The organism is Hymenobacter sp. FMD4, assembly GCF_058932745.1.
In genome coordinates this window covers 1-55,254 of the sequence record NZ_JBZYWH010000014.1, presented here as the reverse complement: position 1 = coordinate 55,254, position 55,254 = coordinate 1, and the positions used below count along the sequence as shown (strand labels likewise).

At 58.0% G+C, this 55,254-nt stretch carries 56 protein-coding genes (1 of these 56 only partly in view); 25 read left to right on the top strand and 31 right to left on the bottom strand.

From position 1 onward, the window contains the following. A protein-coding gene (locus AC5FXY_RS13765) for a DoxX family protein (protein WP_493557266.1) crosses the window boundary here: on the bottom strand, positions 1-303 show its 5' portion. It extends 63 nt beyond the left edge of the window; the window shows 303 of its 366 coding nt (coding positions 1-303); the start codon lies at positions 301-303; its stop codon lies beyond the left edge, outside the window. A gap of 221 nt (positions 304-524) precedes the next feature. Here AC5FXY_RS13765 and AC5FXY_RS13760 point away from each other — a divergent pair, with 221 nt between their 5' ends. Next, the gene (locus tag AC5FXY_RS13760) at positions 525-1,220 is read left to right on the top strand and encodes a DUF4386 domain-containing protein (protein WP_493557265.1); all 696 of its coding nucleotides are present in this window, start codon (positions 525-527) and stop codon (positions 1,218-1,220) included. 61 nt (positions 1,221-1,281) lie between these two features. Here the strand turns inward: AC5FXY_RS13760 and AC5FXY_RS13755 are convergent, their stop codons facing one another. Both AC5FXY_RS13755 and AC5FXY_RS13750 read right to left on the bottom strand, forming a co-directional pair. After that, a complete protein-coding gene (locus AC5FXY_RS13755) occupies positions 1,282-1,866 on the bottom strand; it encodes a Crp/Fnr family transcriptional regulator (RefSeq protein WP_493557264.1) in 585 nt (194 codons plus the stop codon). 211 nt (positions 1,867-2,077) lie between these two features. Then, a complete protein-coding gene (locus AC5FXY_RS13750; RefSeq protein WP_493557263.1) occupies positions 2,078-2,413 on the bottom strand; it encodes a potassium transporter KefB in 336 nt (111 codons plus the stop codon). Positions 2,414-3,337: 924 nt separating this feature from the next. Here AC5FXY_RS13750 and recQ point away from each other — a divergent pair. The 8 genes from recQ to AC5FXY_RS13710 all read left to right on the top strand — a co-directional run bounded on the left by recQ (position 3,338) and on the right by AC5FXY_RS13710 (position 13,172). Next, complete coding sequence (recQ, locus tag AC5FXY_RS13745) at positions 3,338-5,590, top strand: DNA helicase RecQ (protein ID WP_493557262.1); 2,253 nt, start codon at positions 3,338-3,340, stop codon at positions 5,588-5,590. Positions 5,591-6,001: 411 nt separating this feature from the next. Beyond that, positions 6,002-6,652, top strand: coding sequence for a hypothetical protein (locus tag AC5FXY_RS13740; protein ID WP_493557261.1), 651 nt, complete (start codon positions 6,002-6,004; stop codon positions 6,650-6,652). A gap of 103 nt (positions 6,653-6,755) precedes the next feature. Beyond that, positions 6,756-7,454, top strand: a complete 699-nt coding sequence (locus AC5FXY_RS13735; RefSeq protein ID WP_493557260.1) for a DUF2306 domain-containing protein — start codon at positions 6,756-6,758, stop codon at positions 7,452-7,454. A gap of 143 nt (positions 7,455-7,597) precedes the next feature. Continuing rightward, positions 7,598-8,467, top strand: a complete 870-nt coding sequence (locus AC5FXY_RS13730; protein WP_493557259.1) for a hypothetical protein — start codon at positions 7,598-7,600, stop codon at positions 8,465-8,467. 36 nt (positions 8,468-8,503) lie between these two features. After that, on the top strand, positions 8,504-9,370 hold the full coding sequence (locus AC5FXY_RS13725; RefSeq protein WP_493557258.1) for a hypothetical protein: 867 nt from the start codon (positions 8,504-8,506) through the stop codon (positions 9,368-9,370). 227 nt (positions 9,371-9,597) lie between these two features. Then, positions 9,598-10,434 carry a helix-turn-helix domain-containing protein gene (locus AC5FXY_RS13720; RefSeq protein WP_493557257.1) on the top strand — a complete coding sequence of 279 codons (837 nt, stop codon included), beginning with the start codon at positions 9,598-9,600 and terminating at the stop codon, positions 10,432-10,434. Between the two features lie 260 nt (positions 10,435-10,694). Continuing rightward, positions 10,695-11,414 (top strand): pirin family protein, encoded by a 720-nt coding sequence (locus AC5FXY_RS13715; RefSeq protein ID WP_493557256.1) that lies wholly within the window; start codon positions 10,695-10,697, stop codon positions 11,412-11,414. A gap of 438 nt (positions 11,415-11,852) precedes the next feature. Next, positions 11,853-13,172 (top strand): erythromycin esterase family protein, encoded by a 1,320-nt coding sequence (locus tag AC5FXY_RS13710; RefSeq protein WP_493557255.1) that lies wholly within the window; start codon positions 11,853-11,855, stop codon positions 13,170-13,172. A gap of 23 nt (positions 13,173-13,195) precedes the next feature. Here AC5FXY_RS13710 and AC5FXY_RS13705 read toward each other — a convergent pair whose 3' ends face one another. Continuing rightward, positions 13,196-13,591: a hypothetical protein gene (locus AC5FXY_RS13705; RefSeq protein WP_493557254.1), complete on the bottom strand. Its 396-nt coding sequence runs from the start codon at positions 13,589-13,591 to the stop codon at positions 13,196-13,198. Positions 13,592-13,727: 136 nt separating this feature from the next. On the opposite strand from AC5FXY_RS13705, the gene AC5FXY_RS13700 reads away from it, so the two are divergent. The 4 genes from AC5FXY_RS13700 (at position 13,728) to AC5FXY_RS13685 (ending at position 18,947) form a co-directional block, all read left to right on the top strand. Next, positions 13,728-14,165, top strand: coding sequence for a DoxX family protein (locus AC5FXY_RS13700; protein ID WP_493557253.1), 438 nt, complete (start codon positions 13,728-13,730; stop codon positions 14,163-14,165). A 545-nt stretch (positions 14,166-14,710) separates the two neighbouring features. After that, positions 14,711-15,643, top strand: coding sequence for a zinc-dependent peptidase (locus AC5FXY_RS13695; RefSeq protein ID WP_493557252.1), 933 nt, complete (start codon positions 14,711-14,713; stop codon positions 15,641-15,643). Positions 15,644-15,765: 122 nt separating this feature from the next. Beyond that, the gene (locus tag AC5FXY_RS13690) at positions 15,766-17,613 is read left to right on the top strand and encodes a M2 family metallopeptidase (RefSeq protein WP_493557251.1); all 1,848 of its coding nucleotides are present in this window, start codon (positions 15,766-15,768) and stop codon (positions 17,611-17,613) included. A 329-nt stretch (positions 17,614-17,942) separates the two neighbouring features. Continuing rightward, positions 17,943-18,947, top strand: coding sequence for a class 1 fructose-bisphosphatase (locus tag AC5FXY_RS13685; protein ID WP_493557250.1), 1,005 nt, complete (start codon positions 17,943-17,945; stop codon positions 18,945-18,947). Between the two features lie 89 nt (positions 18,948-19,036). Here AC5FXY_RS13685 and AC5FXY_RS13680 read toward each other — a convergent pair whose 3' ends face one another. The 3 genes from AC5FXY_RS13680 to AC5FXY_RS13670 all read right to left on the bottom strand — a co-directional run bounded on the left by AC5FXY_RS13680 (position 19,037) and on the right by AC5FXY_RS13670 (position 21,984). After that, positions 19,037-19,390: a low molecular weight protein tyrosine phosphatase family protein gene (locus AC5FXY_RS13680; RefSeq protein ID WP_493557249.1), complete on the bottom strand. Its 354-nt coding sequence runs from the start codon at positions 19,388-19,390 to the stop codon at positions 19,037-19,039. 5 nt (positions 19,391-19,395) lie between these two features. Beyond that, a complete protein-coding gene (locus AC5FXY_RS13675; RefSeq protein WP_493557248.1) occupies positions 19,396-20,808 on the bottom strand; it encodes a DEAD/DEAH box helicase in 1,413 nt (470 codons plus the stop codon). Positions 20,809-21,030: 222 nt separating this feature from the next. Continuing rightward, positions 21,031-21,984 (bottom strand): YihY/virulence factor BrkB family protein, encoded by a 954-nt coding sequence (locus AC5FXY_RS13670; protein WP_493557247.1) that lies wholly within the window; start codon positions 21,982-21,984, stop codon positions 21,031-21,033. 119 nt (positions 21,985-22,103) lie between these two features. On the opposite strand from AC5FXY_RS13670, the gene AC5FXY_RS13665 reads away from it, so the two are divergent. Beyond that, the gene (locus AC5FXY_RS13665; RefSeq protein WP_493557246.1) at positions 22,104-22,622 is read left to right on the top strand and encodes a DUF2062 domain-containing protein; all 519 of its coding nucleotides are present in this window, start codon (positions 22,104-22,106) and stop codon (positions 22,620-22,622) included. 112 nt (positions 22,623-22,734) lie between these two features. On the opposite strand, the gene AC5FXY_RS13660 is transcribed toward AC5FXY_RS13665, so the two are convergent. The 7 genes from AC5FXY_RS13660 to AC5FXY_RS13630 form a co-directional block, all read right to left on the bottom strand. Next, positions 22,735-23,733, bottom strand: coding sequence for an enhanced serine sensitivity protein SseB C-terminal domain-containing protein (locus tag AC5FXY_RS13660; protein WP_493557245.1), 999 nt, complete (start codon positions 23,731-23,733; stop codon positions 22,735-22,737). A gap of 69 nt (positions 23,734-23,802) precedes the next feature. Further along, positions 23,803-24,237, bottom strand: a complete 435-nt coding sequence (locus AC5FXY_RS13655) for a c-type cytochrome (RefSeq protein ID WP_493557244.1) — start codon at positions 24,235-24,237, stop codon at positions 23,803-23,805. Positions 24,238-24,340: 103 nt separating this feature from the next. Beyond that, the gene (locus tag AC5FXY_RS13650) at positions 24,341-25,012 is read right to left on the bottom strand and encodes an SCO family protein (RefSeq protein ID WP_493557243.1); all 672 of its coding nucleotides are present in this window, start codon (positions 25,010-25,012) and stop codon (positions 24,341-24,343) included. After that, the gene (locus AC5FXY_RS13645) at positions 25,012-25,449 is read right to left on the bottom strand and encodes a hypothetical protein (RefSeq protein WP_493557242.1); all 438 of its coding nucleotides are present in this window, start codon (positions 25,447-25,449) and stop codon (positions 25,012-25,014) included. Before AC5FXY_RS13645 ends, AC5FXY_RS13650 begins: the two co-directional genes overlap by 1 nt. Positions 25,450-25,515: 66 nt before the next feature. Further along, positions 25,516-26,052: a DUF4112 domain-containing protein gene (locus AC5FXY_RS13640; protein WP_493557241.1), complete on the bottom strand. Its 537-nt coding sequence runs from the start codon at positions 26,050-26,052 to the stop codon at positions 25,516-25,518. A gap of 87 nt (positions 26,053-26,139) precedes the next feature. Next, entirely contained in the window at positions 26,140-26,343 is a 204-nt protein-coding gene (locus tag AC5FXY_RS13635) for a hypothetical protein (RefSeq protein WP_493557240.1), read from the bottom strand. 13 nt (positions 26,344-26,356) lie between these two features. Continuing rightward, positions 26,357-26,503: a hypothetical protein gene (locus tag AC5FXY_RS13630; protein ID WP_493557239.1), complete on the bottom strand. Its 147-nt coding sequence runs from the start codon at positions 26,501-26,503 to the stop codon at positions 26,357-26,359. A 139-nt stretch (positions 26,504-26,642) separates the two neighbouring features. Here AC5FXY_RS13630 and AC5FXY_RS13625 point away from each other — a divergent pair, with 139 nt between their 5' ends. Next, complete coding sequence (locus AC5FXY_RS13625; RefSeq protein WP_493557238.1) at positions 26,643-27,641, top strand: aldo/keto reductase; 999 nt, start codon at positions 26,643-26,645, stop codon at positions 27,639-27,641. A 57-nt stretch (positions 27,642-27,698) separates the two neighbouring features. Here the strand turns inward: AC5FXY_RS13625 and AC5FXY_RS13620 are convergent, their stop codons facing one another. Continuing rightward, positions 27,699-29,180 (bottom strand): diadenylate cyclase, encoded by a 1,482-nt coding sequence (locus tag AC5FXY_RS13620; RefSeq protein ID WP_493557237.1) that lies wholly within the window; start codon positions 29,178-29,180, stop codon positions 27,699-27,701. A gap of 217 nt (positions 29,181-29,397) precedes the next feature. Between AC5FXY_RS13620 and AC5FXY_RS13615 the strand changes: the two genes are divergently transcribed. Beyond that, positions 29,398-29,658, top strand: a complete 261-nt coding sequence (locus AC5FXY_RS13615; protein ID WP_493557236.1) for a hypothetical protein — start codon at positions 29,398-29,400, stop codon at positions 29,656-29,658. A gap of 103 nt (positions 29,659-29,761) precedes the next feature. Here the strand turns inward: AC5FXY_RS13615 and AC5FXY_RS13610 are convergent, their stop codons facing one another. After that, on the bottom strand, positions 29,762-30,988 hold the full coding sequence (locus AC5FXY_RS13610) for a TIGR03862 family flavoprotein (RefSeq protein WP_493557235.1): 1,227 nt from the start codon (positions 30,986-30,988) through the stop codon (positions 29,762-29,764). Between the two features lie 108 nt (positions 30,989-31,096). Here AC5FXY_RS13610 and AC5FXY_RS13605 point away from each other — a divergent pair, with 108 nt between their 5' ends. Continuing rightward, positions 31,097-32,287 carry a cation:proton antiporter domain-containing protein gene (locus AC5FXY_RS13605; protein WP_493557234.1) on the top strand — a complete coding sequence of 397 codons (1,191 nt, stop codon included), beginning with the start codon at positions 31,097-31,099 and terminating at the stop codon, positions 32,285-32,287. Between the two features lie 79 nt (positions 32,288-32,366). On the opposite strand, the gene AC5FXY_RS13600 is transcribed toward AC5FXY_RS13605, so the two are convergent. The 7 genes from AC5FXY_RS13600 to AC5FXY_RS13570 form a co-directional block, all read right to left on the bottom strand. Beyond that, positions 32,367-34,145 carry a chloride channel protein gene (locus tag AC5FXY_RS13600; RefSeq protein WP_493557233.1) on the bottom strand — a complete coding sequence of 593 codons (1,779 nt, stop codon included), beginning with the start codon at positions 34,143-34,145 and terminating at the stop codon, positions 32,367-32,369. A 175-nt stretch (positions 34,146-34,320) separates the two neighbouring features. Next, complete coding sequence (locus AC5FXY_RS13595; protein WP_493557232.1) at positions 34,321-35,160, bottom strand: mechanosensitive ion channel family protein; 840 nt, start codon at positions 35,158-35,160, stop codon at positions 34,321-34,323. 102 nt (positions 35,161-35,262) lie between these two features. Then, on the bottom strand, positions 35,263-35,661 hold the full coding sequence (locus tag AC5FXY_RS13590; RefSeq protein ID WP_493557231.1) for a hypothetical protein: 399 nt from the start codon (positions 35,659-35,661) through the stop codon (positions 35,263-35,265). Then, on the bottom strand, positions 35,634-35,951 hold the full coding sequence (locus AC5FXY_RS13585) for a hypothetical protein (RefSeq protein WP_493557230.1): 318 nt from the start codon (positions 35,949-35,951) through the stop codon (positions 35,634-35,636). The genes AC5FXY_RS13590 and AC5FXY_RS13585 overlap by 28 nt, the downstream gene beginning before the upstream one ends. A 30-nt stretch (positions 35,952-35,981) precedes the next feature. Then, on the bottom strand, positions 35,982-36,413 hold the full coding sequence (locus AC5FXY_RS13580) for a nucleoside deaminase (RefSeq protein ID WP_493557229.1): 432 nt from the start codon (positions 36,411-36,413) through the stop codon (positions 35,982-35,984). 39 nt (positions 36,414-36,452) lie between these two features. Next, positions 36,453-36,818: a SpoIIAA family protein gene (locus tag AC5FXY_RS13575; RefSeq protein WP_493557228.1), complete on the bottom strand. Its 366-nt coding sequence runs from the start codon at positions 36,816-36,818 to the stop codon at positions 36,453-36,455. 455 nt (positions 36,819-37,273) lie between these two features. Continuing rightward, the gene (locus AC5FXY_RS13570) at positions 37,274-40,390 is read right to left on the bottom strand and encodes a PD-(D/E)XK nuclease family protein (RefSeq protein WP_493557327.1); all 3,117 of its coding nucleotides are present in this window, start codon (positions 40,388-40,390) and stop codon (positions 37,274-37,276) included. A gap of 49 nt (positions 40,391-40,439) precedes the next feature. On the opposite strand from AC5FXY_RS13570, the gene AC5FXY_RS13565 reads away from it, so the two are divergent. Beyond that, complete coding sequence (locus AC5FXY_RS13565) at positions 40,440-41,195, top strand: hypothetical protein (protein WP_493557227.1); 756 nt, start codon at positions 40,440-40,442, stop codon at positions 41,193-41,195. Between the two features lie 35 nt (positions 41,196-41,230). After that, the gene (locus AC5FXY_RS13560; RefSeq protein WP_493557226.1) at positions 41,231-41,602 is read left to right on the top strand and encodes a hypothetical protein; all 372 of its coding nucleotides are present in this window, start codon (positions 41,231-41,233) and stop codon (positions 41,600-41,602) included. Here the strand turns inward: AC5FXY_RS13560 and AC5FXY_RS13555 are convergent. Genes AC5FXY_RS13555 through AC5FXY_RS13545 form a run of 3 tightly spaced genes read right to left on the bottom strand, consistent with a single transcriptional unit; the run spans position 41,599 to position 42,965 of the window. Next, the gene (locus AC5FXY_RS13555; protein WP_493557225.1) at positions 41,599-42,108 is read right to left on the bottom strand and encodes a GNAT family N-acetyltransferase; all 510 of its coding nucleotides are present in this window, start codon (positions 42,106-42,108) and stop codon (positions 41,599-41,601) included. The genes AC5FXY_RS13560 and AC5FXY_RS13555 overlap by 4 nt on opposite strands. 5 nt (positions 42,109-42,113) lie before the next feature. Next, a complete protein-coding gene (locus AC5FXY_RS13550; protein ID WP_493557224.1) occupies positions 42,114-42,434 on the bottom strand; it encodes a hypothetical protein in 321 nt (106 codons plus the stop codon). Between the two features lie 6 nt (positions 42,435-42,440). Then, on the bottom strand, positions 42,441-42,965 hold the full coding sequence (locus AC5FXY_RS13545; RefSeq protein WP_493557223.1) for a GNAT family N-acetyltransferase: 525 nt from the start codon (positions 42,963-42,965) through the stop codon (positions 42,441-42,443). Between the two features lie 107 nt (positions 42,966-43,072). On the opposite strand from AC5FXY_RS13545, the gene AC5FXY_RS13540 reads away from it, so the two are divergent. From AC5FXY_RS13540 to AC5FXY_RS13530, 3 genes are all read left to right on the top strand, one after another. Beyond that, positions 43,073-43,600, top strand: a complete 528-nt coding sequence (locus tag AC5FXY_RS13540) for a vitamin K epoxide reductase family protein (RefSeq protein ID WP_493557222.1) — start codon at positions 43,073-43,075, stop codon at positions 43,598-43,600. A gap of 279 nt (positions 43,601-43,879) precedes the next feature. Beyond that, entirely contained in the window at positions 43,880-44,146 is a 267-nt protein-coding gene (locus AC5FXY_RS13535) for a hypothetical protein (RefSeq protein ID WP_493557221.1), read from the top strand. 273 nt (positions 44,147-44,419) lie between these two features. Then, positions 44,420-45,628, top strand: coding sequence for a hypothetical protein (locus tag AC5FXY_RS13530; protein WP_493557220.1), 1,209 nt, complete (start codon positions 44,420-44,422; stop codon positions 45,626-45,628). On the opposite strand, the gene AC5FXY_RS13525 is transcribed toward AC5FXY_RS13530, so the two are convergent. The 3 genes from AC5FXY_RS13525 to AC5FXY_RS13515 are packed head-to-tail and all read right to left on the bottom strand — an operon-like array spanning position 45,618 to position 50,290. Then, the gene (locus AC5FXY_RS13525; protein WP_493557219.1) at positions 45,618-49,037 is read right to left on the bottom strand and encodes a UvrD-helicase domain-containing protein; all 3,420 of its coding nucleotides are present in this window, start codon (positions 49,035-49,037) and stop codon (positions 45,618-45,620) included. The genes AC5FXY_RS13530 and AC5FXY_RS13525 overlap by 11 nt on opposite strands. Positions 49,038-49,086: 49 nt before the next feature. Next, positions 49,087-49,821 (bottom strand): hypothetical protein, encoded by a 735-nt coding sequence (locus AC5FXY_RS13520; RefSeq protein ID WP_493557218.1) that lies wholly within the window; start codon positions 49,819-49,821, stop codon positions 49,087-49,089. Positions 49,822-49,861: 40 nt separating this feature from the next. Then, entirely contained in the window at positions 49,862-50,290 is a 429-nt protein-coding gene (locus tag AC5FXY_RS13515) for an acyl-CoA thioesterase (protein ID WP_493557217.1), read from the bottom strand. Positions 50,291-50,380: 90 nt separating this feature from the next. Here AC5FXY_RS13515 and AC5FXY_RS13510 point away from each other — a divergent pair, with 90 nt between their 5' ends. Beyond that, complete coding sequence (locus tag AC5FXY_RS13510) at positions 50,381-51,043, top strand: hypothetical protein (RefSeq protein WP_493557216.1); 663 nt, start codon at positions 50,381-50,383, stop codon at positions 51,041-51,043. A gap of 86 nt (positions 51,044-51,129) precedes the next feature. On the opposite strand, the gene AC5FXY_RS13505 is transcribed toward AC5FXY_RS13510, so the two are convergent. Next, entirely contained in the window at positions 51,130-51,726 is a 597-nt protein-coding gene (locus tag AC5FXY_RS13505) for a DNA alkylation repair protein (protein WP_493557215.1), read from the bottom strand. A gap of 335 nt (positions 51,727-52,061) precedes the next feature. Between AC5FXY_RS13505 and AC5FXY_RS13500 the strand changes: the two genes are divergently transcribed. Both AC5FXY_RS13500 and AC5FXY_RS13495 read left to right on the top strand, forming a co-directional pair. After that, the gene (locus AC5FXY_RS13500; RefSeq protein WP_493557214.1) at positions 52,062-52,253 is read left to right on the top strand and encodes a cold-shock protein; all 192 of its coding nucleotides are present in this window, start codon (positions 52,062-52,064) and stop codon (positions 52,251-52,253) included. 406 nt (positions 52,254-52,659) lie between these two features. Next, the gene (locus AC5FXY_RS13495) at positions 52,660-54,582 is read left to right on the top strand and encodes a DEAD/DEAH box helicase (RefSeq protein WP_493557213.1); all 1,923 of its coding nucleotides are present in this window, start codon (positions 52,660-52,662) and stop codon (positions 54,580-54,582) included. Positions 54,583-54,705: 123 nt separating this feature from the next. Here the strand turns inward: AC5FXY_RS13495 and AC5FXY_RS13490 are convergent, their stop codons facing one another. Beyond that, positions 54,706-55,176 carry a PA2169 family four-helix-bundle protein gene (locus AC5FXY_RS13490; RefSeq protein WP_493557212.1) on the bottom strand — a complete coding sequence of 157 codons (471 nt, stop codon included), beginning with the start codon at positions 55,174-55,176 and terminating at the stop codon, positions 54,706-54,708. Between the last annotated feature and the right edge of the window lie 78 nt (positions 55,177-55,254).

Genomic DNA, 55,254 nt, shown 5'->3' with positions numbered 1-55,254 from the left:
CAGCCGTGCCCATAGCGCCCACTGCGGCAAGCCCAGCCCGCCGCCCGGCAGCGTCGTCATGTACACATTTGCTGGAAATACTGCCAGCAGCAGCGCCACCAGCCCCCAGGCGGCCCACCGCCGCGTGCGGCGCGGCAGCAGCCCCAGGCCCAGCCCTATTTCCGCCGCCCCGCTCAGGGACACCAGCAGATCCGGCTCTGGCAGCCACGGCGGCACGATGCGAATGAACGGCTCTGGCTGCATAAAATGCAGCACGCCGGCCATGATAAAAAGAGTGGAGAGGGTAAATACTTGAAAACGCATCGGCGATAATTAAGCGTGCAGGCAAACGCTAGACGATATTACCTGTGTGAAGATGCATAAGCCACGAGCAATAGCTACCCTTTGGTAGTTTCTCCAACGAGGTACAGGGAGCAGCGGCACGGGAAACAGCCGCGGCACTTCTTACCCAAAGTCAATGCGCTGAGAAATTCTGGATGCCAGCTTTGAGGCGGTCTTTCTCACCACCTCAAACGGGTACTTTCATGGACAAGAAGCACAAACGACAGGCGTTGATTGCGGGTACTTCGCTGGTCGTAATGGCAGCAGTAGCGGGGTTCGGCTACGGGTATGCTTTCCAGCAGATTTATGTTCCCGGGGACGAAGCAGCCACGTTGCACAATGTAAACCACCAGGGTGGATTGGTCACGGGGGTTATTGCAGCCTTCGCCATTATCGTCGTCTTGGATATCGTAGTGGCGTGGGGTTTATATGCACTATTGAGGCCGGTAGACACTAAGCTGGCTGCGCTGACTACCGGACTGCGGCTGATCTACGCCGCCGTGCTTGGCGGGGCTGTGGCGCAATTGCTGCCCGTAGCAAACTTGGTCGGTACGCCGATAAGCCAACGAGGCGTCGTTACTGAGTGTTTTCAATACTTTCTCAGCATTTGGGCTGCCGGCCTGGTATTGTTTGGGCTCCATCTAATAATCCTCGGGGTTATCCTGCTGAAAGCCTTCTTTGCCCCGAAGCCAATCAGCTACGCGGCCATCGTCGCCGGGGCTTGCTATTTCGTCAGCAACCTGCTGACGGTAACCGTTCCCGCTTACCTGCCGCACAAGCCCAATGTTGAAGCCGTATTGGCACTGCCCATGGCGCTGGGCGAGTTGATGCTGGCCGTATGGCTGATCCATAAAGGCTTGCATAAGGTGAAGCAGCGTACAGCAGTAACGGTTTCATGAACAGCGCATACCCGTGGCAGAGACTGTAGCGTAGCGAAGCCCAGGCTGCAAGCAAAGCGGTTTACCGATGGTCCTTTGCCTGCATTCTTTTCTTTATCCGGCTCAATGACTCGGGCGTTACGCCCAAATAGCTGGCGAGTTGGTGCTGGGGCACCCTTTGCAGCAAATAAGTCCTCTCTTTCAGGATAGTAAGGTAGCGCTCTGCGGGAGAGGAGGTAACAAATCTTGCGTAAGCGTCCTGCGTCCTTCCAAAATCCTCCTCCATCATTTTTCGGGTAATGCGTTCCAACATGGGAAAGCTTCGGAATAGCGCCTCGTCTTTTGCCGGATTCCCGATCAGCAAACAAGAATCTTCATTGCACACCAAGTAGCTGCTGGCCGCAGACTGATTCGTGTAGCTTGTAAACATTACTGCGGCCTGGCCTTCGGTGTAAAACGCAGTGGTTTTTTCGGTGCCGTCCAGAAGCCGATATTGCCTCAGGCAGCCTTTAAGCACGAAATAACAATCTGCACAAACCTCTCCCTCTTTTACCAGAATCGTATCCTTTTGATAGTTTCTGACTGTCAGTAAGCCAGCCAGTTCATCAATTTCTTCGCTGGTAAAAGAGTCAAAACTAGTCAGGAATTGGAGCAGCTCGTTTGCCATGGATTGTTAAGTGGGCTTAGCATCTAACCTCAGGCAGCTCTAAGCAAGCCACGAAAGCTCCTGACGATTCTTTAGGAAAAGGTACCGCTTTAGCCACGAAAGCGGCAGCTTAAGCAGCGCAAGCCAGTAGAGGTGAGCTTCTCCTCCCAACTGGCTTGCGCTGCTTAGGGTGGACCTAACTTACTTCGGCACTCGGAAGCCGTCGAATCGGTTAATCCCACATGGTGCCATCCAGCCCCAGCACGGTAGTTATCCAGAGCAGGAAGAAGTAAGCAACTGCGCTCAGTACGTTGGCTAGAGCCTTTTTCCAACCACCCTGGCTGCGCAAAATATCCATAAAGTGATAAAAACTGCCGCCCAAAGCACCCCCGATGGTTACTGAAATCAAGGGGCGGAGGTACCAGAATCTTGGCCAGTGCGCGTCTGGTTCACCGGCATTGAGCAAGAAAATGCTGATCAACGCTAGACCAATGATGGCACCTATCAATGCCCGTTTGCTGAGTGGGGCCGGGTGTAGCGGCTGCCGTAGTTCTTGTTGCTTGTACATGGTTGGTACCTTTTAGGGGTTCGACATCTTCCTCTGCTCTCTAAGCACCTACGGTGGGGGGTGAGAAGGATGTCTTTAATTTAAAGAACTTTGAGTTTCAAAGTAAATGGGTGTACGTGAACTCGCCAAGGAAAGTATTGGAAATATTATCTACTAAGGAGCTGTTGTGTAACCCACACCATAATCGAACGGCTAGTCGATCTTTGTTGCAAATGGTTACAATGGAATCAGGCTTATAAATTATTTGCTATGAACGCGTTGGGTGCTTCGCTAGTAAGATGAAATAAGCCGTGCACACGCAGGCATAAACAGGGCAGCATACGGGAAATAGCATTTTTTGACCGTAACCAAGGCTGGGTTATGGCTACGTGGCCGCATGGCAGTGGGGAACAGCATTATATTTTCGATTAGCCCCTAATTGCTCATAGCTGCCGCCCAGCGCAAGAAGTTACCGGTTAGTTGGTACGCCCTTTCTCGCTTGCTACACGGTTCGGTCGGGACAAATGACGCGGCACGGACCTAACGGCTCTCGGCTGCACAGTTATAAAGCATCAATTCGTCGGCCGCAGCATCTCGCCTAGTCTCGTCCGGCTCGATTCCGTCACTTTCATTTTCCCGCTGCGGCTTACTTCTCTGCATCAGCCTACTGCTTTGGGTCTTTCACCTGTGGGGTGGGGGCAGATGGTAGCCGGCATCCGCCCGTTTCATTGCGCAGGCACACTAAATCCGTCATGCATGGCGCAGGTCAGTAGTGTCTATCTGGCCATTGGCAGCTGGGTTGCCGCTATACGGTTACCGGCGCAGGGCAGAGAGAAAGTGCTAGCGGCACTACCTTACCCAGGGCGTTGGCGCTTGCGCACGTTTTTAGCTTTTTGATAGTTTACTTAGCTCGGAACTCCTGCCGAACCGTCGTATTTTTACCTCATGTTATTCGATACTGCTCCGCTTGCCCCCACGCTCGACTCGGCCCGCCGCATCCTGAAGCAATATTACGGCTACGACTCGTTCCGGCCTATGCAACAGGACATCATCAAGAGCATCCTGAGCGGCCGCGATACGGTGGTGCTGATGCCCACGGGCGGCGGCAAGTCGGTGTGCTTTCAGGTGCCTGCCATGGTGCAGGAAGGTGTGTGCGTGGTCGTGTCGCCGCTCATCGCCCTGATGAAGGACCAGGTGGAAGCGCTGAAGGCCAACGGCATCACGGCTGCCTGCATCAATAGCAGCATTGGGCAGGCCGAGCAAAACAGCATCGGTAAAGCTTGCCACGCCAATGCCCTGAAGCTGCTGTACGTGTCGCCGGAAAAACTGCTTTCGGAAGGGTTTCTGAGCTTTCTGAAGCGCATCAAGGTCAGCATGTTTGCCATCGACGAAGCGCACTGCATCTCGTCGTGGGGCCACGATTTTCGGCCCGAATACACCCAGCTGCGGGTATTGCGTGAGCAATTCCCGGAGGTGCCCATCATTGCCCTTACCGCCACTGCCGACCGCCTTACTCAGCGCGACATTCAGCAGCAGCTGCGCCTGAACGATCCGCAGGTATTTCTGTCGTCGTTTGACCGGCCGAACCTCTCGCTGAGCGTGCGCCCCGGCCAGGACCGCGTGACCAGCATCGTAAGCTACGTGAAGCAGCGGCCCACCGAGCCCGGCATAGTGTACTGCCTTTCGCGCAAGCAGTGCGAAACGCTGGCCGGCAAGCTCAAGGAAAAGGGCTTTCGGGCCGGCTTTTACCACGCTGGCATGACCGACCGCGCCCGCTCTGAGGTGCAGGAGCAGTTTCTGCGCGACGATTTGCAGGTGATTTGCGCTACGGTGGCCTTCGGCATGGGTATCGACAAGAGCAACGTGCGCTGGGTAATTCATTACAACCTGCCCAAAAACATCGAGGGATACTACCAGGAAATCGGGCGCGGCGGCCGCGACGGCGCCCCCGCCGAGGCCGTGCTGTTCTACAGCTATGCCGACGTGGCCCAGTTGCGCGACATGATTACCAAGGACGCCGATCCGCGCCTGGCCCAGCTGAATACCACCAAGTTGGAGCGCATGCAGCAGTTTGCCGAAGCCGCGTCTTGCCGCCGGCGCATTCTGCTAGCATACTTCGGCGAGGTGCTGGATAAGGACTGCGGCAACTGCGACATCTGCCGCAACCCACCCGTGACTTTCGACGGCACCGAGCTGGCGCAGAAGGCCCTTTCGGCCGTGGCGCGCACCCGCGAAGCCGCTCCGCTCACGCTCATCTGCGATGTGCTGCTGGGTCGCCGCAACCAGGCTGTCATCTCACGGGGTTACGATCAGATCAAAACCTTCGGCGCGGGCGCTAACCTGACTTTCCTTGACTGGCAAAGCTACCTGCACCAGCTCCTGAATGACGGGCTGCTGTACATCGCCTACGAGCAAGGCTACGCCCTCAAGCTCACTGATCTTGGCTGGCAAGTGCTTAAGGGCGAGCGAAAGCAGCAGCTAAAGCAGTTTCAGGTACCCTCCAAAACCGAGAAAGCACCCAAAGGCCGTGCTGCCAAAGCCGCTACTGGTCAGCGTTTGCCCTCCGTCACCGACGATTTGTTCGACCGCCTGCGTCAGCTGCGCAAGCGCATCGCCGACGAGCAGGGCGTGCCGCCCTACGTGGTGTTCTCGGATACTACGTTGCAGGAAATGGCCATCGAGCGGCCGCGTACGCGCACGGCTATGCTGGCCATTTCGGGGGTAGGCATGAAGAAGTTTGAAACGTACGGTCAGCCCTTTATCGAGCTCATTACTGAGCACGCCGGCGCCCCCAGCCCCGACGACGTGGCGGATGAGCCCGGCGACGATGAGCCAGCCGCCGCTGCCCCAAAGAAGCGCGCCGCACCCGGCAGCACCTACCTGGATTCGTGGAAACTGCACCGGCAGGGCCTGACCGTGGAGCAGATTGCCGAGCAGCGTGGCTTGTCGCCGAGCACGGTGAAGTCGCACCTCGAAACGCTTTACGAGAAAGGCTACCAGTTGCGCACCGAAGAGTTTTTGAGCATGGATGACTTCGCCCGCATTCGCGACGCTGTGCACGAACTGGGTGCTGACTTCCGCCTGCGCGACCTATTCGACCACCTGCGGGAGAAGTACGATTACTTCCAGCTCCGCGTAGCGCTGACTTACGACAAACGCCTGCGTGGCGAGCTGCCTACGCAGCCCGTAGAAGCGTAGGCTGCATTCTTCAAGAAGTAGAAACCGCCCGCAGTGCCGCCGCGCTGCGGGCGGTTTTGCGTTGGTGGCCAACGGTACTTACTCAAGAATATTTGTGCTCCTGTACAATAAGCCCCAGACTATATAGCGTTCAGTAGTCGCTTTGGCGCAGGTGCTGCCGAATGCGCCCGGTCCTGGCGGCCCGCTGTTTTCTCAAGTCTACATCTGACCTCCGACTGTTCGCACTTCAGCCGTGCGAGGCAGATCCTTATTGTCCGTTGATTCGCTTCTAATTAACACTTCTAAATGACAAACTGCCGCGTGTGCCTACTGCTGCTAGCGGGCCTGTGACTTAGCTTCACCGACAAAAAAACGGCGCCCAAACCGCCGGAGAGAAACACCAAAGTAACTCTGCCAGTAGCGCCGCAACGAGTGCTAACTACCAAAGGCGTCGCGGGCAAAACGGCGACGTTCTTTGCCACCCATGACCACACCAGCTGGTGGCGAAACGAGCTGAGGAATAGCCCCGAAAGCCACGGATTCATGGGCGGCGACTTTTACCGTGTAGATGTGGCGCTGCTATCGGTACGGCGCGATGCGCAGTTGGCCAACGTATACCACGTGCGCGGCAAGCAGCGCTACAAAGGCACTGTTACTGCCTTTAGTGGCACATGCACGCTTGATAGGCTTGAAAAGGAAACGGTAGAACGCGTCCGTAACAATGTGCTGGAAACCAAAACCCTGGTGACGGCAGCCACCGGTACCTACCGGTTTCAGCTTACGCCCGCCAGCCGCGGCGTGCTTTCCGGCGATGTGCGGGTTAATCTGAGCCCCGATCCATACCCCAGCGGCTCTCCGAAGCCCGTGGGCTACACGTTCGATGGGGAATGGCGCAAGCCCAACGGGCAATACAAGGGCATGATGTGGTCGAATGACTTGTTTGCGCTGGGCAACTCCGTGCTGGGCGACTTTGAGGTTGGAATGCGCGGCCCCCATATCAATCCCAAATACTACAGCTCGGGCTGGGATACCTACTGGGAAAACGAAGAGTGGTGGACGCTGACGGTAGCGCAGCGAAAATAAACGCCAAGCCTAAGCAAAATCAGCACCCAAACAAGCCTAGGTTATGGGGACAAATTGCTATTTTAAACTATAGCGCGGGGCCCCATAAATCATTGCATTTTCTATGTCGATATACACCGTTGGCAATCGGTTGGTGCAGGGGGTAATGGGGGCGGGAATTGTGGTCTTCAGCCTGATCATGCTGGAGAAGGTAGTGCCGTACCTGAGCTTCGAGCCAGGCATTCATTTTCTGACTACAAAGTCGGAGGCCGTTAATGCCCATGCTGTGTTTCGGGTGGGTTTTTACGTGCACATCATCAGCAGCCTGTGGCTGATGGTAGCCGGGCTAGTGCAGTTTTTTCCGGGGCTCACGCGCCGCCACCGCGCCACGCACCGCTGGATAGGCAAGCTGTACGTCCTAACGATTTTGGCCTTGGCGGCGCCGTCGGGGCAGGTATTGGCCGTGTTTGCCAACGGCGGTCTGGCCGCCAAAGTCGGCTTCACGATGCAGTGCATCGTGTGGTGGTTGCTGACGTGGCAAGCGTACCGGCTGGCGCGGCAGCGCCGCTGGCAGGAGCACACCGAATGGATGCTGCGCAGCTACGCTGTGACGCTGGCCGCCATGAGCTTACGACTGGAGAGCTACACCATGTACTACCTGTTCGAAACCAAGCCCATCGAAACCTACCTCACCGTGACGTGGCTCTCGTGGACGGGCAATTTACTAGTGGCTGAGGTACTGATTCAGGCTGGGCTCGGTAAGCGAATGCTGCGCAACTTCTTCGCGGCTCAGAAGGCCGAGCCACAGGCGGTGACTGCCTGAGTCTGATAGGCGATTCATCGTTTGTGACTAATGAAAATAAGTATCGTGCTGCTGCTGAAATCTTGGCGGCGGTGCCGTAAATTCATACGCCGCTTGTTCTTCGTCACACCGTACTCTCCGCGTCACCTAAGTCCTAACGCACCATGAGCAACAAGCACCTAACCGTAGCAGCCGCCTTGGCGCTGTTATTGGGCGCCTGCCAGCGCCACGTAGAGGGAGATAAGGCCAGCATCACGGCCGTGCACACCAAGCCTGCCGCCGAAATTGCCGCCGCGCCAGCTGTGCCCGAGCCCATCGTTGAGGTCAGCACCTCTGAGCCTGTAGCGACGAGCCATTTGACGCCCGAAATGCAGGCCTTGATGCAGCAGCAGGACTTGGCCAAGCTCTGGCAGCAGGACGTGGAAAACAGCCGCGCACTCGATGGCTTTTTCGGCGAGGATCATTACCGCATCGAACTGGCTTTGCTCTCGGTGGAGAAAGACGCGACGCAGCCGCACGTGTACCACGTTAAAGGCAAAAACCGCTTCAAAAAGCGCGTCACCCCGTTTGAGGGCACACTTACCATTACTAACATCAAAGAGCTGGCAGTACCCCAGGATGAGCATCCCGAGGACTTTCAGGGGGGATTTTACACAGCCACTGGCACGTTGGTGCTTCGTGAAGAGACATCGGCCAGGGGCGCGGGCGTATTTGAGGGCAAGCTATCCACTGATTTTGCCGTGCCAACCGGCAACGGCAAGGCGCTAAAGTTGTGGTACGGGCCCGGAACCGAAAACTCACCCACGCAAGGCAGCGGCTTTAAGTTCGACGGCCGCTGGACCGACAATCAGACCCACGAAAGCAAGCCCGTGGTGTGGGCCGATAACTTTCTGGCCGTGGCCACTGATGTGCTTAAAGACTTTGTGGTGGGGGAACGGGACGTTACCATCAACCCCAAATACGCTAAAGTGGGCTGGAACAATTACTGGGAAAACGACGAGTGGTGGGCTGATGCCAAAATCGTGAGATTGTAGCGGCTTGCCGCAGGCCTTAAGTGAGAGCCATATGCCATGATAAACAACAAGTTGCTCTCGCTGGCCGCCATCGGCCTGCTGCTTAGCGCCTGTCAGCGACCGGTAGAGTCGGGAACGGCAGTGGCAGCTGCCCCAACTGTCTTGGCAATGCAGGCCAAGCCCATTCAGCCAGCTGCTGAGCTGCCCTATAAAGAGTCTAAAGCGGTGACCTTATCGGCTGATGTGCTCAGTTTTCTGCGGGAAACTGATTTGGCTGCCTTGTGGCTGCCCGATCCGGAGTTGGTGGCCAATCCATCGGAGGAAACGCCGGCCATGCAAGGCTTTTTCGGGCCCGATCAGCACCGGATAGAGTTTATCCTGACCAGCGTAGTGCGCGATTCTATTGATCCTGCGCTGTATCACCTACGGGGTAAGAATCGGTTCAAAGGCCGTGTGCTGTCGATAGAAGGCCGGTTGCAGATTACGCAGGTGGCCAATCTGGAAGTCGTAAAAGGCAGACCGGGGCCTTATACATCGGCCCATGCAAGCGTAGGGCAATTCGAGCTAACAGAAATCGGTGGCCACGAGGGCACAGGAGTTTTCCGCGGCTACGTGTCGTCTGACTTCGGCCTCAACGGGACCCGGCCAGAACTGGTGTATTGGGGTTACACAAAGGAATCTATGGTAGCCAAAGGCTTGGGGTGCCGGTTTGAGGGGCAATGGACCGACCACCGCACCGGAAGGCAAAAAAACGTGGTATGGAGCAACAACCTGTTCGCCTTAGCAGAGGGCATATTCGCTGATTTCAATGTGGGTGAGCGGGGCCCCGCTATCAACCCGAAGTATGCGAAGAAAGGCTGGGACACATATTGGGAAAATAATGAATGGTGGGCCGAGCCACATAAAGTCAGTGTAAGTCTGTGACCAACCGCTCATTAATTATGAGGCCCTTCGGGTAGGCTTAAGACTTGAATAAGCAGAGCAGCCGTGATATAGCGGGAATAAATCAGCTTCTAAACAGCTCATCCATTCAATTCAAAAAAAACTAAAAAATATCTGCTAATTGAATTAGTAAAAGTTTCTTGCTGTTGCTACCTTCACGAGCCGGCAAGCCACTGAGGGCGAATTATGTTAGCCGGCCACCCCGCCCCATGATCAACACGAACCTTAAATTCTGGCGTCGCGAGTTGAGCTTAACCCAAGCCCAACTGGCCGATAAATTAGGCATTAAACGTTCCCTGATTGGGGCGTACGAAGAGGGCCGTGCCGAGCCCAAGCTGACCACGCTGGTAAAAATGGCCCGTCTGTTCGGCATCAGCCTAGATGCGCTGGTAACCACCGACTTTTCCAAGAAGCGCCAAGCCGCCGCCGTGATGCGCCAGTTGCAGAACGTGCCCGCCCTGAACGCTTCCGGCACCGACGGCGTGGCCGTAGCCGACGCCGACCGCACCAAAGGCGAAAACCTGCGCGTGCTGGCCCTGACCGTGGATAAAGACCAGAACGAAAACATCGAGCTGGTGCCGCTGAAAGCCGCTGCGGGCTACCTTAACGGCTACGCCGATCAAGAGTATATCGAGGATTTGCCCAAGTTTCGCCTGCCCATGCTGGGCCAGACCGGCACCTTCCGCGCTTTTGAAATTTCCGGCGACTCCATGCTGCCCATTGCCTCGGGCACCGTCATCGTGGGCCGCTACGTGGCCGACTGGAACGAGGTGAAAGACGGCACGCCGTGCATCGTGGTGAGCAAGAAGGAAGGCATCGTGTTCAAGCGCGTGTACAACCGCCTGAAAGAAGCCGCCACGCTCACCCTGCACTCCGATAACCCGGTGTACTCACCGTACGAAATCGACGTGGAGGACGTGCTTGAAATCTGGGAAGCCAAGAGCTACATCAGCAGCTCGTTCCCGATTGCCGACTTGTCGCTGAACCGTCTGGCCAGCATAGTGCTGGATCTGCAAAAGCAAGTGACTACGTTGAAGAAGGCTTAAGGCCTTCTGCTAACAGCAGCCTTGCCGCTACCCGAGTGATACCACGTGTTGGTGGCGTCCGGGTAGCGGCAAGGTTTTTTGTGTAGTCGGATCAAGCGCTTACGCTTTGAGTAACAGCTCGAAATATTGCGCTTGTGTTATTTATTGAGTAGCTCGGCAGTTGACTTAGGGGGCAGTGTCTAACTTCCCGGCGCTTTGCCGCGTATGCGAGGCAGCTTCCTTTGTATCCTTACCGCAGGACCTAAAGCCTGACTTCAACCATGCTCACCTACATTCCGGCCATCGAACGCTACCACGCCCAGCCCGTCGCCTGGCTCAGCAGCTTCCACCTTTTCAGTTTTGCTGAGTATTACGACCCCAAAAACATGCAATTTGGGCCGTTGCGTGTGTTCAATGACGATACGGTAGCAGCCAATGCTGGCTTTCCGCAGCACCCGCACCACGAAATGGAAATCGTGAGCATTGTGTTGGAAGGCGAGATTACCCACGAGGACACGATGGGTAACAACACCATCATCAAGGCCGGGGAGGTGCAGCGCATGACGGCTGGCACCGGCCTCGCTCACTCCGAGTACAACCGCACCGATAAGCCGCTGCACTTCTATCAGCTGTGGTTCATCCCGAACATGAAGGGCTTGTCGCCCAGCTACGAGCAGAAGGATATTGACTTTCTGGACAGCAGCAACGAACTCATTCCGCTGGTGTCGGGCCAGAAAGTGCTGGAAGATGTGGTCTACATCAACTCCAACAGCACGATTTACTGGAGCAACCTACGCGCTGAAAAGGAAATCGAGTTCAAGACTTTCCCGATCCGACTGACCTTCATCTACGTGAAGGAAGGCACCATCTTCGTCAATGGGACGGAACTAGGCCCCGGCGACCAGGTGCGCTCCACCGACGAGCACGTAGTGCATATTCGGGCGGAACGCGACTCGCAGTTTATGCTGATTGACCTGCCGTCGGCCGAAGCTAATTACTAGTTCTCGTCAGGTGCATTTCCAGTTCCATCCTTTAATTGATTAGGTGGCTGGCTGGGTGGTGCTTTAATTCTATTGTTGCCTCCTTGCTTTAAAGCTTCGTTATTAAAAAAGCCGGTGTGAAGCCGGCTTTTTTATTGGCATATGCTGGCTAGGATTAGTGTTTACTTGTGGTATGTACTTATGAGTCGACCTTGGCGCTAGTTAAATTTCAGTGTTTATTCCCCTGAATTTGGGGGAGTAGATGCCAACATTGACTGCAATTGGCGAGTACTAAACAGGCTGGTTATTCGCAAAGCCTGGAGGTAGCTTACTTATATGCAGTCAATAAATCATTGGGCCAATTGGCTCATAGTTGCTCTTGTAGCTGGGTCTGCCTTCGCTTGCAATGAGCGGCCGGACAGCAACTCGTCGAAGCTAGCCGGTGCCGAGCCAGCCGCAATGACTACGCCCGTGCACCTGGCCAGCCAAACGCAACAAAAGGTTGTTCAACTGCCGCATTATCCGTTGCGCTCCAACAAGGATCTGGATTTGCTGATGGAGCAAATCGGGGATGCCAGAGTGGTATTGCTGGGGGAAGCCTCGCACGGCACACGCGAATATTATACCTGGCGGGCAGCGCTCAGCCAGCGACTGATGCAGGAAAAGGGCTTCAGTTTCATTGCAGTGGAAGGGGAGTGGGCCGATTCGTACCGCGTCAATGACTTCATAAAGGGGCCAAAGCAGGATAGTACAGCGGCGGTGCGGCTGCTGCAACATTACAACCGCTGGCCCACTTGGATGTGGGGCAATTACGAAGTGGCTTCCCTCGTGACCTGGCTAAATGGCTACAACCAAAGCCGGACTGCTGCTAATAAGGTGGGCTTTTTCGGACTAGATGTATACTGTCTGTGGGAATCCTTAGCCGACCTCATGCCGCATCTGCAACGCGCCGACCCCACGCTTCTGCAGGCCGCTCAAAAGGCTCAAAAATGCTTTCAGCCTTACAGCGCCGATGCCCAGGATTATGCCATGGCCGTAGCCCGGGCTGACAAAACGTGCTTCACTGAAACCAACCGCCTCTGGAAAGGCATGGAAAAGCTGACTGGAGGCGCGGTACCCAAAGACGAAAACCTATTCGTGGCTCAGCAGCACGCCTTGGTAGCCGTAAACGGGGAACGATACTACAGCGCTATGACGCGTAGTAATGCTGAATCGTGGAATATCCGCGACCAGCACATGATGCTAACCCTCAAACGCCTCCTCGATTTTCATGGGCCCCAGAGCAAAGCCATTGTGTGGGAACACAACACCCACGTCGGCGATGCCCGCTACACCGATATGGCTAATGGCGGAGAAGTAAACGTAGGGCAACTAGCTAGGCAACAACTGGGACGCGACAATGTGTTTATTGTCGGGTTTGGCTCGTACCAAGGTTCCGTTATAGCGGCCGATGCCTGGGGAGCACCAATCAAGAAAATGCTGGTGCCAGAGGCTAAAGAAGGCAGCTGGGAGCACATGCTGCATGCCGCAGGTGGAGGTAATAAAATTCTATTGTCGAAAGAGCTACGTGAAATTCCCGCGCTAAAGAAGCGCATTGGGCACCGCGCTATCGGCGTGGTCTACAATCCACGGGTGGAGCGATTTGGCAACTACGTGCCATCGGTGATTCCGCAGCGCTACGATGCCTTTATTTATTTAGACAAGACCACCGCGCTTCATCCAATTCAAACCCCAACCAAAGACAACGAACCACCAGATCTGTATCCGTCGGGGACATGAAGCCGGTGCCGCCAATTATTCTTTTACTCAGGCATTTCGGTTGGTTCTGTTGCTTTGGGCTGTGGCGGGCGCAGGCACAAGGCCACGGCGGTGCTGAGCTGATCGTGCGAAACAGAAACAGACTGCACCAGTCGCTCAAAGCGGTGGAGCGTCACTTGCGAATCGGGGCTGTGCGGGCGCTGCCGCGTAGCCACGTGCAGGCTACGGCCATCGGTCCACCAGGCTTCCAAAGCTACGGCGGCCGGCCAAGGAGCCGCAGCGGGCCGCAGCCGGGCTGGCTTGTAAGTGGCTAGGGCCTCGGCAACGGGCAGCAAACGCTCCCGTACCATTGCCTCAAGCACCTCAAAATCACCATCAGGATTGTTGTGCAGGTGCGCGCGCATCTGCTCCAGAAAATCGGGAATAGGAGTTGAGGTCATCGTAGGCGACTACGCAAGCCCAAGGGAGCATGTTGCACCTTTAGACTGCTGAAATTTAGCCGTATTCATAAGCGGTTGCAAGCGGGCAACTTAGCGAGGCGCCATGTGTCCTATAGAAGCCACATATCAAGCGTTTATGCTACTGTCCTTACCCGTGAAGACTTACCCGGAATTGGCAACGTTGGTGTTGCGCTTGTTTGTCGGGGGCGTACTGGTTTATGGTACCCAAGACAATGTATTCAATGAACTGCGGATGCTGGAGTTTCGGGACTTTCTGCAGCAGAATGGGTTTCCCTACCCGTTGCTGTGCGCTTACGTTTCGCCTTGGGTACAGTTTGTCAGCGGCCTGCTGCTGCTAGCAGGTTTGGCTACACGCTTGGCAGCTAGTATCGTGATAGTCAATTTTCTGGAGGCCTTGGCGATGGTGCATTGGGGACTGCCTTTTAACCAGAATATTGCGCCATTGGCCATGCTCGTTGGTGGCGTCTACTTTGGGCTTCGCGGAGCAGGTTATTACTCGCTGGATGCTCATTGGCAGAGGAGAAAAGAGCACCGAATGTCAGTCACGGCTTAACTATCCGACCAGGGTATATATAAAACAAGCCCCGACCAGCTGGCCGGGGCTTGCCGCCCGTGAATTAGCCTTCACTCACTACTAGTTCGCGGGTTGGGGAACGTTGACTGCCCGGACAAGGCCAAAGCAGTGAATTAAAAGTTGGTTTGGTTGTGGAAAAAAGGGGGTTGGTCCCGTCGCGGCAGCCTCCAGAAGGGGCCCCCGCGACGGGTGATATACAATAGTCGGGGAATTGCTGCCGGGGCTCAAGGAAGAAATGTTGCCTTCTGTGACTTGATTTATAACCTGATAATTACAGATCGTTATCTGTGTATAGCTGCTTAAGCAGATTTTTCCAGATTGTGTAGGCTATTTTCGCCGTTTTTTGTGACGCAACAGCTCAATAAACATCCTGAATAGAGAGGTGAATTTGCCTGAGATGCCTTCAGTTCATGGTAAATGAAAGTCAACCGCGCATGTTCGAAAAGGCAGTTAATCAGCTGCCAATCGGCAATCGACGGTACGGATGGCAACTAATCCGTGGTGGGACCGTTCTTGCGCCCACTATGGAATACCTTATTGGCTTGGTCGTTTTGGCCGGCATTTTTTGGCTGATTTACCGCTACGCAACGAGTGGCCCGCGCCAACGCGCCCGCCAACTAGCGCAGCCGTTTCCTGAAGCTTGGCGGCCACTTCTCACCGAGCGCGTGGCTTTCTATAATGCCTTGACCGATACCGAAAAGCTGCGTTTTGAGAAGCAGGTACAGCTATTTCTAGCTCAGACGCGCATCACCGGCATCAAAACTACGATTGACGATACCACGCGCCTGCTGGTCGCCTGTTCGGCCGTCATTCCCATTTTTGGGTTCCGCGGCGGCTGGGAGTACGACAACCTAGGCGAGGTACTGGTATTTCCCGATGCCTGGAAGCTTGACCGCGACGAAGACCGGGAAGTGAAGCCATTGGAGGGCACACTGTTGGGCTCGGTGCAGAACTTCCAGACCGACCACTACATGCGCTTGTCCAAAGCGGCGCTGGAGCAAGGCTTCCGCAATGCCATGGACAAACAGAACGTGGGCCTGCACGAATTTGCCCACCTACTTGATGAGGCCGATGGCGAGATTGACGGCGTGCCCATGCTGCTGCTGCCGCCTGCCCTGGTTCCCAAGTGGAAGCAGTTGATGCGCGAAGAAATCGAGCAGATTCGGGCCGGCAAATCCACCATCGGTGACTACGGCGGCACTTCGGCGGCCGAGTTCTTTGCCGTGGTGCTGGAGTATTTCTTTGAAAAACCCGAGCAGTTGGAGACCAATCACCCGCAACTGTACGAACTGCTCACGCGCACCTTCCGTCAAGACCCCGGCATGCGCTTCGCCCGCTTCGATCCGCGCCGGCTGCTGCGAAAAGAGCCCAAGCGCCTGGGTCGGAACGACCCGTGTCCTTGCGGCTCGGGCAAGAAATTCAAGCAGTGCTGCCAGCTGGAGCAAGTAGCAGAATAAACAAAAGGGCAAAAGCAACGGCCAATAGCCAAACCTAGACAGGCATTACGACAAGCTTGCTTACTTTGGTTACGGCAGGGCTTATTTGCTTTGTCACACCCATTCCCACGCGCCAAACCCATATGAACAAACACCTGCTTCCGTTGCTCACGGCTGTACTTTTGGCCGGGTGCGCGCAGAAAACCACCACCGCTACCGCGCCGCCAGCCACCAGTCAGCCGGCTACCCTGCCTGCCGTCCCGATCAACTGGCAGCGCGACGCAGACCAATTCCTGGAAGCCTACTCCGAAAAGTACCGCCAGCTGTACGCTCAGTCGGCGGAAGCGGAGTGGCAGTCCAATACCCGTATTGTGGCCGGCGACACCACCAATGCCGTTGCCACCGCGCGCGCCAACGAAGCGCTAGCCGCCTTCACCGGCAGCATCGAAAACATCAACCGGCTGCGCGAACTGCTGGAGCACAAAAGCGAGCTGACGCCCCTGCAAGTAAAGCAGCTACAAACGGCTCTGTACAACGCCGCCGGCTCGCCGCAGACGGCCCCCGACGTGGTTAAACGCCGCATCAAGGCCGAAACGCAGCAAACCGAGAAGCTGTACGGTTTCGATTATAAGTACAACGGCAAATCAGTAACTACCAACGACCTCGACCGCGTGCTGCGCGACGAAAAGAATCCGCAGCGTCGCCTCGCCGCCTGGCAAGCCTCCAAAGCCGTTGGTCCGACGCTGAAAGAAGGCTTGCTGAACCTGCGCACCCTGCGCAACCAGACCGTGCAAGCCCTCGGCTACCCCGATTACTTCACCTATCAAGCCTCCGATTATGGCATGAGCCGGGAGGAAATGATGGAGCTGGTGCGCCGCATCAACGACGAGCTACGCCCTTTGTACCGCGAGCTGCACACCTACGCCCGCTACGAGTTGGCCAAGAAGTACGGCCAAAAGCAAGTGCCCGATTACCTGCCTGCGCACTGGCTACCCAACCGCTGGGGCCAAGACTGGAGCGCAATGGTGGATGTGAAAGGCCTGAACCTCGACGCTACGCTGGCTAAGAAGGGCGCCGAATGGCAGGTAAAGCAAGCCGAGCGCTTTTACCAGAGCCTGGGCTTCCCGGCGCTGCCCGAAACGTTTTATACCAAGAGCAGCCTGTACCCGCTGCCGAAAGGTGTCAATTACAAGAAAAACAACCACGCCTCGGCCTGGCACATGGACCTGCAGAACGACGTGCGCAGCCTCATGAGCGTGGAGCCAAATACCGAGTGGTACGAGACGACCCACCACGAGCTGGGCCACATCTACTATTACCTCACCTATACCAACCCCGACGTGCCCGTGCTGCTGCGCGGGGGCGCCAACCGTGGCTACCACGAAGCCATGGGCAGCCTTATGGGCCTCGCCGCCACCCAGAAGCCTTTCCTGGCTGGCCTGGGCCTCGTAGATGCCAAAACGCAGACCAACGAAACACAAACGTTGCTGAAAGAGGCACTGAACTACGTGGTGTTCATTCCGTTTGCTTCGGGCGTGATGAGCGAGTGGGAGAACAGCTTCTATGCTGACAACCTCTCCCAAGATCAGCTAAACGCCCGCTGGTGGGAACTGGCCAAGCAGTACCAGGGCATTGTGCCGCCCACGCCGCGCGGCGAGAATTTCCTTGACCCGGCCACCAAAACACATATCAACGACGACCCGGCGCAGTACTACGACTATGCCCTCTCGTACGTCATCCTGTTTCAGCTGCACGACCACATCGCCAAGAACATTCTGAAGCAGGACCCGCACGCCACCAACTATTACGGTAGCCAGGAAGTGGGTAAGTTTCTGCACGACATCATGTACCCCGGTGCCTCAGCCGATTGGCGGACCTTGCTGCGCGAGAAAACCGGCGAAGATCTTTCCGCCCGCGCCATGGTCGACTACTTCCAACCGCTGATGACCTACCTGAAGCAACAGAACAAGGGCCGGAAATACACCATGTAGTCGAAGTCCTTATTGAATAGTTTTAAAGCCCCTTTGCCACGTTGGTAAAGGGGCTTTTTTGATTGGTGTACTGATGCAGCAACGCTCGGTTCAGGCCCTGACTCAACGGCTGGTTTAGCCGTTGAGTCAGGAGCACAAAAGGTAATACTAGCTCGGCAACGCGCTGGGTATTAGTATTAAATGTTTGTTGTGATTTGAAAGGGCTGACTTTGCTGCATAGTTCTTGCGGGCCAGCCGGATGATTTATTTGTTAAATAAATTACGCAACTATCATCTGCCCAACTAAGTTGGCTTTCGTATGTTTACCCGACTTCTAGACACCTAAGCGTATGCTGCACGAAGATGATATTGCCCAGCCGATGGGCCTTACGCTCGAACGATACATCCTGCAAAAACAGAGCGAATTTCCGACGGCTACCGGGGAGTTTTCGCAACTTTTGCGCGACTTGGCTTTATCGGCCAAACTGGTCAACCGCGAGGTAAACCAAGCCAGCCTGCTGGGCATCAATGGGACTTTCCGCAGCCGGTACGCCGCGTCGGCAGAGCACCCCCTGCGTATCGATCAAATGGCGCACCAACACTTTGTGCGGGCCCTCACGCAGGGCGGTGAAGTGTGTGGTATTCTCTCGGCCAATCAGGCCGACATCATCGATACCGGCAACCGCCTAGGCATTTACGTGGTAACCCTGGACCCGCTTGACGGCTCCCCCGACCCGGTTATCAACGTCGGCATCGGGACGCTGTTTAGCATTTACCGGCGCGTGTCGCCCTTAGGCAAGCCGGCCACGGCAGAAGACTTCACCCAAGGAGGGCACAAACTGGTGGCCGCTGGCTATGTACTCTACGGCGCCAGCACCATGCTGGTGTATACCACCGGCCAGGGTGTGGCCGGCTTCACGTTTCAGCCGTTGCTTGGCGAATTCTACTTATCACACCCGCAGGTGTCTATTCCGGAGGAAAGCCGCATTTTTTCCTGCAACGAGGGTAACTGGTTTGAGTATCCCGACCCAGTACGCTCGTTCCTGACGGCCTGCAAGCAGCGCACTTTCCGCAGTCGCTACGTAGGCTCGCTGGTGGCCGATGTGCACCACAATCTGTTTGCCGGTGGCATCTACCTCAGCCCGCCTACCTCGCAATCAGATACCGCACTTAGCCTCGTCATTCACTGCCTGCCATTGGCATTTCTGATGGAGCAAGCCGGCGGCATGGCCTCAGATGGCCATGAACGAGTTATGAACCTGATGCCAACGGAGCTGACCCAGCGCAGCACCTTGTTTGTTGGTTCGCGGCAAATTGTGGAAGAACTGACCAGCTTGGCCGAACAAATCAGCTAACGGTTTGCTGATGCACCGATGCCGTAGCAGCAAGTTGTGGTTGGCCAACCTGCTGCTACGGCATCGACATGATAGTACTAAATATCTGTTCAGACTTCGCCTAAATGGACCTGCAGCCGCTCGCGCAGTAGCGCTATAAGCACGGGGTCCTGGAACTGATATCGATCTGGGATGCGCAGGCAGATAACCTGCTTGTTTTGCATTTCGTCGGCAAACTTTTCGCGCAGCCGCTCGGCGTGGCGTTTTTCCATTACGAATACCACATCAGCCCAGCCCAGATGCCCGGCCGTTACGCGCACCCGGGCACCGGGCTCGGTTCCGGCAGAGCGGGCCGCGTACTGCACATGCTGATCAAACAGTCGCTCAGCCGTGAGGCTGCGCCAGCGGTTTTGGCTGCAGACGAAGAGCAAGTGGCGGTACGAACTGGACTTGGCTGGCTGCATTAAGTCTAGCGCACTTCCGTCACACGTACCTTTTGTCCTTTGATGCGGGCGCCGGCCATGCTTTCCTGTACGGCCTTGCCAGCTTCGCGCGGCACTGTGATGTAGCTGTAGTGGTCGAAAATTTCGATGCGGCCAATCTGCTCGCGCTGAAGGCCTGCCACGTTCACCAAGGAGCCAACCAAGTCGTGCGCGCTTACTTTTTCCTTGCGCCCCGCCGATACGTGCAGGGTCACAGTAGTAGGTTTGGCGACTTTGGCAGCCGGGGGCAGGGCTGGGGCATGCAGGGGCTGCCAGTTAATTTCCTTGGGCAGCGGCCAGCGCTGCACCAGCGCCTGCTCGGCAGGTGTGGCCAGGATGTGGGCCGTACCAGCCGCACCGGCACGGGCCGTGCGGCCGGCGCGGTGCTGGAAAGTGTCGGCCTTTTCGGGCACTTCAAACTGTACCACCGTGTCCAGATCGGTCACGTCGATGCCACGGGCGGCTACGTCGGTGGCCACCAGGGCCAGGGCCGAACCGTTGCGTAGCTTCAGCAACGCTTTGTCGCGTTCGGGCTGAGGCAGCTTGCCGTGCAGCGCTTCGGCTACGATGCCGCGGCTGGTAAGAAAGCGCGCCAGCTCTTCGCAGCGTTGGCGGGTGTTGCAGAATACTAGCGTACGGCCAGTTTCGGGCTTCTGCAGAATGTGAAACAGCGCCGCGGGTTTCTTTTCGGCTTGCCCTACATGGCCCAGCAGCGTCAACGATTCAGGCAAGGATTCACCTGTTTCGCCTGCCTCCACGAAGCGCGGACGGGTGAGGTTTTTGCGCACCAACTCCAATACTTTCTCGGGCATGGTGGCCGAGAACAGCAGCGTTTGGCGGCGACGCGGCAGGCGCTGTACAATATTGGCCAGCGCCTCCTGAAATTTCAGGTCCAGCAGCTTATCCGTCTCGTCAATCACCAGCAACTGCAGCTTATTAGGAATGAGCGTGCGGCGGTCCAGGTGGTCAAACAAGCGGCCGGGCGTGGCCACCACCACGTGGGGTGCTTGCTTCAGGCTCAGGGTTTCTTCCTTAAAGCCGTGCCCGCCGTAGAAGGCGGCTACGCGCAGGCCCGGCAGGTATTTGCCGAGTCGCTTTAGCTCGTCGCGGCCTTGCAGGGCCAGTTCGCGGGCCGGTACCAAAACGAGGGCTTGCACAGCATCAAGCTGCACATCAATATTTTGCAGCAGCGGTAGACCGTAGGCGGCCGTTTTGCCCGAGCCAGTAGGCGCCTGACCAGCAATGTCCTGGCCCGCCAGCACCAGCGGAATTACCTGTTCCTGAATGGCACTAGGAGTGTGGTAGTTTAGCTCAGCCAAAGCACGGAGCAGGTGCTCGGCCAGGCCTAGCGAAGCAAAATCAGGAGTAGAAGTAGCGGGCGAAACAGCAGCGTCGGACATCGGCGAAAAATAAAGCGGGCTACAAAGGTAACAAACCCAGCAGGGCTCAGCAGGATACGCTCCAAACGAGGCTATTCCTACGTCGGTTGCGCGCAGGGAAACTCAGCATCGTGAGACCAATTGTTCTTAGGTGGAGGGATGACGACCAGCAAACAAGCATCAGCTAGAACTGGCTCATCGGCTGCGCATTCTGGAGGTACAGGCATGTTAAGGAGCCTTTTGTTACTCCGCCCGCTCATCTTCAGGTTCGAGCTCATTAACTAGCCGGTACCGCACGCCCGAGGGCTTAGGCCGCAATGCGTGGCCCGCGTACTGGGCGTAAACTTTCGTGAAGCTCGCACCGAAATAGAAGATAATGGCCGAATAGAACACGAACAACAATAGCAGCACTACCGATGACGCCGGGCCGTAAATAGGGCCAAGGTTGCGGGGCTTTAAAAGCAGATGGAGCACTCGTTCACCCAATTCAAATAGCACGCTGGTGAGCAGAGCCCCGCGCCACAAGGCAGGCCAAGGAACAAAAGCGTGACTGAGGTTACGGAAGGCTAGGGCAAACCAGGAGGCCAGAATGAGCAAGGATATTACATAATTAAGACCCTGCAATACCACCAGCAGGAAGCTGCGGTCGAAGTCACCGACCATTTCGCCGAACAGGTGCAGCACCGAGTCGGTAATGAGGGCTGCCATAGCCAGCAGCGCCGTGGCCAGCAGCGCCCCGCCCGAGCGCATCCGTTCGCGGAGCACGCGCCCAAACCGGCCCTGTTGGGGGCGCGGCCGTACCTGCCACAGGTCGTTCAGGGAGTTTTGAATAACGACAAACAGGGTGGTTGCCACGAAGGTCAGAAACACAAAGCCAAAGACCGTGACCAACTGATTGCGTTGAATATTAGTGACATTTGTGACGATTTGCTCCAGCAGATCGGCGCTGGTGGCGCCCAGCAGATCTGCAATTTTTTGGAGCAGCAACACCCGTACCTGCGAGGCCGGGTAAAGCGAACCAATCAGGCTAATAAACAATAGCAAGATGGGTGGGAGGGCAAACGTGGTAAAAAAAGCGGTGGCTGCGCCTAAACGCAACGGGTCATGGGCGGTTAGTTCCCGGGCAGCGCGGCGCAAGAGGGTAAATAAGTCAAGCCAACGGTGGTGCAGCCGGCCAGTAGGGCGTATTTTTGTCATGTAATAGCTAAAGCGCTGCATCCCAACTCGGCTGCGGCGCGAATGTTGCTTGAAACGCGGGCCGGTACTTTGCTGTTACTCTCAACCAACCTTTTGGCCTCCGCGTTGCTCTTATAGGCATGTCATCTACTGTTTCTTCGTCTTCTCCACAACCCGGGTTCTTCCGGCGCCGCGTCGTTGATCCGCTGATGGGACAGCTGCGTCAAGGCCTTTCGCCCACGCAGTTGGCGCTGACAATTGCCTTGGGCACTGCCTTTGGCCTCGTACCCATGCTGGGCGTTACGTCGGTGCTGGGTACCGCGGTGGCCGTGTGGCTGCGCCTGAACGTGGGAGCCATGCTGCTAATCAGCCACCTGCTGAGCCCGGTGCAAATTCTGCTGCTGCTGCCCTTGCTGCGCCACGGCGCCGGCCTGCTGGGTGGTCCCAGCGGCAATCAGATTACTCTGGCCAGAGTGCAATACCTGCTCACCAACGACTGGGCCGCCGCTTTTCAGCTGTTTTGGCGAGCTGAAGTAGGGGCCCTGCTGCTGTGGCTTATCGGTTCGATTCCGGTGGTGTTGGCGCTTTACGCGGGGCTGCTGCCTGTGTTTCGGCGCGTGGCCCGGCGCCAACTTGAGCAACAACAGACGCAGGCATAAGGCAAACCTGCTTAGACTAAGACAACAAAAAGCCCCGCAGCTGTATAGCGCGGGGCTTTTTGTTGTGGTTTCTTCCTCTTTGTATGGCGAGGGCAGAAGCAAACCTTGGCTTTTAAGCCTGCATGCGCTGGTACACCGGCTCTTGCTGGCTGAAGTACTGCGTCAGCGGTTCGTTGGGGTCGGGGCTGAGACGGGCCACGTCGATGGCTTCTTGCTGCGGCAGATGACCTTGAATGACGGGGCCAAGCTCCTGCAGGAAGTCCATGTCTTCGCCATCAACGGCAAAGGCCAGTAGCATCCGGGAGGGCGCTTCATCGCCTTCGATTTGGACGTGGGAGAGGAAGGCTGCCTGAATGTGAGCATGCTGGGCACAGAAACTCTGCAGCGCTGCCACCAGTTCAGTCGGCATTTCGGTCATCGGCACCAGTTGGGCTTGCGGACCGGCTTGCTCGCCTTCCGGCTGCGAGAAAATCTTGCCCGTCAACAAATCCTCAATCTCAGGCGCTACGAGCAGCTTGCCGTATGGCGAGAAAGGATTCAGCACGCACTCGGCTCCCTGCGTCATGCGGAAAAAGCCTTCGCCTGGGACGCGCAGGAAGGACACCTCGCCTTCGGGGGCACCGCTTTCAAAGATGCGCGCTTCGGAGGAGAATACCGGAATACGGCCGTCGTGCAGCAACTGGAGCTGTACCTCGGTGCCTTCGGCCACGGTAACTTCTCCGGCCTCAGCGCCTTCCGGCGTAGCCGTGAGCACCAGCAGTTGGGCTTGCAGTAGCTCGTGGTAGAACGCAAGGCGGTACTGCGGGTCTTGAGCCGCCAAGAACAGCACCTGTTCCAGGTTGTTCTGCGGCTCAAAGGGCGGCAGCTGCGGCATTTCGGGCATCGGTGGAATCTCCGGCATAGCCGCGGGCATGGCCGGACGCATCTGCTCCGGCGACTGCGCCGCGAAAGCAGGGCGCTGGTAGCGAGGGCCACCGGCGGGCTTGGGTGCCTCGGCTGGAGCGGTGCTTTGCGCAGGAGCAGCAGGAGCCGCTGGCTGCGGCGCGGCCGACGGCGGGGTGGTAGTCGGCTCGTCGCCGGGCTTCTTCTTTAGAAAGTCAAATAGACCCATAATTCGGTAAGCGAATGAAGTTGCAAACTAATCAGGTTTGGCCGAAGATTATAGCCCGTCCGGTACTTATCATTGGCCATCGGAGCCGTGGCAAGGCTGCAGCAGCTCGCTCACTTCCCGAATGGTGTACTTTTCGCCTTGGTTGCCCCAAGCCGTCTGCACGTAGTTAAGTAGGTTGGTAATCTGGGAATCGGTGAGGTCTTCGTGGCCAGGCATTACTTGGTCGTAGTGCACCCCGTTGACGACGATGGGACCATTCTGGCCGCGCCGGATCAGGCAGGGGAGCTGCATCCGGTTTTTGGTCAGGTAGTCAGCGCCGGCCAAGGGCGGAATCAGACGGCGCAGACCCTGGCCCTGTTCGCCATGGCAGCTGGCGCAGTGCGTGGCATACAGACGCTGGCCCTCGTTCTGGCGGTCGGTGAAGCACGCCGGCAACACCAGCGCCACGGAGGCGAGCAGCGCGGCAGTGCGCAAGCTAGGCAACAAGGCGGAGCGTGAGAGCATGGCGTGGCGTAGACCTACCCAGGTAAAGTGCAAGATGAATCAAAACCAAGCCGGCGCGGACAGGCACATGAGCACCAAGCGGCCGGCCTGGCCCTTACCAAAGCTACTTGGAAGCGGTGGCCGGCGCCGGGCCGAGTTCAGCCAGCAGAACAGGCAATTCCTTCAGCAGGCGGTCGACTTCTCGGGAATTCACGCCGTCGTACAGGCCGCGGACGTGGCCCTGCGGGTCCACCAGCGTAAACGCGCCGTTGTGCACCACGCCACCGGGGGCCGTGGAGTCGCGTTCTACGGCCGCCATGTACTTGGTTGCCAGAGCGTAAATCGTGTCGCGCGGTGCCGTGGCGAAGTGCCACTGCTTGGCGTTGTTCACGCCGAGGCGCTGGGCGTAGTCGCGTAGCACGGGCACGGTGTCGTGCTCCGGGTCGATGGTGTGCGAGAGAAACGCCACCCGCGGGTCGTCCTTATACTTTTCGTACACGCGCAGCATCTCGCTCTGCATTTTGGGGCAGATGCTCGGGCAAGTGGCAAAAAAGAAATCGGCGATATACACTTTACCGGCAAAGGTGGCCGGGGTGATGGTGGCGCTGTCCTGATTGGTGAGCGTAAAGGTGGGCACCTTGGGATACAGCGTATCGCCGGGGGCCACTACTTCCGGCTCGCCCAGCATGGGCAAACGGGTGGTAGCGGAGTCGGAGGAAGACTGGCAGGCGGAAAGCAGCAGGGCGGCTAGTGCCAAACCCAGTGCCGGGCGGAAATACGAAGTACGGAACATCATCAGTGGGAAGAACCGGTTGGGGTGCCTGCAGGTTGGAGCAGGGCCCGCGCCGAATCGATACTCTGTTGCATCAGAACACCTACCGAGTCAATCTGGTGCTGCTGACGCTCAAAATAAGCCATGGCCTGAGCGTGCTGCACGGAATCAGCGGGCTTGTGGTACTGGCGCATCCACTGCATCATGGCGTTGTCGGCGGCCAATAGGGAGCGGCGGTAGCGGCCAGCAGTAAGCGTGTCAGGGGCCTTGGCAAGCTGTTGGCGTAGGTTATAAATCTCGTCCATGCGGGCCATCAGCTCGTCGTGGCGCGCCATCACCTTTTGCTCGGCCAAGGTCTGTTTCTCTTTGTCGTCTTGAAGCTGCAGGCAGCCTACGGTGAGCAGGCCGAGCAAGGGCAAGGCCCGCAGCCAGCTTTTGGTACTACGTTGGGGGGTATTCACGGGCACAAAGGTAACCTACAGGCCGCAATGATGCAGCCCGTCGCGGTGTCCCTGGCGCGAAGGCACTTAGTTGACCCAATGCTGTTGGCCGTATTGCCACACCCACAGCATTACTTTCCACAAGGCCCAGAACACCAGCCCGAATAGAGCCAATAAACCCACTGCTACGGCCACGAGCAGCCCGGTGCCGCGGCCCTGGTAGCGGCCCTCAGCGTAGTGCCGGCGCAGCAGGCGTACGTTGCGTTCGTTGCTTTTAAAGGCGAAGTCGAAGATGTTACCGATAATGGGAATGCTGCCGATGATGGTATCAACCAGGACGTTCAGGACCATTAGAATGACCACCTTACGCGAGGCGCCGTGCCGCACCATGGTAACGATGAGCGCAGCCGAAACGGCAAAAGCGCCCAAGTCGCCCACCACTGGCAACAAGCCCAGAATGGGGTCGAGGCCGAAGCGCATGTTGGTGCCCGGGACGCGGAACTGGCTGTCCATGAGGTGGGCTATCTGATCGATCCAGCGCAGGCGGGCGTCAGAGGCCGTGGCATCGGTATCGGGGCGCCGGGAGTAGCGGGGGGCCGAGGCGGCGTTGGAGAGAGTGGCCATGGGAAGGAAAATAGCGTGATACATAGTGTACGCAAATCCCTGCCGACGAGCTACTTCATGCCCGGTGCTGGCACCTGGTCATAATGCTTAAAGCAGGATAAATGCCACGGGATCTACGCGGGCTGGCACTTCCGCCTCCTGCAGCAGTTGGCGCAAATCAATTTCGGTGTTGCGGCAGATGGCCGTTATCGGGACGTCGTTGATGCCGTTTTTAAATGGGTTTTCGCTGCTGTTGCCGATGACTTCCATGGTCAGAAACACCCAGCTGATCAGGAGATGAAAAACAATCATCAGCCAGCTATACTCACCTGCCGAGCCGCGGGAATTCGCCGAACAGGCCAAAGGGCATCAGCAGCACAAACAACCACGCAAACACCGGGCTGAAGAACGCGTATTGGCGCGGCAGGGAGAAGCTTTTGATTCGTTCGCAGGCACCCTGTTGGTTGTACATGTCGGTAATGAGCCACCTAAGCCTTTAGCCATGCGACTGCACTGGCAACATAGCGGTATAAAGCAGCGTCCCAATCAATATGCGGCTGCGTCGGTTACGTAACCATTGCTTTCTGATATTAAACCAAACCCCTACCTGTATGAGTACTCTCGAAAGCCGCGCCCTGGGAAGCCAAGGGCTGCGCGTGTCGGCCCTGGGCTTGGGCTGCATGGGTATGTCGGATTTCTACGCCGGCCGCGACGACCAGGAAAGCATCCGTACCCTGCACCGGGCTGTGGAGCTGGGCATCACGTTTTTTGATACGGCCGACATGTACGGCCCCTTCACTAACGAGCAACTGGTGGGCAAGGCTCTGAAGAACCGCCGCGACCAGGTGGTCGTTGCTACCAAATTCGGAATTCAGCGCGACCCCAACGACCCGACTAAGCGCGGCATCAGCGGTCGGCCGGAGTACGTGCACCAGGCCTGCGAGGGCAGCCTGCAGCGCCTCGGCACCGACCACATCGACCTGTACTACCAGCACCGCGTCGATCCGAACACGCCCATCGAGGAAACGGTGGGAGCCATGGCCGAGCTGGTGCAGGCTGGCAAGGTGCGCTACCTGGGCCTGTCCGAGGCATCGGCCGAAACCATTCGGCGGGCGCACGCGGTGCATCCCATCACGGCACTGCAGTCGGAGTACTCGCTCTGGAGCCGCGACCCCGAAGACGAAGTGCTGCGAACCTGCCGCGAGCTGGGCATCGGGTTTGTGCCGTACTCGCCGCTGGGCCGCGGCTTTCTCACCGGGCATATTCAGCGTTTTGAAGACTTGGCCGAAGACGACTATCGCCGCTTTACGCCGCGCTTTCAGGGCGAGAATTTTCAGCAGAACCTCGACCTCGTAGCCCGCATCAACGAGCTAGCCCAGCAGAAAGGCTGCACGCCGGGGCAACTGGCGCTGGCCTGGGTATTGGCTCAGGGCCCGGACATTGTGCCCATTCCCGGTACCAAGCGGGTGAAGTATTTGGAAGAAAACGTGGCCGCCCTGCAAGTGCAGCTCACGCCCGACGACCTGCGGCAAATCGATGAAATAGCGCCCAAAGGCGCGGCGGCCGGCCAGCGCTACCCAGTCGAAATGATGCAAGCCATAAACCGGTAGCGTCCCTCTTACTGCAGTACTGATTCAGCAGCCCTTGTGAAGACTCCGCAAGGGCTGCTATTTTTTCGACGACAGCAGATCAATCCAGCCGTCTTCGCTGACTACCACCGCTAGAGTGGGGTAGCGGGCACTTTCCACGTAACGCAGGGCCGAGTTGTAGCGCGAGCCGCGCGAGGAGTCACCCTTCTCGGTGGCCAACCCATCCAGAATGGCCCCGATGGCGAAGCAGGTGCCGTGCGGGTCGATGAGCACTGCCCCGTCGATGTTGGTAACCAAGCGCAGCACCGAAGGCGTGATAAACCGTGGCGCCACCCGGAAGCTCTGCCGCGTAAGGCGTCGAGCCTCCGCTTGGGCATTTTCGGAAATGACGAGAATGGTACCCGTAGGCTGCCCCGTGGCCTTGATGCTGAGCTCCCATAGGTTATCGACGGCGGCATCCGTGAGGTCGGGCCACAGGCGGCGGATGGTAGTGGCGAAGTACTGCTGATTGATGCGGCCCTGTGGCAGGCGTGGCGTAGCCGACACCACGCGCATCATCAGCTGATCGGCGTGACTGAGCTCCCAGTTGTGGTGCGTGGTGAAGCGCACCATAAAAAGCGGCTCAAACTGCGGATCGGAAGGCTCTACCAAATAACCCAGGCCAAATATATGGGAGGCATCGGTAACCAGGGCCGTGCGACCTTCGCTCATTTCCAGTAGTTTACGGATAGAACGGTGGTCGCGCAGCGGAACGGGCGTTTCCAGCGTGAGCACCGGCACCACGGCCGGGTGGTTGCGGCGGGCCACCAGCATGGTGCCCTTGCCTTCCAGTCCCTCGTGGCGCAAGGCCGCAATGCCGTTGCAGGCATCGTACAAGCCGTGGTTGCCGCCCGAAGGCGCGTGCATAAAGCGGCGGCCGGCAGCACGGAGCAACTCGTTGTAGTCGCGGTCCAGGATGGGGCGGTCTTCCTCCTGATCGAGGTCGGTGCCGCGCATGGCCTTGCTGCAGTCCAGCAGAAACTCCCGGACCACGGAGTACAGCAGGGAAGTAGGCCGCAGGTCGTAGCCCGAGTCGTCAGGCAAGGCGTAGTAGCTCTCAAACGCTTCTTTCGAAAGCAGCAGCACTGCCATGATGAGGTGCCCATTCAGCAGCACCGGCAATGAGCAAAACGCTACCCGGCCCTGCGCGGTGCTCAGCGGCTCTAGTTCCAGCTCCACGGCCCGGCGCATCAGCCCGTACCAGCGCAGCTTTTCAAACCGGTCCTGCTCATCCAGGTGCAAGTGGTACACCAGCTCGCGGGCCCCGTCCAGCTCCAACTGCGAGGCACGCTCTTTTACATTGACGAAGTGCTCCGTGCTGAACAGCTGCGAAGTGGGCTCAATGCGTACCGCACCCGGGTCCGACAGCTCGCGCGCGGCCGCCAGACCCAGCAAGAATACCTCCGGCCGCAGGTTGCGGTCGAGGAGGTTAAAAATGCCTTCGGCAAATAGCTGAGCCGAAACCCGAAACAGACTTTGGTATTCCCACATGAAGCGCACAAAATACACAGCGGCTCCCACGGAAACGGCCGGTAGTTGCCTACGTACGCGAAAATGCAAGAAAGGTCCGGCTTAGGCCTGCAAGAGCGCGAAAATGTTAGTGACCGAAGCAGCAGCGCAAATGAAACCTTTTTAGCGTGGTATGGTTCGGAGAGGAAAGCGGTTAATCTTGCTTCCGGCGCCCACAAAGCGTAACTTAGGCAAGGGATGCTTCTTTCAGTTTTAGCCCTGCCGTGGTATGCTTGTGGATCTGATTTTGGGCGGTTTTTGTGCGCTAATGTGGTTGCCCCTCGTCACGGGATACTGCGCACAGAGTTATAATAGGTCGTTTTGGATGTGGTTTACGCTGGGCTGCATCTTTCCTATTATCTCGTTTTTCGTGCTCTTTGGGCTGATTTACCGCGCCGAGCGCAACCCTGGCAACCGCCTGCTGGAAGAAGCGCGCCGCATTCTGGAAGAGGCCGAGGCGCACGAAGGAGTGCCCGGCGACAGGTGGTGAAAAATCACCAACAATAAGGACCGTAGCAGGAGCTAACAGATAAAAGCGGGTAGTTTAAGCTTCATGGTTAGCCTAACTATGCCTGTTGCGTTAATCCAATACTTTATCTGGTAAGCCAGGCCTGGATACCCCGGGCTGCCCAAGCCCCCGTGCTAAAGCAGCCTTGCAGCAGGTAACCGCCCGTAGGCGCTTCCCAGTCCAGCATCTCACCTGCCACAAAAGTGCCCGGCCGCTGCTGCAGCATCAGATGCTCATCTACCGCTTCGAAAGGCACTCCGCCCGCAGTGCTTATGGCCTCATCGAGCGGGCGAAAGCCAATAATGGGTAGCGGTAACGCGTGCAACAGTGCGGCCAGCTCCGCCGGGGCGTTGAGCGAAGCCGTGGGGGCTACTTCGCGTAGCAAGGTGGGCACGGGTGGCCCTAGTCGCAGTGCTTGCCGGAGTACGTCGGGTAGGGAGCGGCCGCGGCGGGCCTGGCGCAGCCGGGCTTCTGTATCAGAGGCCCCTACACTGGGCTTGAGATTCAGGTATAGCGTGGCCGATTCCGCGCTTTGCACCTGCTGCCGGATGGCAGGGGTGAGGGCGTACACGGGCGTACCCTCAACCCCGTATTCAGTAAGCATTATCTCACCCGCAGCTTCGGTCGTGCCGCAGCGCAGGCTTATGTTTTTAAGCGGAACCCGGCCCACTTTCTCTCGAAAAAAAGTCGACCACGGCACTTCAGCCCCGCAGTTGCTGGGTGCGAAGGGCACGCTGGTAATGCCCAGTTCCTGCGTGAGTGTCTCGGCCCAGCGGCCATCGGAGCCGGTTTTGGCCCAACTGGCACCCCCAAGGGCCAACAGCGTAGCTCGGGGTTGAATCGAGAATTCTTCGCCATTGCGCTCATCGCGCAAGCGCAGGCCAGTGGGGCCTTCAAAGCCCAGCCAGCGGTGGCGGGTGTGTACCTGCACGCCCAGATCAGCAAGGCGCTGCAGCCAGGCACGCAGCAAATGGGCGGGCTTATGCTCGTCGGTAGGAAATACGCGGCCGCTGCTGCCCACATAGGTGCTGATGCCCAGTTCGGCAGCCCATTGGCGCAGCGCATCGGGCCCGAAGTGTGTGAGGTACGATTCGAAATGCATAGCCCTCGCCCCGTAGCGCGGCCCGAATGCAGTGACAGGCTCCCCGTTGGTAAGGTTGAAGCCGCCATGGCCCGCCACCAGAAACTTACGGCCCGGCGTGGCTTGAGCTTCGTACACGGCCACGCCGGGCACTCCGGCCTCGGCCAAGCGCTGGGCCGCCAGCAAGCCGGCAGGGCCGCCGCCAACGATGGCCACAGTAGGATTCTGCATTGACAAAGCGGGTTAAAAGAGCCACAGGCCCAACATATAGCAAGCAAAAATAGGCGTTTGACGCGCTGCATCTGGCCGCTTTTGGGCTGAGTTACGTAAGTTGGCCGCATGGGACCGTACTCCATCCTGATCTACCTCAGCGTTGCTATCATCCTTTCGTACCTGTTTGACATTGCTGCCCGGGCTACCAAAATTCCGTCGGTGCTTATGCTCTTGCTCACGGGTATTGCTCTAAAACAAGCGGTGGATTATACCGAAACCGCCATCATACTGCCGCGCGTCACCTTACAGCTGTTGGGCATCGTGGGGCTGATCATGATTGTGCTGGAAGAGTCGCTGAACCTAAAAATCAGTCCGGAGAAGGGGCCACTGGTTCGGCGGTCTTTCACTGCGGCCATTGTTATGCTGCTGGTTCAAGCTTTCGCCATTGCGTACCTGTTGCAGTGGTATTTGGGCGCACCGTTTCAGAGTTGTCTGCTCAATGCTATTCCGCTGGCCGTTATCAGTAGCGCCGTGGCTATTCCGAGCGTGGCCAACCTGGGTGGGGAGAAGCAGGAGTTCATCGTGTACGAAAGCACGTTTTCCGATATTCTGGGCATTATGTTCTTCAATTTCGTGGCCCAGGACAACTTCGCGCAGGGTATTTCAGCCGTCACCTTCGCCCGCGACCTGCTGGCCATCCTGGTCGTGTCGGTGTTGAGCACCATTGTGCTGGCGTTTTTGCTTGACCGTATCCGGCTGCACGTCAAATTTTTCTTGATTCTGGCCTTCCTGATTCTGATTTATAGTCTGGCCAAGAAGCTGCACCTGTCGTCGCTGCTGGTGGTACTGGTATTCGGCCTGACAATCCGTAACGCCGACCTGTTTCTGCGGGGGCCGGTACGCCGTTGGCTGAATCTGGAGCGCATGCAGGAGGAACTGCACCAACTCAAGAGTATCACGGCCGAGTCGGCATTCCTCATTCGCACGTTCTTCTTCCTGCTGTTTGGCTTCTCCATCACCCTCAGCAACGTGCTCAGCGGCAGCCTAATGATGCAAGGCGCGCTCATCGTGGCCGTCCTTACCCTTATCCGCTACATATACCTGCGCTACATTGCCCGAACCAGCCTCGTGCCCGAAGTATTCATCGCGCCTAAAGGCTTGATTACCATCTTGCTGTTTTACAGCATCCCGCAAAAGCACCTCATTGGGCAGGTCAGCGAAAACATCCTGTTCGTGGTAATCCTACTGACGGGCATTCTGATGCTCATCGGGTTGCAGCTGCCTTCCAAAGAGCCAGCCGCAATCGGTGAGTACTAACAAGACGTGAGAGAATTCAGCACGGGATAAACTCAGCCAGGAGAGCAACTCCAAGGTAGCCCATGCACCTGCCAGTCCCTTATTCGCTTTCCTTGATAAGCTGCCGTCGGTAACCCGCCAGGATGGCCGACTTCAGCAGGAAACCTACGTAGCGCCCGTTTTTCAGCACCGGCAGCGCCCACACATTCAGCTGCTCCATACAGCGCAGCGTGTCGAGCAGCGTGTCGTCGACGTTGACGGTGGCGGGCGGCTCGGTCATCAGGTCGCTGACGCGGGTGGTGGTGTAGTGCTCCTCGTCGAAAAGGGCGTCGCGCACCTGGTCCAGGGAAATGATGCCCACCAGGGCGCCATCTTCGTCTACCACGGGAAACAGGTTGCGCGTGGCGTGGCGGAAGATGTCGACCAGCTCACCCAGCGTGGCATTGGGCTGCACGGGCTCGAAATCCGTCTCAACCAGGCGGGCCAGATCCAGCTGCGCCAGCAGGCCCCGGTCGCGGTCTTGGTGCACGTACACGCCGCGCTGCACCAGCTTGCGGGTGTATACCGAGTAGGGTTCGAAGTAGCGAGTGATGAGGTAAGAAAAGCTCGTCACGAACATCAGCGGCACAAACAGGGCGTAGCCGCCGGTAATTTCGGCGATAAGGAAGATGGCCGTGAGCGGCGCGTGCACCACGCCGGCCAGCGTACCGGCCATGCCCAGCACCACAAAGTGAACCTCGGGCACCACAAACAAGCCGCTGAGGTTGATTAGGCGGCCCAGGCAGAAGCCCAGCAAGGCACCCGAAAAGAGCGAAGAGCCAAACATGCCGCCGTTGCCGCCCGCTCCGATGGTAATGCAAGTAGCAAATACCTTCAGCAGCATGGAGCTGACGGCCACCATGAGCAGAATCCACACGTTCTCGTCGCGGTAGACGGAAAAGATACTGGCGTCGAGCAGGCGTTGCGGCTCGCCGCTGAGCAAATGCTGCACGATGTTGTAGCCCTCGCCGTAGAGCGGGGGGAACAAGAACACCAGCATGCCCAGCGCCATGCCGCCCACTCCCACTTTGCGGAAGGTGCCGCGCCGCCGCTCAAACCACTTTTCGGCGGCAAAGTAGATGCGAATCATGTACACCGACAGCAGGGCAGTGCCCAGCCCCAGTACGAGGTAAAACGGAATGGTATCGAGCGACCAGCTGGTGGTGATAAGCACGAATGGTTGACCCGAGAACAGCAGTTTGGATACCACCGTAGCCGTGGCTGAGGAAATCAGCAAGGGAATGAAAAACGGTGCCGACAGCTCGCTCAGCACCACTTCCACCGCAAATAGTACCCCCGCAATGGGCGAGTTGAAGATGGCCGCCACGCCCGCCGCGGCGCCGCACCCCACCAGCAGGCGCCGCTCGCGACGACTTACGCGCAGGATGCGGGCCAGATTAGAGCCCAAGGCCGAGCCCGTTACTGAAATAGGAGCTTCCAGACCCGCCGAGCCGCCAAAGGTGACCGTAAGCAGCGAGCTGACCCACTGCGAGTACATTTTGGAGCGCGGCACCACGCTGCCTTGCCGGGCCACCGAGTAAATGATGGGCCCGATGCCGCGGCCGAGGTTGCCGCGCAGCATGTAGCGCGTAAACAGCACCGTGAGGCCAATGCCGATGATGGGGTAGAGAAATAGCGCAAACACGCGGTTTTGCTCCGGTACCCAACCATAAAGCAGCCGCTGGCCGTAGTGCACACCGTTTTTGAGCAGTACGGCCGCCAAGCCGGCTAAGGCACCTACCAGCACGCTTACCAGAATCAAGTACACCCGGTCGCTCATGTGACGCAAGCGCCAGAGCAGCAGGGGACTTAAGATGCGGTGAACGACGTTTTTTGGCATGCAGTAAGCGCGGCTCCACGGCCGGTGCTGCATTGCCGCAAACATCCGGCCGTTTTGACTACCCGCATGATACGGATAAATAGCAATGATTGAATGAAGATCCGCTGGAATGATTGATTGGGAAAGGCTGGATGGCTTCTCCTAATGCAGGCACCTACGCTTCAAGCAAAGAAATTTATTGCACGGCCGCCGGTTGCGGATACCCTTCGCGGATCAGCAGTTGCCGAATATCCTGCATCAGGTCGCCTTTCAGTTCTTGGGTACCGCGGCGATATTCCTCCGAAAGCGTCCAGAAGTACACGTGCAGGGTCGCCACCTGGCCATCGGTTTTCTCGAGGATGATATAGGGCGTGTGCGGCTCTTCGTTGTTGACCTCTCGGTAGTTGCACACAAAATCCAGGATTTTTTGCTGCACCTGTTTGGGGCCGCCGTCCTGCTCGATGTTGATGGCAACCTGAAAATCCTGCCGAATGTGACCGTCGCGGGTGTAGTTGGTCAGCGGCTCCCGCAGCACCATCGCATTGGGCAGAAAGATATGCTTGCCGTCAAAGGTTTTGATGAGCGTGGTGCGCAGGTTTAAGGCTTCCACCCGGCCCATTAGCGCTTGGCTGTCGCGAATCTGGATGGTGTCGTGAATGCGGAAGGGGCGGTTGAAAGCCAGCACCACGCCGGCCAAAAAGTTCTCGGCTATGTCTTTCAGCGCAAAGCCGACTACGAAAGCCGTGAGGCCGGCACCGGCAACCATACCGCCTACCAGACCCGTCATGCCCAGCACTTGGAGCACTACAGTCAGGCCCAGCAGCAGCAGTGCCCACTTAATCAAGCGGGTAAGAAAATCCGCCAGCAGCGGGTCGTGGGAGCGGGCATGTAGGCGCCCGCCTACTAAGGCGCTGATGCGGTTGGAGAGAAAAATGGCAATGACCAGCAGTACAATAGCCAAGGCCAGATTGGGCAGCAGCTCGAGCAGATGTTCCCAGTAGTGAACAAAAGACTGCCGAATGTTGTGAAGCAGCATCGAAAAGGTGGAAGGCGAAAACTAAATAACCCGCCGCGCGGCGGCGCGGCGGTCAATAGGGAGGTATTACGGTACAGCAGCAGGTGAGGGTTTGCTGGGCCGTCAGGGGCGGTTCAGCCAACGGGCAAACGCCCAGGTGCCCGCAGCGTAAGCTACTACGTCAAGCCAGTCGGCCCTGTAGCGGTCCGACCAGTAGGGCAGCCACCCCTCAAACAAGAGCGAGACATACAGCCAAGCGCCTATCAGCCAGGTAAGTGGAAATACAAAAGTGACGGGGTAACCCAGGCGGCGCTGCGCCCAAAGAGCCAAGGAGAGCACCACCGGCATGCAAAGTATATCGGCCAGATAAGCCGAAAGGAGCGGTGGCACCGAGTGCGGAGCTAGCAGCTGCCAACACTTGAGGGCGGCATAAAGCAGCGCCGCTGCCAAAAAGAGCGGCCGCCGCAGCTCTGGCCCCAGTAAGGAGCGCAGCGCTAGCCGGCGGCCACTGCTATCAGCCATAGGATAAAAGAGAGAATGGCAGCAAACGCAATCTGCCCCCCGCGGATCAGGTACTTGATCATGCGCAGCGGCCAGGGCTCATCAGGTTTGATGTTGATTAGCACCGTCTTGTGCAGCTCCCACTTCCAAGCCTTCTTTAGCGCCTCTTCCTTGGCCGTGGCTTGCGGGTCGAGCAACTCACCGCAATGCTCGCACCGGTCGTCGGACTGCTGGTGGTGCCCCGACCACTGGCCGCAGTTGGGGCAACGCTTCTGGCCCGTGAAAGTGGGTTGTTCGGATGCTTCGTTCACCCTAAAAGGTACGCGAGGCTGGCCGAGGGGTTACTCGGCGATGTCCTCGTTCCAGAGCGTGGGCTCGGCTTCGATGAATTCTTCCATCATCTGGACGCACTCGGGCAGGTCCAGATCAACGACCTCCACGCCATGGCTTTCCATGAATTCGCGGGCCCCGTCGAAGGTGCGCGACTCGCCCACAATCACCTTCGGAATTTTAAACTGCACGATGGTGCCAGCGCACATGTAGCAGGGCATCAGGGTGCTGTAGATAACGGTGTCGCGGTAGGTGGTCTGGCGGCCGGCATTGGTGAGGCAGTCCATCTCGCCGTGCTTGATGGCGGAACCTTCCTGCACGCGCTTGTTGTGGCCTTGGGCTACGATCTGGCCGTTGCGCACGAGCACCGAGCCGATGGGAATGCCACCCTCCGAACGCCCCAAACGGGCTTCGGCTATGGCAGCTTGCATGAATTCGTCCATGGAGTTGTCAGGAGAAATAATGAATCACAAAGGTAGCGGCTAAGCCGCCCCTTGCGCCCAACGCAGCGCTTCTTCCCGTTGCTCGGGCATGAAATGCCGCACCTGAGCGGGCGTCACGGAGGAGGCGAAGCCGACGGCCGACTTCACCAAGGCGTTGTCGGAACTGACCACGGCCACGCGGTTGAAGTCTTTGTAATGCTTGATATCCTGCTTGATATCTTCGTACAGGGCCCGCAGCGAAATAGAGTCGAAGCTGCGAATTTCTACCACGGCGTTGACTTTGCCCACACGAGCTATTTTCTGCTCCAGCACCGGTACCGCTTGGTCGTAGTCGGCTTTGGTGATGGCACCATCAACGATGAGCGTCAGCAGGTTCAGGTCGGGATGATCAACGGCTCGGAACATGGCATGGAGCAGCAGAGGGAAATGCGCGCCTCCGCGTGTCATTACTACGCCGTTGAAGGGGGAGAGTTCAACCTTCGACGAGCAGCATAGAGTAAGGCCCCGGTTCGTAGTAGATGGGGTAAGGGTTATGCCGGTGTTTGTGAATACTGCCGGAACAAGAGTAGAAGGGGAGTCAAAAAAGTGCTGGTAAAGACAGCTATCAGTAATAAATCTTGGTGTTCGGAGCTCTGAAAACCCAGCATGATTTCGGCCCCAATAATTAGTATGAGCAAGGCTAATTGAACACCGACAGTGATGAGGGCTTGTCGCCATGCACGAGGGATAAGTGGGTAAATCCGTTGTGCTGGCCGAGTAGTGATATGGTAAATGAGGGTGAAAAAGCAGATAAACAACACATCCAGTAATAGCGCTGCCAACGGGACAAAAAAGCCAACGAACACGCTAGCTCTTGTGCTTTAACGTGCGCAAATACCACGGTAGGCGCACCACTGGCACACGTTCAAGTCGTCGGTTTTGCGGATGGGCTCCTGCGGGTCCAGCATGCGGTCGACGAGGCGGGTAAGGACTTCCTGACTGGATTCTTCAAACAGCAGGCCTTCGGCCGTCATAAACGACAGATCAGCGGCGAGCGGGGAAGGGTCGGGGCTGCGCAGGGGCACAATGGCGGCTTCCGATGCGGGAAAGCCTAGCTGGGCCAGCATGAGACGGTACAGCCACAGCTGCCGGACTTTATCGGCCCCGCCACCGGCTTCCGTTACCATGCGTTCCAGGGCCTCGGCCGGGGTGCGCTTGCTGCGGCTGCCGCCCATCAGGTTCAGCGAGGCGCCGTGCACCGAGCCGGTTTTGTAGTCGATGATGCGACGCCGGCCATCGGGCAGCTCATCGATGCGGTCGGCGAAGCCGATGAGGCGCACGGCTACCCGGTCGCCAGCCTTGGTTTCCACGAATACGGTGCCGAAGAGTTGCTCTTCCAGTCCCACCACGCGCAGCGGGCCATCGGCTTCGATCTGCTTAATCAGCGAATCCAGATAGCGGTCCACTAAGTGGCGGCCCACGCCGCGCAGCACGTGGTTAAGGCCTTCGTCGGGCAGCTGCTGGCGCGGCGAGTCGGTTTCTTCGCCGTCTTCGAGGGCCAGGCCGCGCTCCAGCAGCTCGGCTACCTGCGGTTTCCAACTGGCTACGTCATCAGCCGTAATGGCGCGCTGCCCGGCCACAAAAGGCTTCATCAGCTGCTCCAGCACGTAGTGCACAGCCGTACCAAACACGTCGGCGCCCAGCTCTTCGGCCACGCCTTCCTGCTCCTGAAACTTGGCTACGCGGGAAAAGTAAAACTGCAGCGAGCAGTTCAAAAACTGGTTCAGGCCTGAGGCCGACAAGCCGCGCTCCAGCAATCCGCGGATGGCCCCGAGCATTTCGAAATCCTTTTCCAGTACCAGGTCGCCTTCGTACTTCTGATTGGTGGTTGGCTTTTGGCTTCTAGTTGTTGGCTGTGCACCCAAATTAGCTTGGCCCGATGGCGCAGTGGCAGAGCCGCGCGCTACTTCGCCGCCAGCCTCCGTGCCATCGGGCATGGCCGTGGCAGAAGCCGTAAGGTCAAGCACCTGCAAATTGAGGTTTTGCACGGCCAAGTCATTCTCAATCTGCAGCAAAAAGCGGCTTCGTTCGCCGGCCTGCACGCCCTCCGAGCCGGGCAGAATGTGCACTAGATCTACGCGTCGGGCTCGTTGTAGCAGGCGCCAAAACTGGTGGCTGGTAGCGGCTTCGTGCTCGGCATAAGTGGGCATGCCGTACTTGGTGAGCACGTCGTAGGGGAAAAGCGAGTTGTTGCGCTTGGGCGCGGGCAGGATGTTCTCATTGCAGCTCAGGATGATGATGTGGTCAAAATCCAGGGCGCGGGTTTCGAGCAGGCCCATCACCTGCACCTGCGCAATCGGCTCGCCGGAAAAGGGCAGGCGGGTGCGGCCCATCTGCTCGTAGAGAAAGCGGCGGAACGAACGCACCGAGGGCCGCTGCTCGCGGCAGTCAAAGGCCGAATCGAGCTGACGCACCAAGGTGTAAAACAGATACAGGTACTCCGCCTCAATGGCCGTGTGTTCCTGCCGGTACACGTCGCGTAGCAACTCAATGACCTCGTAACAAGCCTTGATGACGTCGTCGCAGTTGCGCCAGGGACGAAACAGGGCTTCTACCAGGGGGTGATGGCGGCCTAGCTCGCGCAGCTCCTGCTCGGAAAGCAGTACGGCGTTGCGCTTGATGATCTGGCGGCAGATATCGTCGAGCACGCCGTGGTACTTCTCCTGTTCGGGCTGCTGATCAAGCCAGTTTTCGTAGCGGCGCAGGAAAGGGTGCGCCAGCAGCTTGCTTACGGTGAGGTGGTGGTAACGACGCACGCCGTAGTCGGGCCCGGTTTCGCCCTCTCGCACGCCTGTCAGGTGCACCTCAAAAAGCAGGTCGATGAGGTTGAACAGCGGGGTGCTGCGGAAGCTCAGGCCCATGGTTACGTTGAACTGCGGCACCTGCTCCGGCGGCAGGCCGTGCAGCACGGGCAGCAGCAGGGTTTCGTCGGGCAGCACCACGGCCACGGAGGCATTGGGGGCAGTTTGCAGGCCTTCCACCACCAGTTGCCCAGCCACTTTGCCTTGCATGGAGTTATTGGCCACCCCAATCATCCGAATCTGGCGCGGCAAGGTACGCAGCAGGTCTTCGGAGCCGGTTTCGGCAAAGCCAAAGGAAGTGGGCGCCAGATCCAGGTAATCGGCAATGCGGCGGAAGGGCAGGCCAGCGCGGTTTGGCGACTCGCCATCGAGGTAAAAGCGGTCGGTATCGAAGCGAACTTCGGCCTTGGCTTGCTTCAGTAGCAGGCGCAGCAGGTATTGCTCGGCGCGGGACAGGGTGCCCAGGCCCAGGAAGATGTGCTGCGGTACCTTGGTGGGGTCGTCCTCCAAACGTTTCTGCATGGCATCCACAGCGAGGCGGTAAGCCAGGCCGGGGTAGGCGAGGCCCTGGTCCTTGAGCCGACGGCGCAGGCGGCGGTACACTTTCTCGAGGTCGTCCCAGAAACGGAACCAAGCAGCCGTGGCCGAAGCCGGCGCGGGCGAATCGGACAGGTCCCAGCGTTCCAGGGCCTTGGCTTCGGAAAGGTATTCAAACAGACCAGTCGGGTCAGCCAGGTTCTGATCAAGCGCCGAAAAGTCGTCCAGCAAGAGCCTCGACCAGCCTGTGAACAAGTCAAAGTCCAGTTTGGGGTCGATTTCGCGTAGGATGTCGAACAGCAAGAGCTGCAGCGCAATAGGTTCTTCTACCTGCACGCTGGCAAGATCTACCATGTAATCCTCCATGGAAGCCACGCGCGGACTCCACACGGCCTCGCCCACGGGCGCGGCCAAGGCCAATTCGTTCTTCAGGTACACCACCGCGCGGCGCGTGGGCACCACTACCACGAGGTCGGACAGCTCGGCGCCGCTGAAGCGGCGCAGCAGGTCTTGGGCGGCTTGGCGCAGGAAGGGTTGCAGGGCAACAGAGTCGTCGGTGGTGGCGAAGGGAAGCGGAGCGGCGGAAGCTTGGAGTGACATCAAGGGTAAAGATACGAGCGGCTACAGCCACTCTTATCTTTACCTGGCTTTGTTATCTATTTCGTTTTTTGTTGACACTAGTGTCATGCTTCGAGTTGAAAAGACCCTGGTGCCACTAGCTTCTGTGTTTCCCGAATCCGAAAAGCGTAAGCAGGATTGGTTGGAAAGATGGGGCCTCTGGGTAGGCTTGTTTCTGCTAAATCTGTTCGTTCCTGTTCTCGGCTTATTCTTGTTTCTGGTGGTTGCAGCAGGGGTGCTGCTTTTGGCCGTAGTGGGTTTATTTTTACTGTGCCTATTGGCCGCGTTTGTTTATAGATGGCTACGTGGGTTTGGGAGCAGTTCTACAAATACTCGTACAGCCGATACAAAGCCAATTCAAACTATTCAGGTGTTTGATTCGCCCCAGGTTCTGGTATGCTTAACAGAGGTAAGGGAAGAGGCTTCGCAAGAACAAGAGCACCTGATCGACCTCTGGCTGAAAAACGTACTTGACGACGACGCCGAATTATTTACGCTTTCTACTTCCCCCCAACTGGCTGGATTGCATGGCCAATTAACCACAGGCTTCTACCAGAGTTGGGATAATGGCGTCCTGTTGCAGCTTGTAAAAGGCAGCCACAATTTGGAGGGTTTGCTCAGCAGTAGCTCTTGGCTGATCTACCTCGATGGCGAAACGCTGAATTGGCGGGAAGTGGAGGAAATCGGTGATTTCATGCTCTACAAGTCGGAACTAGATGCAGCTTCGCTCATCGGCTACAACCGTATTTCTGCCACTCAGCTACGGCTTCGGCTTGTAGAGGAGTAGAAGTGGATAGACCGCAGTATTTGCCAGTACCAGGAATGAGCAAGCGCCTGATTCGCATCATCCTAGACCCAGCCGCTATGGAAGCGGCCATAGCAGTTCCAGAGGCAATGGCAGTTTGGGTCATCGGTAGTGAAGCCAATCGTCCGCTGGTGCGTCGCTTGTGGCAAGAGCAGCCCGGACTAAACCTGACGGTAGTGGCTCATTGTTCCCATTATTCGCAAGATGATTTGCTAGTTCGCCTGCTGGAATTGGTAGACGAACATCATGGGGAAGGATCTGCCGGACCTGTTTACCAGCAAGTGGTGGTAATTGGTTGCCGGCCGTCTTCCGCTTTGCCTGACTTGCTGGCGGATTATGGATTGAGGCTTGTTCAAAGCTCTGTCGATGGGTTTTGGGCTGAACGCTAATCGACAGCCTCCACGGTATAAAACCGCACTTCCCCGCCGTAAAACTCCGCTAGGTGCTGAAACTGCAGCCCACACTTTTCCAGCACGTGCTGCGAGGCGTAATTCTTCGGATTGGTCACGCCCACGATCTGCTGCAGTCCGAGTTCATCAAAACCGTAGCGTAGCAGCGCCCGCGTCATTTCGGTAGCGTAGCCGCGGCCCCAAAACTCCGGAAAGAAGCGGTAGCCGACTTCAATATGCCCCGAAGCATCCAAGTGCTTGAGCAGGTGAATGCCCACGAAAGCTCCAGTACTTTTCTCGATGACGGCCCAGCGCCCTAAACCCGGAAACCTTTCGTAATCGGCGATAAGCTCCTGCAGGTACTGCCGGGTGCCCTCGTAGGTGCGCGGCGGAATGATGTAGCGCATCACCTCGGGGTCGGAATCGAGGCGGTATACGGTATCGAGGTCGTCGAGCATTAGGGGGCGTAGACGGAGTCGTTCGGTTTCGGGCAGTGAAGGAGCCATGCGCGCTAAAGATTGTAGATGTCGGCCCACACTTCAAACAGCCATACCTCGGTGCCGCTGGGCAGCTCGGCTACGGCGTCGGAATCGAGCAGCAGCACGTAGTCGGCCGAGGCATCAGCTTCCGGATTATCGGCGGGGCGCTGTAACTCCTCCACGGTAGCAGGCACGGTCAACGTGGCGCCGTCCCGAAAGTGCAGCTCCACTTCCAGGTTGGCGTGAATAGGCAAACGGCGCAGCCCCGCCTCGTGCTTTGCAGATAAAGCCAGCGTGCCCAAGCCGGGCAGCCGCAGGCTTTTTTCCACAATCATCAGCAGTTGATGCGGCATAAGAAGCTATTGGGCTTGTGAGGCCAAGGCGGGGTTGTCGAGGGTATAAAAGCGCTGCTCAGCTCCGTAGTAATGAGCCATGCCTTGAAACTTAAGACCACACTTCTCCAGCACGTGCTGGGAGCCCACGTTGGTAGAAGAAGTAATGCCCACAATCTGCGGTAATTTGAGTTGTTCGAAGCCGTACCGGATCAGCGCCCGGCTCATTTCCGTGGCGTAGCCGCAGCCCCAGTAAGCCGGTAGCAGCCGGTAGCCGACTTCAATCTGCTCGGTGTTGTCCAGGGGCTTGAGCAGGTGCACGCCTACGATGTCGCCGGTGGCCTTCTCGACGGTAAACCAGCGGCCCATGCCGGGCCAACGGGCATAGTCGGCGGCCATGTTGTCGAGGTACTGGCGCACTGCTTCCGGGCTCTTGGGCGGGCCCATGTGCTCCATGATCTGCGGGTCGCTGTTCAGCAGGTAGTAGATGTCAAAATCAGCCGGGGTGATGGGTCGGAGACTGAGACGTGCGGTTTCGGGTAATGTTGCCATCGGCTTAAAACTACGCGATTCGCGGCCGTTTCGCCAATTCAGCCACATAACCTGCCGCGCTGCCGCGCGTACGCCAATGCATTGTATTGTTCACCAAATCCTGCCATATGGACCCGCATCAGCTTAGTCAGGAACTCCGCACTGTCAAGACGCCCGACCTCACCCGCCGCCGCTGGATCATCGGCCTTTCGCTACTCGGCGTGGCCTTGGGAAAGATCGTGACGCTCTACCAGACCGGCATCATTAAGCACCTGCCCGATCCGCCCCTGGATGTGTTCGATTCTGACAAAGTAGATGCCTCCAACTACGCCTACAAGCGCCTTGATACACCCGACGCGGCCGGCATGATCATCACTTACGGCATCACCACGGCCCTGGCTTCGGCCGGTGGCAAAAGCCGCGCCCTCACCAAGCCCTGGATTCCGCTGGCCATGGGCGTCAAAATCTTCTCCGATGTGCTTACCAACATGAAACTGGCGCAGGAAGAGTGGGCCGAAAACAAAAAGCTGTGCTTCTACTGCCAGCTCGCCAACGTAGCTTCGCTGGCCTCCCTGGCGCTGGCCGTGCCCGAAGTGATTCACACCGTGAACCACCTGCGCAAGGGCACCGGTCCCAACAGCGTAGCGCAGGTATAACGGCCGAGCTTCCAGGTTTTCTTCGCAAGTTGCAGCCCCGGCGCTGCCTGAGGTTCAGGCGGGTCGGGGCTTTTTTTATGCACAGTTATATTTATGGATTGATGGCGGTGGGCCTGCTGGTTTGCGAATCGAGGAAGGCCGCAACCGTGCAGGCGCCATCGTTGGTGTAGGCGGATACCAGCATAGTCGCCCCGCCGGCGGTAGTTGCGTCGCCCCGGCAACCGTTTCAGCCCTTGATTAGCCCTGCCTGATACTATCGGCGGGGCGCGGTTCCGGCCGGTGCAGCTGGATGAGGCGGGTTATCAGCTCTACACTAGCGCCCGCCCCGACCGCAGCCGGCCCTTGCAGCTCAGCACGCGGTACCGGGTCACGAATGTGGATTCCACGGGCGCCGACATACGCGAAACCCGCCTCGACACGCTGCGGAGCTTCAACGTGGTGTACCAGTTTCACCTGCGCGACGCGGCCGGCCAAACTGTATTCAATCAGACGCTGCGCAAAAGCCGGATTGATTTGATTCGGATACGCTCATTCACGTTTTTTTAGCTCGCAGAGTAGATCTGTCTGTCCCTATCAGCGAAAAACTTGACCTACTCGAATTACTCCACATCTTGTAGCACCAGCACCGCCTGACGTCCAGGTGCGCCGGGGCTTGCTTATGCGCAGCGCGAGACGGGAGGTTTCAGGCAGTTGGGGCAGCATGGCAACGGACAACAGGAAGTAAAGCTGCTCCATAGGCGCGCATTGCCCCCCGAAATACTGAGGGGCTTACCTATCTTGTGCGCCTGCCGCCGGCTCCGCGTCCGGAGAGATAAGAATATGCACAAATACATCAGCGGACTGCTGCTTACCGCCGTCGTAGCACTATCCGCCTGCGAGTCGCGCCCCGCTTTGTCTGCCGAAACGGGGCAGGCGACCCCATCGGATTCGGTGGCAAAACTGGTAACGGTACTGCCCCCGGTTCAGTCCAGCCGGGACACTACCGATTACAGCCATGGCGGCTTCATGGTAATGGGCGCCGGCCCGGAGCAGCTGGATACCCTGCTGCGCATAGACGGACAGCCGTACCGCCTGCTCGTAACGGCCCAAACCGACAGCAGTACGCCGCTCCAGCACGTTCAGAAGCCCGTGCCCGGCGAAGTACGGCAGCTGGTTGATACCATCAGCGGCGTCGATGCGGTGTACACCTACGAGCTGGTTGATGCCCGGGGCAAGCGGCTGTTTCGGCGCGTGCTGCGCAAGGCCGATTATTACCAGAGTGCCGGCCACGACCTGACCATCAACAGCCTGCTCATCGGACCGGATTTCGTGGGGTACAACGCTCCCCGCAAAGCCCTGCTGTTCAGCCAAAGTTTTGTGCCCGACGGCACCGACGTCGGGACCCAGTGCTTTTTGATGCTGGGCCTGGATGGCCGGGTGCGGATGCTGACCGAAGGAAACTGGGCGGGTGGAGACAATGCGGACTGCGGAATAGATCAAGCTGCGAACGGCGCTACCATCCTGACCTGCCAGGAACTGATTTTGCCAGGTGGGCGGCGCATGAGCCTGCAAAAGAAGAACGCGAAGCTGGTAGCGGCCTTTTTTCTTAGCGACAGTACCCTGTTCCTGGCGTACGATTACGTAACGCACCGACAGGTGCAACAGGATGGGAAATCCAGCTGGGAAGAAGTACGTGACCCGCGTCTGCAGCGCACCGCCAATGCCCAGGTGCTGGACCTGAGCGGCAAAACCTTAGCCGCATTCCGCTACGACGGTTTTTCCAACGAGCTGGGGTATTTCGTGCCGCGCCGGTACGTGTGGCAAACCCAGACTTACTACCTGATTGACGAAATCCGCAACAGCGTGCATCTCATCAGTCAGCGGCATCCCGAAAAACCCCAGGAACTCAAGCTGAACCGCCTAGAGCGGTTCCGTGCTCCTCGCCGGCCCACCGAGCGGGCTGTCAAATTGTATGGCGTATCCGGCAAGGCCCATTTGCTGTACGTGGATTCCCGCACGGGCCGCCTCCGTTACCAAGTCAACAGCTAAACTCCACCACTTCCTCCGTCTCGAAGTAGTACAGCAGCCCACGCACATCGGTGTAGCCCAGGCGCTTAAACAGCTGCCCGTACTGCCGTAGCAGCTGCTGGTGCCGCTCCTCGGGCGGTGGCAGGCGGAAGTCCATTAGCGTGACGCGTCCCGGCGCTGGCCCTATCTCCGGTTCAAACACCACGCGGTCGGGCTTGTAGTCCTCGCGGGGGGCGCCACCTACTAGGATTTCGCGCTCGGTTTCGGCCGCTACGCCGGGGCGGAAATAGGGCATCAGCTCGGGACGCTGCACCAGGCGGTGCAGGCGCTGCAGCAGCTCCGGCTGCTCGCGGCGACTAATAAGGCCTTCGGCCGTGAGCTGTCCGGCCACGCGCTCCACGTCGCGGGCCGAGATGACGCGGCGCAGCGCGAAGTGCAGCTTGCGGTTCCAGTCGCGCTGCTGTTGTTGCTCCGAAAAGTCAAATACCGTGGTGGCGTGTCGGCGCAGACGTAGGCGCTGTTCCCAGTCGGCGGTTTCGAGGTTAAGCAGGGGCAGCACGTTGTGCTCCGGTAGGAGAGAACTGCCCGAGGAGGCAGGAGCGGAGGTGCCGTGGCTGAGCACGTAGGTAAGCTGTTCCTCACTCCAAAGGCCGCGGTCGTGCAGGTAGCGGTGCAGCAGTTGGGCTACGTTGGTGGCGGGAGCGGTGTCGTCCTTCTGGCTCTTGCCTTCGGGGCGGCGGCTGATGATGTAAAGCCGGTGGCGTGGCCGCGTAAACGACACGTAAAGCAGGTTCAACGCTTCCACGAAGGTCTTTTCCCGCTCTGCCAAGTACTGTTCGCCGAGGGTGGTTTGGTACAATGCCTCGCGCTGCGTTACCACGGCTACGGGCGGCATATCGGGCAGGGGACGGTCGTCCACATCGGGCAGGCGGCCCCACAGGTACTCGCCGCGGCGAGGCTCCAGGCTCCAATCGGCGAAGGGTACGATGACCACGCCGTAAGCCAAGCCCTTGGCCTTATGTACAGTGGTGATGGTTATGGCGTCGCGGCCGGCGGGGGCATTGATGCTCAAGTTGCTTTTCCGCTGGTCCCAGTAGGCTAGGAAGTTGCCGAGGTTGTTGCCGAAGCGCAGGGAGTATTCCAGCGTCAGATCAAGGAAGCGAAACAGGTATTCGCTTTCCTCGCGGCGGTGCAACAGCCCAAACAGGCCCATGAGCTTTTCGCTCAGCTCGTACAGGTCCAGGTTACCGGTCTGGCGCTCTTGCACATCGTAGCCAAGGCGGCGCAGCTCGTCGAAGAAGGGCAGGGAGCGGTCTTGCTTGGCTATGTCGGCAATCTGGCGGGCCCGCCGGGGCGTGGGCGGAATGGCCCGCACCACTTTATCCACGAGCAGCAAGGCTTCCACCCGCGCCAGCGAATCGGCCGGCTGGTGCAGCACGCGCAGGATAGCTACCAGCAGGTTCACCACTTCGGCAAATTCCAACGACAGGGAATCGGCAGAGATGATGTCGTAGCCACGTTCCTTCAGAAACTTCGCCACGCGCCGCGACTGGTCGCGGCGGCGGCAAAGCACGGCCACGTCCTTCGGACGAAAGCCATCTTTCAGCGCCTGCTCCACCAAGGTCAGCGTCAGGTAAAGGGTGCTTTCCTCGTAGGCCAGGGCTTCGGTGCCGGTGTAGCCGGGCAGGGGCTCGGGGAGGTAAGCACCCAGGGCGGGGGCGTAGATGCGGGCCGGAGCGTCGGGTTGGGTGAAAAGGAGCTCGACGTGGGCGGGCGAGGCCGCGTCAGCCGGTACGGGCGAGTTCTGCCCGAACTCGCTGTCGTAGATGGCCTGCACCAGCGGCAACTGCGGATGCCCCTTGCTGACGTGCGTAAAAAAGTCGTTGTTGAACTCGATAATCTGCGGCCCCGAACGGTAGTTCGTTTGCAGCGAGGCCGGTTCCAGGGCATGCTCCAGCGTGAAGTAGCGCCCCGCCAGCAAGTCGCGTGTTTCTTCGTCCTGGGCCTTGTTCACCAGCGCGGCCGTCTGGCCCTGATACAAGCGCAGGATCTGCTCCATCTCGCCGCCACGCCAGCGGTAAATGGCCTGTTTGGCGTCGCCCACGGCCAGCGAGAGGTTGCCGTTGGCCACGGCGTTTTCCACCAGCGGCAGCAAGTTGTTCCACTGCAGTTCCGAAGTATCCTGAAACTCGTCGATGAGCAGGTGTTGGTACCGCTCGCCCAGTCGCTCGTACAGGAACGGGACCGGCTCGCGCAGCACAATGCTGGCCAGTCGCCGGTTGAATTCGCTGATGAGCACCACGTTGCGTTCCTGGCTGACCTGCTGCACGGCCTTGCTTAGCTCGCTTAGCAAGGACACATGAAACAAGTGCGGCAGCAGCCCTTCGATCAGCAAGTACTGGCTCAGGTAGCGCAGGCGGATCAGCGTCAGCTCTTCGAAAACTTCCTGCAGCACCGGCTGCACCGCTTCCACGCGGCTTTTGCCCGGCTCTTTCTTGCCGTTGGCGCTGCCCCACACGCCGCTTTCGGCCACCTTGGCGGCCGTGGCGGTGGGCGTATCGCCGTCTTCCAGCCAGCGGTGCCAGTTTTTGAAGTGCGTGTACACGCCCCGCTCGCCGCCGGCCAGCAGATCGGGCGTTACGCCGTGCTGCTCCATGGCCTCCAGGGCACGGTCGGCTACGGATTTGGTCAGCTCGTCCAGCTCCTCCTTGCGCTTCTTGAGCGTGCGGTGCAGCTGCCGAAACTCCTTGAGCTCCATTTGCTGTAGCTGCGCCACCGCCTCGTGCACCGATTCGTTCAGCAAAAACTTACCGAAGCGCATCAGCTCGTCGGGCAGGGTGTTCCAGCTGCGGCCTTCCTCAGCCTTGCTTAGGGCGTACTCCTGTAGCGTGCGCGTGAGCAATTGGTACTCTGGGCCACGATTCACCTTGTCCATTAGCAGTGCAACCGCCGAGTGCAGCACCGATTCATCGTCTAGCTCTACTTCAAACGCCGCTGGCAGGCCTAGTTCCCGCGTGAAAGCCTGCACCACGCGCTGCACAAACGAGTCGATGGTGCTGACGGCGAAATCGGCGTAGTGGTAGAGCACTAGCTTGAAGGTGCGCTGGGCCCGGCTGCGCAGCAGGGTTTGTTGCTGCTCGGGCGTATCCAGCACGCGGGGCAGCAGACCATCAGCTGCCATTTCTTCGGCCAGTTCGGCCAGCAGACGGTCGGCTTTGGCATCGGTACCGGGGTAAGCAAAGCCGCGCAGTGCCCCTACAATGCGCTCCTTCATTTCGGCCGCGGCGGCGTTGGTGAAGGTGATGGCCAGAATGGTCTTGTAATAGCCCGGCTCATCGGCGCCCAGCGCCAGCCGCAGATATTCCTTGGTAAGCTGATAGGTTTTGCCGGAGCCGGCAGAAGCGGAATAGATGCGGAAGGTAGCGGGCATAAATACTTTTCAATAAGTAGACTTACAATGCACAAGAGTACACCTTCAATTACTCAGCGTGCTCATCGGCGGCTGCTTTTGCAGGTACCGAAGGCTGCTCCACTACCACTCGGGAAGCACCGGCCCGTTGAACCATCACCTGCTTGCCTAATTCCACCAAGTTGCGGCTCTCGTAAATCTTCATCGCCGTCGATACGTCAATGGCTTGGCGCGTCTGTTCGTCCAGATCGAAGGTGAGTGTCAGGAAATTCAATTGAACACCCAAAGGCTCAAGTTGCTTATTAGAAAGTAGTAGTAGCTGACTCTCCAGTTCGGCTTGATCTAACTCCACGATGTCCTCCGTTAGGAATAGCGCCTTGCTGACGTCGCGAATACGCTTGTCGATAACCATGTTTTCAGCGCCTTCGAATGCCGAGGGATGCAGAGCTTCTTGGCTATCAGCATGGGCGTTGGCTTTTCCTAAATATTTAGCTTGCCGTATGAAAGCCAGAGGATTAACGATGGTGTAGTCGTAATCGATAAGCACTGAGGCACGGACCCGGTCTTTTAAATTGGTGATGAAGCGGCTGTCGCCCTGCATGGGAAAGTTGGGAATGACCACTTTCATGTAGCAGGGGTTCATGGTTCCCTTCGGAACCGCCTTACCCGCTTCCACCTGTTCCCAATTCATGCCGCAATCCGACGAAACCAGGACCTGTTGATTTGATTTGGCGTAACTACAGCCTGATAGCAAGGCCGCAGCGGAGAAGAGCCTGAACAAGCTCAGCGCAGGAGAAGAATTCATAGCGGTAAATCAGCCGGAAAGATACGGCCAAACCAGCGCTTTACCCCACCGGCCCGTGCATCCGCTCCACCACGCTCGGCTCGATTCGCTTCGGGCGTCCGGTATGTGGATCAAGCAGTGCCCACTTTGTCTCGGCTTCGCAGAGCAAAGCACCATCAGAAACTCGCTCAATACGGGTGAAGCGCTGCGAAATGGCGCCTTTCATCTCCCCAACCCAGGTTGTAAGCAGTAGCTCGTCGCCGAGCAGCGCGGGCTTGCGGTAGCGCACGTGGTGCTCCTGCACCACCCACACGTACTGCTCCCGCTCGCCCACGGGGTAGGCCGTAAGCCAGTGCCAGCCGGCTATGTCCTGAATCCACTGCACGTACTGCACGTTGTTGACGTGGTTCAACTCGTCGATGTGGGATTCTTGCACGGTAACAGGCCGCGAAAAGCGGAAAGCAAGAGTAGGGGGAGTGGTCGGTTCCATAACTGAGCTGCAAAGGAAGAATACCGTACGCAGAAACCTTCGCTTTGGCGCGGCAGTACACTTTACTTCCAACCATTGCACCCGTTTCTCATGCCTTACGAACAAGATCGAGAAGACCGCGAATACCGCGAGCGGCACCGCGGCCACAACCCCTACGACGATGGTGAGCGTTTCGACCGCGACCAGCGCCGCCCCCGCAATCAGCACGACGATGACCGCCGTGAGGACGACCGCCCCCGCCGCGACACCTCCCACTACGGCGACACCCGCGGCCGCGACGAGCGCCGTGACGACCGCCGCAACTTAGACTTCCGCGACCCTAACTTCCGCGGCACCAACCAACTGCCCGACGAAGTGCAGCGACCCGGCGCTTTCCCCCGCGGCATGGGTCCCAATAACAACCGCTACGAAGGCGACTACCGCGGCGGCCGCGGCTACTACAACGAAGAGCGCGACGACTGGCGCCGCAACCGCGAAGTAGACCGCCCCGAGAATCGCCGCTTCCACGACCCGTACGACGGCGACCACCGCCGTCCCGCCGAGCGCCCTTCCGGCTACGGCGCCCCTGGCGAGCGAGTCCGGCCTCTGAACAGCGGCGAGCGGTACGGCGACGATTCCAACGCCCCGCGTCGTTACTACGAAAACAGCCACGACCGCCGCAACGAGGACTATCCCGGCCGCGACCGGGCCCGCGACGACCGCGACGGGCGGTATCACTACGACGATGACGACCGCAACGACCGGCGCCGATAAGCCTGCCGTTAGTTAGCGGCTGCCCATACAAAAGGGGCGCGGAGGTATACCTCCGCGCCCCTTTTGTGTTTTAATATGATCTTGAATTAAGCATTGGCCATTTTTCGTGCCCATACCTTACTTAGGTAAGGCCGTATCTCAAAAGTCTGACAACCAGTATTGCCATGGTCAATGGTTACCGGTCCGATGCGGTCAGCGGCTGCTTCCACGCGCTGGCGCATAATTTCACTGCGGCTCCCAATGGCAATCAGGCAGTTGTTCATCCCCTCTTTAGCGCGGTTTGCCGCTTGGGGCAAAGCTTGCTCTATGTGCCGGACGAAGGGCTCGAAGAATTCTTCCGATAGCGAGGGCAGGGCTGCCAGCCTTCCGAGCAAAGCGTAGCCTAGGCGTTGTTTGTATTCGTCAGAGGCGGCTGTCCACTCAGCCGCTTTGGCGGGTGCATAGGCAGTGGCAGCCACCAAGGAGGCCAAAGCGTCGGCAATGGCGTGGTTGTCTACATCGGCAGCCCAGGTATCGGCTTCGATAGCCTTGAATTGCTGAGGGTCGGCAATCACAGTGGCCAGCGTACGAGCTTCAAAGTTGCCGCTTTGCCACAACTGTTTGGCCACCACGTGTGCATGTGCTTTATCTTTCCCGCGGCCTACAAATTGCTTCTTGAGTTGGCCAAGACGGGCATAACTCACGCCGAAAGCAGCCGAACCGAAGCCGTGCCGCTGTAGATAGCGCGCGTTTGTTCGGTGCCAAGAGCACGAAGCTGCTCATAAGTTTCAGAAAAAGTCATGGCCGGAAAACGAGTGGTAACAGATTGGTCCCTCGAAAGTAAGCGCCGCAAGCCTGTTGCTAAAAGAGAAGAATTATTGCTTTGCGGTTATAAAATTTGCTTTGAGAATAAATAAATAAACATATCTTTACCAGCGTTTAAGAGAAAATGCTTCCGTTACTCTGTGGTGCATCTCGGTGCTTTCCCAGTTTTTCCGGCGCGGTTTGGCTTAAATATTTTATTCATCACCTCCTTACCATGCAGACAGGAACGGTAAAATTCTTCAATGAGACCAAGGGCTTTGGTTTCATCAAAAACGATGCGACTGGCGAAGACATCTTCGTACACGTAACAGGTCTCATCGACGAAATCCGCGAAAATGACAAAGTACAGTTCGAAGTGTCGGAAGGACGCAAAGGACTGAATGCCGTACAAGTACGTCGCGCCTAATACGACGTATCCGTCACGGATATACCGTAATTGAGAAGCCTGCCTGCTAAAGGTAGGCTTCTTTGTTTTTGTGCCTTTCGCTAGGCCGAAGTATCCTTTCCGCGGTGCTGCTCTTGCACAAGCGAACTGGTAGATAGCAGCGAACCTAGCGTCGCAAGTGAATGACAGGGGGTAGCGAAGTTGAGGTAAGATTGGACAATCCTCGCTATTTCGTTATATTATTCGTATCTTTGCACCCGCAATTGTAAATCGGTCCGCGTCCCGGCCGTGGCGGTTAGTGTTGTCTGCCGCTTTACTTGAAGAGTTAAGAAGTTCGTTTGCTGTCGTCGTCCGTTGTCCTGTCGTGTTGCGTAGGGAAAGGAACGCGCTGGTTTCGATTGCCGTTCTAATCACTCCCTACGAAGACATGGAGAAAGTAAAATTTGAAGAACTGCAGCTCTCGGAAGAGCTGCAGCGTGCTATTACCGAAATGGGCTACGAGGAAGCCTCGCCCATTCAAACCGCCGCTATTCCCGTACTGCTTGAAGGCAAAGACGTAATCGGCCAGGCCCAGACGGGTACCGGCAAGACGGCTGCGTTCAGCATTCCCGCCATCGAGAGCATCGACACCAACTCCCGCGAAGTGCAGGTGCTGGTGCTATGCCCTACGCGTGAGCTGGCAGTACAGGTATCGGGCGAAATCCAAAAACTTGGCAAGTACAAGCGCGGCCTTGCCGTGGTGCCCATTTACGGTGGCTCTAGCTACGACCGTCAGTTCAAGGCTCTTGAGCGTGGTGTGCAGGTAGTTATCGGTACGCCCGGCCGTGTGATGGACCACTTGGAGCGGGGTACGCTCAAGCTGGATAGCTGCAAGATGATCATCCTCGATGAAGCCGACGAAATGCTCGACATGGGCTTCCGCGACGACATTGAGACCGTGCTGGCCCAGATGCCAGAGCAACGCCAGACGGTGTTCTTCTCGGCCACGATGAGCAAGCCCATCATGGACTTGACGCGCAAGTACCAGAAGGAGCCGCAGATCGTGAAGGTCAATCACCAGGAGATGACTGTCTCGAACATCGAGCAGGCTTACTACGAGGTGCGCGGCCCGCAGAAAAAAGATGTGCTGTCGCGCGTAATCGACATGTACAGCCTGAAGTCGGTTATCGTGTTTGCTAACACCAAGCGCATGGTCGATGACATCGTGAGCGACCTGCAAGCCCGCGGCTACTTCGCCGACGGTCTGCACGGCGACATGAGCCAGCAGGCCCGTCAGAACACGCTGGACAAGTTCCGCAAAGCTACCTTGGAAATCCTCGTGGCCACTGACGTTGCCGCCCGCGGCATCGACGTGGACAACGTGGAGGCCGTAGTCAACTACGATCTGCCCACCGACGAGGAGTACTATGTGCACCGCATCGGCCGTACGGGCCGCGCTGGTAAGTCGGGCAAAGCCTTCACTTTCGTGAGTGGCCGCGACATCTACAAGCTGCGTGACATCATGCGCTTCACCAAAGCGCAGATCAAGCAGGAGCGCATTCCGTCGTTTGAGGACGTATCGGAGGTGAAAACCACGTTGCTGCTCGGCCAGATCAAGGAGGTCATCGAGAAAGGCAACCTGGATAAGTACATCGGCCGCGTGCAGCGCCTGATTGACCAGGAAGAAGAGGTAACGTCGCTGGACATTGCCGCTGCCCTGCTCAAGATGGTGATGAAGGAAAACAAGCAGGCCGAAAAAGGCCTGGAAGCCGACCGCCAGAAGGGCACGCCGCGCGACGGCTACACCCGTCTGTTCGTGACCATGGGCAAAAAGGACCGTCTGCACCCGCGCGACCTGGTCGAGCTGATTGTGGGCGCGACGAGCATGGCCCCCGGCCGCGTCGGCGACATCGAGCTGTACGATAAGTTCAGCTTCGTGGAAGTGCCGAACGAGAACGTGAACGAAATCGTGGAGCAACTGGGTCGTACCTCGCTCTACGGTCGTCCGGTAGCTTTCAGCTTGGCTACGCAGCGCGAAGCCGGCGCCGAAGGTGGTGAAGGCGGCGGCGAAGAGCGTCGTCCGCGCCGCTCGGGTGGTCCTGGTGGCTTCGGTAGCGGTGGCAACCGCGAAGGTGGCTACGGTCAGCGCCGCGAAGGCGGTTACGGTGGTGGCAACCGTGAAGGCGGCTACGGTGGCGGGCAGCGCAGTGGTGGCTACGGTGGTGGCCAACGCTCGGGCGGCTACGGCGGTGGTAACCGCGGCGGCAGCAGCTACGGCGGCGGTCAGCGCAGCGGTGGGTACGGTGGAGGCGGCAACCGCGAAGGCGGTTACAAGCCCCGTCGGGACCGTAACGAAGGCTTCGAGGACTAAGCACTCCACGAGTTTATAACAACAAAAAGGCCGCCTCGATCGAGGCGGCCTTTTTGTTTGCCGGGCTTTCCTAAACCAGGGGGCAGATTCGAGCTGCCGGAAAGCTCGGCGAAACTGGCAAGCTTACTTCGACGAGTCGCGCATGCTGCGGATCTGGTCGTGGGCTTGCTTGATGCCGTTGTATTGTTTCTCAACGATAGATTTGATGTCGTGGGGCAATGCATCGGACTGCACAGCCTTTTGGAAAGCTTTTACAGCGTAATCTTCGCCCCGCTCGCACTCGTCGAGGATGGCTTTGCGGTCGTTGCCGGTTACCACCGATTTGATGTTAATCCAAGCGCGGTGAGCCGTGCCCACTACCGAGTCCAGCTTATCTTCCTTGGCGTCGGCGGGGCGCAGATTCAGGTTGTGCATGGCGTTTTCCAGCTCCGTCAGGTAGCCGTCGCGCTGCACGGCATATTGCTTGAATACGTCCTTGAGGTCCTGATCCTTTACGTCGGTCAGGGCCTCGGTATAGCCACGCTCGCCGTCTTTCAGGGTTTCCACTAGCTCGTTCAGCACGCTGTGCAGCGCTTTGTTGTTTTCGGTTGCCATGATGTTTTGGAATTATGGTTGGAGGGGTAGATCAATGACTTACATTACTGCGGAGCGCGCCGGAAGGTTGCGGACAAG

Excerpts from the sequence above, each read along its gene's own strand:
- AC5FXY_RS13760 (WP_493557265.1), top strand. The coding sequence starts at position 525 with ATGGACAAGAAGCACAAACGACAGGCGTTGATTGCGGGTACTTCGCTG.
- AC5FXY_RS13755 (WP_493557264.1), bottom strand. The coding sequence starts at position 1,866 with ATGGCAAACGAGCTGCTCCAATTCCTGACTAGTTTTGACTCTTTTACC.
- AC5FXY_RS13750 (WP_493557263.1), bottom strand. The coding sequence starts at position 2,413 with ATGTACAAGCAACAAGAACTACGGCAGCCGCTACACCCGGCCCCACTC.
- recQ (WP_493557262.1), top strand. The coding sequence starts at position 3,338 with ATGTTATTCGATACTGCTCCGCTTGCCCCCACGCTCGACTCGGCCCGC.
- AC5FXY_RS13735 (WP_493557260.1), top strand. The coding sequence starts at position 6,756 with ATGTCGATATACACCGTTGGCAATCGGTTGGTGCAGGGGGTAATGGGG.
- AC5FXY_RS13730 (WP_493557259.1), top strand. The coding sequence starts at position 7,598 with ATGAGCAACAAGCACCTAACCGTAGCAGCCGCCTTGGCGCTGTTATTG.
- AC5FXY_RS13725 (WP_493557258.1), top strand. The coding sequence starts at position 8,504 with ATGATAAACAACAAGTTGCTCTCGCTGGCCGCCATCGGCCTGCTGCTT.
- AC5FXY_RS13720 (WP_493557257.1), top strand. The coding sequence starts at position 9,598 with ATGATCAACACGAACCTTAAATTCTGGCGTCGCGAGTTGAGCTTAACC.
- AC5FXY_RS13715 (WP_493557256.1), top strand. The coding sequence starts at position 10,695 with ATGCTCACCTACATTCCGGCCATCGAACGCTACCACGCCCAGCCCGTC.
- AC5FXY_RS13710 (WP_493557255.1), top strand. The coding sequence starts at position 11,853 with ATGACTACGCCCGTGCACCTGGCCAGCCAAACGCAACAAAAGGTTGTT.
- AC5FXY_RS13705 (WP_493557254.1), bottom strand. The coding sequence starts at position 13,591 with ATGACCTCAACTCCTATTCCCGATTTTCTGGAGCAGATGCGCGCGCAC.
- AC5FXY_RS13700 (WP_493557253.1), top strand. The coding sequence starts at position 13,728 with ATGCTACTGTCCTTACCCGTGAAGACTTACCCGGAATTGGCAACGTTG.
- AC5FXY_RS13695 (WP_493557252.1), top strand. The coding sequence starts at position 14,711 with ATGGAATACCTTATTGGCTTGGTCGTTTTGGCCGGCATTTTTTGGCTG.
- AC5FXY_RS13690 (WP_493557251.1), top strand. The coding sequence starts at position 15,766 with ATGAACAAACACCTGCTTCCGTTGCTCACGGCTGTACTTTTGGCCGGG.
- AC5FXY_RS13685 (WP_493557250.1), top strand. The coding sequence starts at position 17,943 with ATGCTGCACGAAGATGATATTGCCCAGCCGATGGGCCTTACGCTCGAA.
- AC5FXY_RS13680 (WP_493557249.1), bottom strand. The coding sequence starts at position 19,390 with ATGCAGCCAGCCAAGTCCAGTTCGTACCGCCACTTGCTCTTCGTCTGC.
- AC5FXY_RS13675 (WP_493557248.1), bottom strand. The coding sequence starts at position 20,808 with ATGTCCGACGCTGCTGTTTCGCCCGCTACTTCTACTCCTGATTTTGCT.
- AC5FXY_RS13670 (WP_493557247.1), bottom strand. The coding sequence starts at position 21,984 with ATGACAAAAATACGCCCTACTGGCCGGCTGCACCACCGTTGGCTTGAC.
- AC5FXY_RS13665 (WP_493557246.1), top strand. The coding sequence starts at position 22,104 with ATGTCATCTACTGTTTCTTCGTCTTCTCCACAACCCGGGTTCTTCCGG.
- AC5FXY_RS13660 (WP_493557245.1), bottom strand. The coding sequence starts at position 23,733 with ATGGGTCTATTTGACTTTCTAAAGAAGAAGCCCGGCGACGAGCCGACT.
- AC5FXY_RS13655 (WP_493557244.1), bottom strand. The coding sequence starts at position 24,237 with ATGCTCTCACGCTCCGCCTTGTTGCCTAGCTTGCGCACTGCCGCGCTG.
- AC5FXY_RS13650 (WP_493557243.1), bottom strand. The coding sequence starts at position 25,012 with ATGATGTTCCGTACTTCGTATTTCCGCCCGGCACTGGGTTTGGCACTA.
- AC5FXY_RS13640 (WP_493557241.1), bottom strand. The coding sequence starts at position 26,052 with ATGGCCACTCTCTCCAACGCCGCCTCGGCCCCCCGCTACTCCCGGCGC.
- AC5FXY_RS13635 (WP_493557240.1), bottom strand. The coding sequence starts at position 26,343 with ATGATTGTTTTTCATCTCCTGATCAGCTGGGTGTTTCTGACCATGGAA.
- AC5FXY_RS13630 (WP_493557239.1), bottom strand. The coding sequence starts at position 26,503 with ATGTACAACCAACAGGGTGCCTGCGAACGAATCAAAAGCTTCTCCCTG.
- AC5FXY_RS13625 (WP_493557238.1), top strand. The coding sequence starts at position 26,643 with ATGAGTACTCTCGAAAGCCGCGCCCTGGGAAGCCAAGGGCTGCGCGTG.
- AC5FXY_RS13615 (WP_493557236.1), top strand. The coding sequence starts at position 29,398 with ATGCTTGTGGATCTGATTTTGGGCGGTTTTTGTGCGCTAATGTGGTTG.
- AC5FXY_RS13610 (WP_493557235.1), bottom strand. The coding sequence starts at position 30,988 with ATGCAGAATCCTACTGTGGCCATCGTTGGCGGCGGCCCTGCCGGCTTG.
- AC5FXY_RS13605 (WP_493557234.1), top strand. The coding sequence starts at position 31,097 with ATGGGACCGTACTCCATCCTGATCTACCTCAGCGTTGCTATCATCCTT.
- AC5FXY_RS13600 (WP_493557233.1), bottom strand. The coding sequence starts at position 34,145 with ATGCCAAAAAACGTCGTTCACCGCATCTTAAGTCCCCTGCTGCTCTGG.
- AC5FXY_RS13595 (WP_493557232.1), bottom strand. The coding sequence starts at position 35,160 with ATGCTGCTTCACAACATTCGGCAGTCTTTTGTTCACTACTGGGAACAT.
- AC5FXY_RS13590 (WP_493557231.1), bottom strand. The coding sequence starts at position 35,661 with ATGGCTGATAGCAGTGGCCGCCGGCTAGCGCTGCGCTCCTTACTGGGG.
- AC5FXY_RS13580 (WP_493557229.1), bottom strand. The coding sequence starts at position 36,413 with ATGGACGAATTCATGCAAGCTGCCATAGCCGAAGCCCGTTTGGGGCGT.
- AC5FXY_RS13575 (WP_493557228.1), bottom strand. The coding sequence starts at position 36,818 with ATGTTCCGAGCCGTTGATCATCCCGACCTGAACCTGCTGACGCTCATC.
- AC5FXY_RS13570 (WP_493557327.1), bottom strand. The coding sequence starts at position 40,390 with ATGTCACTCCAAGCTTCCGCCGCTCCGCTTCCCTTCGCCACCACCGAC.
- AC5FXY_RS13560 (WP_493557226.1), top strand. The coding sequence starts at position 41,231 with ATGAGCAAGCGCCTGATTCGCATCATCCTAGACCCAGCCGCTATGGAA.
- AC5FXY_RS13555 (WP_493557225.1), bottom strand. The coding sequence starts at position 42,108 with ATGGCTCCTTCACTGCCCGAAACCGAACGACTCCGTCTACGCCCCCTA.
- AC5FXY_RS13550 (WP_493557224.1), bottom strand. The coding sequence starts at position 42,434 with ATGCCGCATCAACTGCTGATGATTGTGGAAAAAAGCCTGCGGCTGCCC.
- AC5FXY_RS13545 (WP_493557223.1), bottom strand. The coding sequence starts at position 42,965 with ATGGCAACATTACCCGAAACCGCACGTCTCAGTCTCCGACCCATCACC.
- AC5FXY_RS13540 (WP_493557222.1), top strand. The coding sequence starts at position 43,073 with ATGGACCCGCATCAGCTTAGTCAGGAACTCCGCACTGTCAAGACGCCC.
- AC5FXY_RS13530 (WP_493557220.1), top strand. The coding sequence starts at position 44,420 with ATGCACAAATACATCAGCGGACTGCTGCTTACCGCCGTCGTAGCACTA.
- AC5FXY_RS13525 (WP_493557219.1), bottom strand. The coding sequence starts at position 49,037 with ATGCCCGCTACCTTCCGCATCTATTCCGCTTCTGCCGGCTCCGGCAAA.
- AC5FXY_RS13520 (WP_493557218.1), bottom strand. The coding sequence starts at position 49,821 with ATGAATTCTTCTCCTGCGCTGAGCTTGTTCAGGCTCTTCTCCGCTGCG.
- AC5FXY_RS13515 (WP_493557217.1), bottom strand. The coding sequence starts at position 50,290 with ATGGAACCGACCACTCCCCCTACTCTTGCTTTCCGCTTTTCGCGGCCT.
- AC5FXY_RS13510 (WP_493557216.1), top strand. The coding sequence starts at position 50,381 with ATGCCTTACGAACAAGATCGAGAAGACCGCGAATACCGCGAGCGGCAC.
- AC5FXY_RS13500 (WP_493557214.1), top strand. The coding sequence starts at position 52,062 with ATGCAGACAGGAACGGTAAAATTCTTCAATGAGACCAAGGGCTTTGGT.
- AC5FXY_RS13495 (WP_493557213.1), top strand. The coding sequence starts at position 52,660 with ATGGAGAAAGTAAAATTTGAAGAACTGCAGCTCTCGGAAGAGCTGCAG.
- AC5FXY_RS13490 (WP_493557212.1), bottom strand. The coding sequence starts at position 55,176 with ATGGCAACCGAAAACAACAAAGCGCTGCACAGCGTGCTGAACGAGCTA.